Source organism: Paenibacillus sp. OAS669, from assembly GCF_014873645.1.
In the GTDB taxonomy this organism is placed as follows: Bacteria; Bacillota; Bacilli; order Paenibacillales; family NBRC-103111; genus Paenibacillus_S; species Paenibacillus_S vulneris.
The window spans coordinates 346,029-401,261 of the sequence record NZ_JADBDR010000006.1 but is presented as its reverse complement, the minus strand read 5'-3'; the positions used below and the strand labels follow the sequence as shown (position 1 = coordinate 401,261).

At 48.1% G+C, this 55,233-nt stretch carries 67 protein-coding genes, 2 tRNA genes and 2 pseudogenes (2 of these 71 running past the window's edge); 57 read left to right on the top strand and 14 right to left on the bottom strand.

The genetic code is table 11. The annotated features are described in order from the left end of the window. From mnmG to GGC63_RS16335, 7 genes are all read left to right on the top strand, one after another. Positions 1-1,076 carry the 3' portion of a tRNA uridine-5-carboxymethylaminomethyl(34) synthesis enzyme MnmG gene (gene mnmG / locus GGC63_RS16365; protein WP_192703195.1) on the top strand. 811 nt of this gene lie to the left of the window's left edge, so 1,076 of the gene's 1,887 nt are visible here — the last part of the coding sequence; its start codon lies beyond the left edge, outside the window; its stop codon occupies positions 1,074-1,076. A 1-nt stretch (position 1,077) separates the two neighbouring features. After that, a complete protein-coding gene (rsmG, locus tag GGC63_RS16360; protein WP_192703194.1) occupies positions 1,078-1,806 on the top strand; it encodes a 16S rRNA (guanine(527)-N(7))-methyltransferase RsmG in 729 nt (242 codons plus the stop codon). Between the two features lie 283 nt (positions 1,807-2,089). Beyond that, complete coding sequence (gene noc / locus GGC63_RS16355; protein WP_079911431.1) at positions 2,090-2,905, top strand: nucleoid occlusion protein; 816 nt, start codon at positions 2,090-2,092, stop codon at positions 2,903-2,905. Between the two features lie 667 nt (positions 2,906-3,572). Beyond that, a complete protein-coding gene (locus tag GGC63_RS16350; RefSeq protein WP_192703193.1) occupies positions 3,573-4,331 on the top strand; it encodes a ParA family protein in 759 nt (252 codons plus the stop codon). Beyond that, positions 4,328-5,182 (top strand): ParB/RepB/Spo0J family partition protein, encoded by an 855-nt coding sequence (locus tag GGC63_RS16345; protein ID WP_079911429.1) that lies wholly within the window; start codon positions 4,328-4,330, stop codon positions 5,180-5,182. The genes GGC63_RS16350 and GGC63_RS16345 overlap by 4 nt, the downstream gene beginning before the upstream one ends. Positions 5,183-5,289: 107 nt before the next feature. Then, complete coding sequence (locus tag GGC63_RS16340) at positions 5,290-6,444, top strand: aminotransferase class V-fold PLP-dependent enzyme (protein WP_318781063.1); 1,155 nt, start codon at positions 5,290-5,292, stop codon at positions 6,442-6,444. A gap of 50 nt (positions 6,445-6,494) precedes the next feature. Beyond that, on the top strand, positions 6,495-6,989 hold the full coding sequence (locus GGC63_RS16335) for a DUF4446 family protein (RefSeq protein WP_079911427.1): 495 nt from the start codon (positions 6,495-6,497) through the stop codon (positions 6,987-6,989). On the opposite strand, the gene yyaC is transcribed toward GGC63_RS16335, so the two are convergent. Beyond that, the gene (gene yyaC, locus GGC63_RS16330) at positions 6,964-7,599 is read right to left on the bottom strand and encodes a spore protease YyaC (RefSeq protein WP_192703191.1); all 636 of its coding nucleotides are present in this window, start codon (positions 7,597-7,599) and stop codon (positions 6,964-6,966) included. The genes GGC63_RS16335 and yyaC overlap by 26 nt on opposite strands. 106 nt (positions 7,600-7,705) lie before the next feature. Here yyaC and GGC63_RS16325 point away from each other — a divergent pair, with 106 nt between their 5' ends. From GGC63_RS16325 to GGC63_RS16300, 7 genes are all read left to right on the top strand, one after another. Continuing rightward, positions 7,706-7,948, top strand: a complete 243-nt coding sequence (locus GGC63_RS16325; RefSeq protein ID WP_079911425.1) for a DUF3343 domain-containing protein — start codon at positions 7,706-7,708, stop codon at positions 7,946-7,948. A 13-nt stretch (positions 7,949-7,961) separates the two neighbouring features. Beyond that, the gene (locus GGC63_RS16320; protein WP_192703190.1) at positions 7,962-8,882 is read left to right on the top strand and encodes a mechanosensitive ion channel family protein; all 921 of its coding nucleotides are present in this window, start codon (positions 7,962-7,964) and stop codon (positions 8,880-8,882) included. 2 nt (positions 8,883-8,884) lie between these two features. Further along, positions 8,885-9,094, top strand: a complete 210-nt coding sequence (locus GGC63_RS16315) for a DUF951 domain-containing protein (protein ID WP_079911423.1) — start codon at positions 8,885-8,887, stop codon at positions 9,092-9,094. A gap of 55 nt (positions 9,095-9,149) precedes the next feature. Continuing rightward, positions 9,150-9,240, top strand: a tRNA-Ser gene (locus tag GGC63_RS16310). Between the two features lie 150 nt (positions 9,241-9,390). Next, positions 9,391-10,431 carry a tyrosine-type recombinase/integrase gene (locus GGC63_RS16305; RefSeq protein ID WP_192703189.1) on the top strand — a complete coding sequence of 347 codons (1,041 nt, stop codon included), beginning with the start codon at positions 9,391-9,393 and terminating at the stop codon, positions 10,429-10,431. Between the two features lie 67 nt (positions 10,432-10,498). Beyond that, positions 10,499-10,690, top strand: a complete 192-nt coding sequence (locus GGC63_RS35370) for a putative holin-like toxin (RefSeq protein WP_412973872.1) — start codon at positions 10,499-10,501, stop codon at positions 10,688-10,690. Between the two features lie 365 nt (positions 10,691-11,055). After that, positions 11,056-11,613, top strand: a complete 558-nt coding sequence (locus GGC63_RS16300) for a hypothetical protein (RefSeq protein ID WP_192703188.1) — start codon at positions 11,056-11,058, stop codon at positions 11,611-11,613. A gap of 34 nt (positions 11,614-11,647) precedes the next feature. On the opposite strand, the gene GGC63_RS16295 is transcribed toward GGC63_RS16300, so the two are convergent. Continuing rightward, complete coding sequence (locus GGC63_RS16295; protein ID WP_192703187.1) at positions 11,648-11,860, bottom strand: hypothetical protein; 213 nt, start codon at positions 11,858-11,860, stop codon at positions 11,648-11,650. Further along, on the bottom strand, positions 11,857-12,075 hold the full coding sequence (locus GGC63_RS16290; protein WP_192703186.1) for a hypothetical protein: 219 nt from the start codon (positions 12,073-12,075) through the stop codon (positions 11,857-11,859). The genes GGC63_RS16295 and GGC63_RS16290 overlap by 4 nt, the downstream gene beginning before the upstream one ends. 316 nt (positions 12,076-12,391) lie before the next feature. Between GGC63_RS16290 and GGC63_RS16285 the strand changes: the two genes are divergently transcribed. Further along, the gene (locus GGC63_RS16285; protein WP_192703185.1) at positions 12,392-13,054 is read left to right on the top strand and encodes a DUF4352 domain-containing protein; all 663 of its coding nucleotides are present in this window, start codon (positions 12,392-12,394) and stop codon (positions 13,052-13,054) included. Positions 13,055-13,218: 164 nt separating this feature from the next. Here the strand turns inward: GGC63_RS16285 and GGC63_RS16280 are convergent, their stop codons facing one another. Beyond that, positions 13,219-13,452 (bottom strand): helix-turn-helix domain-containing protein, encoded by a 234-nt coding sequence (locus GGC63_RS16280; protein ID WP_192703184.1) that lies wholly within the window; start codon positions 13,450-13,452, stop codon positions 13,219-13,221. A gap of 169 nt (positions 13,453-13,621) precedes the next feature. Between GGC63_RS16280 and GGC63_RS16275 the strand changes: the two genes are divergently transcribed. From GGC63_RS16275 to GGC63_RS16210, 14 genes and pseudogenes are all read left to right on the top strand, one after another. Continuing rightward, a complete protein-coding gene (locus GGC63_RS16275; RefSeq protein WP_192703183.1) occupies positions 13,622-13,840 on the top strand; it encodes a hypothetical protein in 219 nt (72 codons plus the stop codon). A 138-nt stretch (positions 13,841-13,978) separates the two neighbouring features. Then, on the top strand, positions 13,979-14,179 hold the full coding sequence (locus GGC63_RS16270; protein ID WP_192703182.1) for a hypothetical protein: 201 nt from the start codon (positions 13,979-13,981) through the stop codon (positions 14,177-14,179). After that, the gene (locus GGC63_RS16265) at positions 14,173-14,535 is read left to right on the top strand and encodes a hypothetical protein (RefSeq protein ID WP_192703181.1); all 363 of its coding nucleotides are present in this window, start codon (positions 14,173-14,175) and stop codon (positions 14,533-14,535) included. Before GGC63_RS16270 ends, GGC63_RS16265 begins: the two co-directional genes overlap by 7 nt. 76 nt (positions 14,536-14,611) lie before the next feature. Then, positions 14,612-14,878 (top strand): hypothetical protein, encoded by a 267-nt coding sequence (locus GGC63_RS16260; protein WP_192703180.1) that lies wholly within the window; start codon positions 14,612-14,614, stop codon positions 14,876-14,878. Between the two features lie 1,203 nt (positions 14,879-16,081). Then, positions 16,082-17,284 carry a DEAD/DEAH box helicase family protein gene (locus GGC63_RS16255; RefSeq protein WP_192703179.1) on the top strand — a complete coding sequence of 401 codons (1,203 nt, stop codon included), beginning with the start codon at positions 16,082-16,084 and terminating at the stop codon, positions 17,282-17,284. A gap of 15 nt (positions 17,285-17,299) precedes the next feature. Continuing rightward, entirely contained in the window at positions 17,300-17,692 is a 393-nt protein-coding gene (locus GGC63_RS16250; RefSeq protein ID WP_192703178.1) for a hypothetical protein, read from the top strand. Positions 17,693-17,869: 177 nt separating this feature from the next. Further along, positions 17,870-18,118, top strand: a complete 249-nt coding sequence (locus GGC63_RS16245) for a helix-turn-helix domain-containing protein (RefSeq protein WP_192703177.1) — start codon at positions 17,870-17,872, stop codon at positions 18,116-18,118. A gap of 1,139 nt (positions 18,119-19,257) precedes the next feature. After that, positions 19,258-19,470: a cold-shock protein gene (locus GGC63_RS16240; protein ID WP_192703176.1), complete on the top strand. Its 213-nt coding sequence runs from the start codon at positions 19,258-19,260 to the stop codon at positions 19,468-19,470. 5 nt (positions 19,471-19,475) lie between these two features. Next, positions 19,476-19,907 carry a hypothetical protein gene (locus tag GGC63_RS16235; protein ID WP_192703175.1) on the top strand — a complete coding sequence of 144 codons (432 nt, stop codon included), beginning with the start codon at positions 19,476-19,478 and terminating at the stop codon, positions 19,905-19,907. A gap of 108 nt (positions 19,908-20,015) precedes the next feature. Beyond that, entirely contained in the window at positions 20,016-20,510 is a 495-nt protein-coding gene (locus GGC63_RS16230; protein WP_192703174.1) for a hypothetical protein, read from the top strand. 2 nt (positions 20,511-20,512) lie between these two features. Continuing rightward, positions 20,513-21,601, top strand: coding sequence for a DUF5309 family protein (locus GGC63_RS16225; protein ID WP_192703173.1), 1,089 nt, complete (start codon positions 20,513-20,515; stop codon positions 21,599-21,601). A 69-nt stretch (positions 21,602-21,670) separates the two neighbouring features. Continuing rightward, a complete protein-coding gene (locus GGC63_RS16220) occupies positions 21,671-22,033 on the top strand; it encodes a hypothetical protein (protein WP_192703172.1) in 363 nt (120 codons plus the stop codon). Continuing rightward, positions 22,034-22,861: pseudogene (locus tag GGC63_RS35365) on the top strand (tape measure protein); the annotation flags it as partial. Between the two features lie 118 nt (positions 22,862-22,979). Beyond that, positions 22,980-23,059 (top strand) — tRNA-Gln (locus tag GGC63_RS16210). A gap of 468 nt (positions 23,060-23,527) precedes the next feature. Here the strand turns inward: GGC63_RS16210 and GGC63_RS16205 are convergent. Continuing rightward, a complete protein-coding gene (locus tag GGC63_RS16205) occupies positions 23,528-23,776 on the bottom strand; it encodes a hypothetical protein (protein ID WP_079911422.1) in 249 nt (82 codons plus the stop codon). A gap of 71 nt (positions 23,777-23,847) precedes the next feature. Continuing rightward, positions 23,848-24,027, bottom strand: coding sequence for a YjzC family protein (locus tag GGC63_RS16200; RefSeq protein WP_079911421.1), 180 nt, complete (start codon positions 24,025-24,027; stop codon positions 23,848-23,850). Between the two features lie 236 nt (positions 24,028-24,263). Between GGC63_RS16200 and rpsF the strand changes: the two genes are divergently transcribed. From rpsF to GGC63_RS16145, 11 genes are all read left to right on the top strand, one after another. After that, on the top strand, positions 24,264-24,548 hold the full coding sequence (rpsF, locus tag GGC63_RS16195) for a 30S ribosomal protein S6 (RefSeq protein ID WP_079911420.1): 285 nt from the start codon (positions 24,264-24,266) through the stop codon (positions 24,546-24,548). A 45-nt stretch (positions 24,549-24,593) separates the two neighbouring features. Continuing rightward, the gene (ssb, locus tag GGC63_RS16190) at positions 24,594-25,073 is read left to right on the top strand and encodes a single-stranded DNA-binding protein (RefSeq protein WP_079911419.1); all 480 of its coding nucleotides are present in this window, start codon (positions 24,594-24,596) and stop codon (positions 25,071-25,073) included. A 20-nt stretch (positions 25,074-25,093) separates the two neighbouring features. Then, the gene (gene rpsR / locus GGC63_RS16185) at positions 25,094-25,381 is read left to right on the top strand and encodes a 30S ribosomal protein S18 (RefSeq protein ID WP_079911380.1); all 288 of its coding nucleotides are present in this window, start codon (positions 25,094-25,096) and stop codon (positions 25,379-25,381) included. 371 nt (positions 25,382-25,752) lie between these two features. Beyond that, positions 25,753-26,169 carry a CBS domain-containing protein gene (locus GGC63_RS16180; protein ID WP_079911379.1) on the top strand — a complete coding sequence of 139 codons (417 nt, stop codon included), beginning with the start codon at positions 25,753-25,755 and terminating at the stop codon, positions 26,167-26,169. A 54-nt stretch (positions 26,170-26,223) separates the two neighbouring features. Next, positions 26,224-26,526 carry a MazG-like family protein gene (locus GGC63_RS16175; protein WP_079911378.1) on the top strand — a complete coding sequence of 101 codons (303 nt, stop codon included), beginning with the start codon at positions 26,224-26,226 and terminating at the stop codon, positions 26,524-26,526. A 5-nt stretch (positions 26,527-26,531) separates the two neighbouring features. After that, on the top strand, positions 26,532-27,455 hold the full coding sequence (locus tag GGC63_RS16170) for a DUF2232 domain-containing protein (protein WP_225948247.1): 924 nt from the start codon (positions 26,532-26,534) through the stop codon (positions 27,453-27,455). A gap of 22 nt (positions 27,456-27,477) precedes the next feature. After that, the gene (locus GGC63_RS16165) at positions 27,478-29,439 is read left to right on the top strand and encodes a DHH family phosphoesterase (protein ID WP_079911376.1); all 1,962 of its coding nucleotides are present in this window, start codon (positions 27,478-27,480) and stop codon (positions 29,437-29,439) included. Next, positions 29,436-29,882, top strand: coding sequence for a 50S ribosomal protein L9 (rplI, locus tag GGC63_RS16160; protein ID WP_079911375.1), 447 nt, complete (start codon positions 29,436-29,438; stop codon positions 29,880-29,882). The genes GGC63_RS16165 and rplI overlap by 4 nt, the downstream gene beginning before the upstream one ends. Before the next feature lie 109 nt (positions 29,883-29,991). Next, entirely contained in the window at positions 29,992-31,332 is a 1,341-nt protein-coding gene (dnaB, locus tag GGC63_RS16155; RefSeq protein WP_179136058.1) for a replicative DNA helicase, read from the top strand. A 192-nt stretch (positions 31,333-31,524) separates the two neighbouring features. Then, positions 31,525-32,808: an adenylosuccinate synthase gene (locus tag GGC63_RS16150; protein ID WP_192703171.1), complete on the top strand. Its 1,284-nt coding sequence runs from the start codon at positions 31,525-31,527 to the stop codon at positions 32,806-32,808. A gap of 213 nt (positions 32,809-33,021) precedes the next feature. After that, positions 33,022-33,780, top strand: coding sequence for a hypothetical protein (locus GGC63_RS16145; RefSeq protein ID WP_192703170.1), 759 nt, complete (start codon positions 33,022-33,024; stop codon positions 33,778-33,780). 71 nt (positions 33,781-33,851) lie between these two features. Here GGC63_RS16145 and GGC63_RS16140 read toward each other — a convergent pair whose 3' ends face one another. Continuing rightward, the gene (locus GGC63_RS16140; protein ID WP_192703169.1) at positions 33,852-34,115 is read right to left on the bottom strand and encodes a hypothetical protein; all 264 of its coding nucleotides are present in this window, start codon (positions 34,113-34,115) and stop codon (positions 33,852-33,854) included. 181 nt (positions 34,116-34,296) lie between these two features. On the opposite strand from GGC63_RS16140, the gene GGC63_RS16135 reads away from it, so the two are divergent. The 6 genes from GGC63_RS16135 to GGC63_RS16110 all read left to right on the top strand — a co-directional run bounded on the left by GGC63_RS16135 (position 34,297) and on the right by GGC63_RS16110 (position 41,480). Next, a complete protein-coding gene (locus GGC63_RS16135; protein WP_192703168.1) occupies positions 34,297-35,859 on the top strand; it encodes a peptidoglycan DD-metalloendopeptidase family protein in 1,563 nt (520 codons plus the stop codon). Between the two features lie 177 nt (positions 35,860-36,036). Next, the gene (yycF, locus tag GGC63_RS16130) at positions 36,037-36,753 is read left to right on the top strand and encodes a response regulator YycF (protein WP_192703167.1); all 717 of its coding nucleotides are present in this window, start codon (positions 36,037-36,039) and stop codon (positions 36,751-36,753) included. 3 nt (positions 36,754-36,756) lie between these two features. Then, a complete protein-coding gene (gene walK, locus GGC63_RS16125) occupies positions 36,757-38,583 on the top strand; it encodes a cell wall metabolism sensor histidine kinase WalK (RefSeq protein WP_192703166.1) in 1,827 nt (608 codons plus the stop codon). Further along, positions 38,580-39,857, top strand: coding sequence for a YycH family regulatory protein (locus tag GGC63_RS16120; RefSeq protein ID WP_192703165.1), 1,278 nt, complete (start codon positions 38,580-38,582; stop codon positions 39,855-39,857). The genes walK and GGC63_RS16120 overlap by 4 nt, the downstream gene beginning before the upstream one ends. A gap of 45 nt (positions 39,858-39,902) precedes the next feature. Then, positions 39,903-40,643 carry a two-component system regulatory protein YycI gene (gene yycI, locus GGC63_RS16115; RefSeq protein ID WP_192703164.1) on the top strand — a complete coding sequence of 247 codons (741 nt, stop codon included), beginning with the start codon at positions 39,903-39,905 and terminating at the stop codon, positions 40,641-40,643. 33 nt (positions 40,644-40,676) lie between these two features. Further along, a complete protein-coding gene (locus tag GGC63_RS16110) occupies positions 40,677-41,480 on the top strand; it encodes an MBL fold metallo-hydrolase (protein ID WP_079911365.1) in 804 nt (267 codons plus the stop codon). Here the strand turns inward: GGC63_RS16110 and GGC63_RS16105 are convergent. After that, the gene (locus GGC63_RS16105) at positions 41,449-41,676 is read right to left on the bottom strand and encodes a hypothetical protein (protein ID WP_192703163.1); all 228 of its coding nucleotides are present in this window, start codon (positions 41,674-41,676) and stop codon (positions 41,449-41,451) included. The genes GGC63_RS16110 and GGC63_RS16105 overlap by 32 nt on opposite strands. A gap of 213 nt (positions 41,677-41,889) precedes the next feature. Here GGC63_RS16105 and GGC63_RS16100 point away from each other — a divergent pair, with 213 nt between their 5' ends. The 4 genes from GGC63_RS16100 (at position 41,890) to GGC63_RS16085 (ending at position 44,583) form a co-directional block, all read left to right on the top strand. After that, positions 41,890-43,125, top strand: a complete 1,236-nt coding sequence (locus GGC63_RS16100; RefSeq protein WP_192703162.1) for a S1C family serine protease — start codon at positions 41,890-41,892, stop codon at positions 43,123-43,125. Positions 43,126-43,159: 34 nt separating this feature from the next. Continuing rightward, a complete protein-coding gene (locus GGC63_RS16095) occupies positions 43,160-43,327 on the top strand; it encodes a CxxH/CxxC protein (protein ID WP_192703161.1) in 168 nt (55 codons plus the stop codon). Positions 43,328-43,436: 109 nt separating this feature from the next. Then, positions 43,437-43,916: a 23S rRNA (pseudouridine(1915)-N(3))-methyltransferase RlmH gene (gene rlmH, locus GGC63_RS16090; RefSeq protein ID WP_192703160.1), complete on the top strand. Its 480-nt coding sequence runs from the start codon at positions 43,437-43,439 to the stop codon at positions 43,914-43,916. Positions 43,917-44,004: 88 nt separating this feature from the next. Next, positions 44,005-44,583, top strand: coding sequence for a Crp/Fnr family transcriptional regulator (locus GGC63_RS16085; protein ID WP_192703224.1), 579 nt, complete (start codon positions 44,005-44,007; stop codon positions 44,581-44,583). Here GGC63_RS16085 and GGC63_RS16080 read toward each other — a convergent pair. The 6 genes from GGC63_RS16080 to GGC63_RS16055 all read right to left on the bottom strand — a co-directional run bounded on the left by GGC63_RS16080 (position 44,558) and on the right by GGC63_RS16055 (position 49,768). Then, the gene (locus tag GGC63_RS16080; protein WP_192703225.1) at positions 44,558-45,247 is read right to left on the bottom strand and encodes a DUF4386 domain-containing protein; all 690 of its coding nucleotides are present in this window, start codon (positions 45,245-45,247) and stop codon (positions 44,558-44,560) included. The two genes, GGC63_RS16085 and GGC63_RS16080, sit on opposite strands and share 26 nt — an antisense overlap. A gap of 444 nt (positions 45,248-45,691) precedes the next feature. After that, the gene (locus GGC63_RS16075) at positions 45,692-46,876 is read right to left on the bottom strand and encodes an MFS transporter (RefSeq protein WP_192703159.1); all 1,185 of its coding nucleotides are present in this window, start codon (positions 46,874-46,876) and stop codon (positions 45,692-45,694) included. 88 nt (positions 46,877-46,964) lie between these two features. Then, complete coding sequence (locus tag GGC63_RS16070) at positions 46,965-48,014, bottom strand: LLM class flavin-dependent oxidoreductase (RefSeq protein WP_412973871.1); 1,050 nt, start codon at positions 48,012-48,014, stop codon at positions 46,965-46,967. 59 nt (positions 48,015-48,073) lie between these two features. Next, positions 48,074-48,355, bottom strand: coding sequence for an ArsR/SmtB family transcription factor (locus tag GGC63_RS16065; protein ID WP_192703158.1), 282 nt, complete (start codon positions 48,353-48,355; stop codon positions 48,074-48,076). A gap of 147 nt (positions 48,356-48,502) precedes the next feature. Then, on the bottom strand, positions 48,503-48,652 hold the full coding sequence (locus GGC63_RS16060) for a recombinase zinc beta ribbon domain-containing protein (RefSeq protein WP_142497157.1): 150 nt from the start codon (positions 48,650-48,652) through the stop codon (positions 48,503-48,505). Between the two features lie 186 nt (positions 48,653-48,838). Further along, the gene (locus tag GGC63_RS16055) at positions 48,839-49,768 is read right to left on the bottom strand and encodes a ketopantoate reductase family protein (RefSeq protein ID WP_192703157.1); all 930 of its coding nucleotides are present in this window, start codon (positions 49,766-49,768) and stop codon (positions 48,839-48,841) included. Positions 49,769-49,917: 149 nt separating this feature from the next. Here GGC63_RS16055 and GGC63_RS16050 point away from each other — a divergent pair, with 149 nt between their 5' ends. The 7 genes and pseudogenes from GGC63_RS16050 to GGC63_RS16020 form a co-directional block, all read left to right on the top strand. Further along, entirely contained in the window at positions 49,918-50,487 is a 570-nt protein-coding gene (locus GGC63_RS16050; protein WP_192703156.1) for a TetR/AcrR family transcriptional regulator, read from the top strand. Position 50,488: 1 nt separating this feature from the next. After that, positions 50,489-51,662 (top strand): annotated as a pseudogene (locus tag GGC63_RS16045) (hypothetical protein). Between the two features lie 69 nt (positions 51,663-51,731). Continuing rightward, entirely contained in the window at positions 51,732-52,529 is a 798-nt protein-coding gene (locus GGC63_RS16040) for a hypothetical protein (RefSeq protein ID WP_192703155.1), read from the top strand. A 123-nt stretch (positions 52,530-52,652) separates the two neighbouring features. Continuing rightward, positions 52,653-53,039, top strand: coding sequence for a MerR family transcriptional regulator (locus GGC63_RS16035; protein WP_173185073.1), 387 nt, complete (start codon positions 52,653-52,655; stop codon positions 53,037-53,039). A gap of 59 nt (positions 53,040-53,098) precedes the next feature. Then, the gene (locus GGC63_RS16030; RefSeq protein ID WP_010502420.1) at positions 53,099-53,920 is read left to right on the top strand and encodes an NAD(P)-dependent oxidoreductase; all 822 of its coding nucleotides are present in this window, start codon (positions 53,099-53,101) and stop codon (positions 53,918-53,920) included. A gap of 461 nt (positions 53,921-54,381) precedes the next feature. Then, positions 54,382-54,570 carry a hypothetical protein gene (locus GGC63_RS16025; protein ID WP_163852832.1) on the top strand — a complete coding sequence of 63 codons (189 nt, stop codon included), beginning with the start codon at positions 54,382-54,384 and terminating at the stop codon, positions 54,568-54,570. A 297-nt stretch (positions 54,571-54,867) separates the two neighbouring features. After that, positions 54,868-55,233, top strand: partial view of an MDR family MFS transporter gene (locus tag GGC63_RS16020; protein WP_225948245.1) — the 5' portion only. 1,176 nt of this gene lie beyond the right edge of the window; the window shows 366 of its 1,542 coding nt (coding positions 1-366); its start codon is at positions 54,868-54,870; the stop codon falls past the right edge of the window.

Sequence of the window (55,233 nt, the reverse complement as noted above, 5' to 3'; positions counted from 1 at the left end):
GAACAGGACCGCGCTATTGTCCGTCCATTGAAGATAAAATCGTTCGTTTCAGCGATAAACCGAAGCATCAAATCTTCCTCGAGCCGGAAGGACGTCATACTTCGGAGTATTATGTCCAAGGTCTTTCCACTAGTATGCCGGAGGATGTCCAGTTGGAAATTCTTCGCTCCATTCCGGGACTTGAGAAAGTAGAAATGATGAGAACCGGTTATGCTATTGAATATGATGCGGTTATCCCAACGCAGTTAAAGCCGTCTTTGGAAACGAAGGTCGTATCGGGCCTGTTTACTGCAGGTCAGATTAACGGAACCTCCGGCTACGAGGAGGCAGCGGGTCAAGGGATTATGGCGGGAATCAACGCTGCGCGTAAAGTTCAAGGCCGTGAGCCTGTCGTGCTGGATCGCTCGGAAGGATATATCGGCGTACTGATCGACGACCTGGTTACGAAAGGAACGAATGAACCGTATCGTTTGTTGACTTCACGTGCGGAATATCGCCTGCTGTTGAGACATGACAATGCGGATCAACGCTTGACGCCGATCGGATATGAGATTGGTTTGATTAGCGAGGAGCGTTACCAACGGTTCCAGCTGAAGCAGCAGCGGATTGCCGAAGAACTGGAGCGGCTGAAAGCGACCAAAGTGAAGCCGGTTGAAGCGCAAGAAATGTTGGCTTCTCTTGGCAGCGCTGAGCTGGTCAACTCGGTTGATCTGCTTACGCTTCTTCGTCGTCCGGAAGTAACGTATGCGCATATTCATGCTATTTCACCATCCCCGATTGAGCTATCGGAAGAAGTGATGGAGCAAGTGGAAATCCAGGTGAAATACACAGGGTACATCGAGAAGCAGCTGGCACAGGTTGACCGGTTGAAAAAGATGGAGAAAAAGAAAATTCCTGACGATATTCAGTATGATGAAATCCACGGAATTGCGACGGAGGCGAAACAAAAGCTGGCTAAAATCCGTCCGATCTCGATCGGTCAGGCATCCCGGATTTCCGGTGTAACACCTGCCGACATCTCTATCCTTCTCGTACACTTGGAACATTATAATAAAGTAGTTGCAGCCAGAGGTTAATATGGATCTTATACAAACACAGTTTCAGGATGGGCATAAAGAGAAAGGGATACATCTTACCGAATACCAGCTGGATCAATTTGAAACGTATTTCAAGGTATTGGTCGAGTGGAACGAAAAGATGAATCTGACTGGCATCACGGAAAGAGAGCAAGTCTATACCAAGCATTTCTATGACTCGCTCTCCGTTTCCTTTTTTACGAGCTTGCAGGACAAGCGGAGCTTGGCTGACATAGGATCGGGAGCGGGCTTTCCCAGCATTCCATTAAAGATTGCTTTTCCGCATCTCCAGATAACCATTATTGATTCGTTGAACAAACGAATTCAATTTTTGAATCATCTGAAGTCAGAGCTCAAGCTTACCGATGTGAGCTGCATTCATGGCAGGGCGGAGGATATTGCCCGTCAGAAGGAGCACCGGGATCATTATGATATGGTGACAGCCCGGGCAGTGGCCAGGCTTGCCGTATTAAACGAATTTTGCTTGCCGTTCGTCAAGCTTCATGGCCAGTTCATTGCAATGAAGGGCAGTGAAGTGGAGGGGGAGCTGGCGGAAGCGGCATTCAGCTTAAAAGAGCTAAAAGGAAAGTACTTACATACGCACCGTTTGGAGCTTCCGGACGAGGAGGCATCGAAGAGACATCTTATTGTTATTGAGAAGACAGCGGCGACACCGGCGAAGTATCCGAGAAAAGCAGGAACCCCATTGAAGATGCCGCTAGTTCGCTAATTGAACAGCTATACAGTAGTTTGTTTCACGTGGAACAAGATAGAAGACAGTACCATTCTGAATAGTTGACCTCGCAAGAGGTTTTCTTTTTTTTGTTTTAACTCAAGGCCCCTTTATGTACCTGATCAGCTTCGAGGTAAAGATTATGCGGCGGTTTTTGTTCACTTATTTTTCATATACAAGCCTTGCAGGAAATTTCATATTTTTGGAGAATTATATACTCATATAGCAAAATTATCATGTATCGGTCCATATTTATGGCAAAAGATCGGGTGGTTAATGAATGAAAGAACAGATCTCAAAGTTGTTTGGATTTACGGAAAAAGCTTCGGCTGATGAAGTTAAAAATATTCCAGTAAACGATATTGTTCCGAGTCCGTATCAGCCTAGAACGATTTTTGATGATGAACGCATTGATGAACTGTGTCAAACCATTAAAACTCATGGCATCATACAGCCGATCGTTGTACGGGTTAGGGACAATCTATATGAATTAATTGCCGGTGAACGGCGGTGGAGAGCGGTTAAGAAGCTGGGCATGGAGACCGTGCCTGCTATTATTCGTGATTTCAACGATTCACAAGCGGCTTCTATTGCGCTGATTGAGAACCTGCAGCGGGAGGGGCTTACTGCTATTGAGGAAGCTATGGCGTATCAGCAGCTGATCGACCTTCATTCGCTAACGCAAGAAAGCCTGGCTCAGCGGCTTGGCAAAAGCCAATCTACAATCGCGAATAAAATCAGATTGCTGAATCTTAGCGAACCGGTGAAGAACGCTTTAATGGAAAGAAAAATTACCGAACGGCATGCACGCGCTTTGTTGTCGCTTGACCAAGAAGAGATGCAGGTTAAGGTTCTGGAGGATATTATATCCAAAGAGCTGAATGTCAAACAAACGGAAGCAAGGATCCAGCTGCTTAAGGAAGCAGTTAAGCTGAAAAAATCCAAACGGATTTCATTCTCAAAGGATGTTCGTTTGGCGTTGAACACGATTCGGCAATCTGTTGACATGGTCACATCATCCGGTCTGCAGATTAACACGACGGAGCAGGATTATGAGGATCACTATGAAATCGTAATCAAGATACCAAAACGTTAAAAAATATAGTATGATAGGAAAGTAGACATTTTTATATGTGATATAGAGAAAAAGCTCCGTAATGGGGCTTTTGTTTCCATCAAATGAACGGGTGCTTTGCGAAGCACCGTAAAAACTCCGATGCCTACGAATGCTTTAATGAAAGGTTCTCTTTCTAGCAGTAGGCTTCCTTTGGTTGTGGGTGTATGAGCTTGGACAATTCAAGTAGACAGTCCGGGTGCGGGAGCATGGAAAACAATCACTTTTGAAAAAGACGTCGACAGACGTTTTTTTTACCATCATAGAATGGGAAATTCGAGGTTAAAAAATAGGAAAATTCTATTTGGCGATAAAACCAACCCATGAATGCGGTCGTTCATCTTTAATAGGAGGGCTGACCACTTGGGGAAGGAAGCTTCAGTACATAGTGATATGCATTCTATGTCTCGGTACGGCCATAAATCTGTAAATCGACAAGGAAAGTCATTTTTCTTTCATTTTTGCAGGCAGCGGTGATTTGTTTTTTGAAAACGGCCGTACAGCTAAACCACGTAAGGGAAGACTTCGCGTAGTAGATATTATTATGTAGTTGTTCGAAAATTGCCTATTGTCCCGATGATCTGAGATGTTCGTGAGTATAATGACCTGGTTATACTCGTACTTAGTATTTTATTGAGGTGAAATGATTTTGTCTAAGATTATTGCAATAACGAATCAAAAGGGCGGTGTCGGGAAGACGACAACATCCGTGAATTTGGGTGCATCCTTAGCAGCATTAGGAAAAAAAGTACTTTTGGTAGATATTGATCCCCAGGGAAATACGACTAGCGGAATCGGGATTAATAAGGCGGACGTAGTTTATTGCATTTATGATGTCATTATTAACGATATTCATCCTAAAGAAGCGATGGTAGATACGGCAATTCCGAATTTGAAAATCATTCCTGCTACCATTCAACTGGCGGGTGCCGAGATTGAGCTTGTTCCGACGATTTCCCGCGAGGTTCGGCTGAAGAAGTCTTTGCATTTGGTCAAGCACTTGTTCGATTACATTTTGATCGATTGCCCTCCGTCATTGGGGATCTTAACGGTGAATTCCTTGACCGCTGCAGATTCGGTTATCATTCCTATTCAATGCGAGTATTACGCTTTGGAAGGATTGAGCCAGCTGCTGAATACCGTCCGCTTGGTCCAGAAGCATCTAAACACGAGCCTGCAAATTGAAGGTGTACTGCTTACGATGTTTGATGCAAGAACGAATCTCGGCATGCAGGTCATAGAGGAAGTGAAGAAATACTTCCAGCAAAAAGTATATCAAACCATCATTCCGCGAAATGTTAGATTAAGTGAGGCGCCAAGCCATGGTCAATCGATTATAACCTATGATCCGCGATCAAAAGGAGCGGAAGTCTACATGGAGCTCGCAAAGGAAGTGATCGCACTTTGAGTAAACGATTAGGAAAAGGGCTGGATGCGCTGCTGCCTGCTTTGAGCATTAACGACGATGATAAAGTCGTGGAAATTCCGCTTCCGCAGCTGCGTGCGAATCCGTATCAGCCTAGAAGAACTTTTAACGATGAGTCTATTAATGAATTGGCCGCTTCGATTAAAGAACACGGAGTCATTCAGCCGATTATTGTCAGAAGTGTGCTGAAAGGCTACGAGATTATTGCTGGTGAGCGCCGTTATCGGGCATCGCAGGTATGCGGGCTGGCAACGATTCCTGCAGTAGTTAAGAAATTCACCGATCAACAGGTGATGGAAATTGCATTAATCGAGAACGTACAGCGTGAAGATTTGAATGCTATGGAGATTGCTGTAGCCTACCAGGCATTGATTGATCAGTTCTCCTTAACTCAGGAGGAACTATCAGCAAAGGTCGGCAAGAGCAGATCCCATATTGCTAACTTCCTGCGTTTGATTCATTTGCCGGAAGAAGTGAAGCAGTATGTTTCACGTGGAACACTCACCATGGGCCATGCCAAAGCCATAGTTGGATTGAAGGATGCCAAGCTGATTAAAGCATTGGCAGAGCAGTCTATCAAGGAGCAGTGGAGCGTTCGTGAGCTGGAAGAGGAAGTCAAACGGATTGAGGAAAAATCGGCCAAGAAGAAGCCGGCTGCTAACTCCAAACGAAAAGATCCGTACATTAACCAGCTTGAAGAAACTTTGCGAGAAGTGTATCGGACTACCGTTAAGATCAAGCATAACAATAATAAAGGAAAAATAGAACTACTATATTTTTCCAAAGATGATTTGGATCGGTTACTGGATCTTCTGCAAGGGAAGATTTCGTAATTCGCGAAACCGTTGGTACAATGGACCGTAGCATACCCTGTTAGCGCCCTTGGATATAGGGCAGACTAGGTATGCTACTTTTTGTGAAGGAAGGGAGTAGAAAGAGAGTGAATATAGCCTATTTTGATCATGCTGCTTCATCTTGGCCTAAACCTCCTGAGGTGCTGGAGGCTATGCAGCAATGCATGCTTCAGTATGCGGCCAACCCGGGAAGAGGCAGCCACCAGATGGCGGTCAAAGCCAGCCGGACACTATTTGAAACGAGAAAGCATCTTGCAAAGCTGTTCGCAGTGAAAAATCCGAACGATATTTCCTTCGCGCAAAACACCACAATGGCCTTGAATCAGGCGATCAAAGGTTTTGTAAAGGACGGCGATCACGTTGTATGTACGTCGGTAGAGCATAATTCGGTTCGCAGACCGTTGGAATATTTAAAGCGAACCAAGCAGATTACGGTGACTTATGTGCAGACCAACGAGAAAGGCGAATTAAATATCGATGATATAGCCGCTGCGATTACCGATAAAACGACGCTGCTCGTATGCAGTCACAGCTCGAATTTGTTGGGCAGCATACTTCCCGTTGAGCAAATAGGGGAGCTCTGCAGACAAAACAATATCGTGTTTCTCGTAGATGCCGCGCAATCAGCGGGCACGCTTACCATCGATGTGGAGCAAATGGGCATTCACATGCTTGCATTCCCGGGGCATAAAGGATTGCTGGGTCCTCAAGGAACGGGAGGGCTGTATATTCATCCGGAGCTTGAACTGGAGCCGTTGATTCATGGGGGAACGGGAAGTCAATCGGAAGCCATCGATCAGCCGGCCGTAAGACCGGATCGTTATGAATCAGGTACGCAAAATACGCCCGGAATTGCCGGTCTGAACGAGGGCGTGAAATTCGTACTCAGAGAAACCGTAGAGAAGATACATAAAAAAGAATGGGATCAAACGCAATATATTATGTCCTCCCTGCTGGAAATTGATGGAGTAAAGGTGTTAGGTCCGGATTTGGGGCAAAATAAAACAGGCATTATTCCTTTTACCATCCATGAAGCCGATTCTTCGGAGGTTGCATTCATTCTGGACCACTCCTTTCAGATTGCTGTCCGGGCCGGATTTCATTGTACCCCATTAGCGCACGAAAGTGCAGGTACCATGGAACGGGGTGCCGTCAGGGCCAGTGTCGGCTATTTTACTACGGATGAAGAAGCGGAACGGCTTATCCAGGCCGTAAAAGAAATTGCAGCCCATCTAAAATGAGATTATGATAGAATGCGACAGCGTGCCATTTTACACAGGGGGATAGGAGTATGGGGGAATTGCTTGATTTGCTTGACATGAGGGTTCTGGTCATCACGATGACGGCCGTCATTGTCATATTTCTTATTTTGGTCATCACGTTATGGAGCAAGCTGAACAAGCTGCGCAAAACGTACATGAGCATGTTAAATGGAGAAAGCGGCTTGAATGTGGAGCAAGCCTTCATTGATTTGCAGCAACGGACGCAGGAATTGCAGGAGCAAGCAAAACAATCCCAGCAGCAAATTGCCGGGATTGCGCAGCAGATGAGAAAAATGAAATCCAATTTGGGTGTGTACCGTTACAATGCCTTCGCTCAGAACGGAAGCGATCTAAGCTTCTCCGTTGCTTTGCTGGATGATGAATTGGATGGCGTTGTGCTGACAGGGATTCATAACCGGGAGGAGACCTATGTGTATGCCAAGCCGGTAACGCAAGGACAATCGCAATATGTGCTGTCGCCGGAAGAGAAGGAAGCCATTAATCGAGTCGTGCAAAAGAAGTAGGAGCGGTTAGCCGCGACAAATTAGAGATGGCGACTTGAAAGGATTTGGCGATAACCTCGGACATGCTCATGACGATGCTGAGACGGGTATTTTGAAGGACAAAGTATTCCATAAATCCGCCGACATTTACAATTCCTGTAATGTGCATATTTCCAACCGGAGGCAAATCTTTATTAACGCCAGCGCCTGGCTTAACCGGCCCGTCGCCGACTTGAATGCAGCCAACGCTTGTTAGCTGACCAAGACATGCATCGACGGCAATGATGAACGGATTGGTGAAATGGTCATGGATGGAGGATAACGTATCTTTCAAATTCATAGCGTGTACCGGTTGATCCAATGTTCCATAGAGATGAATGCCGTTCAAATGATATTTTTTGAGCTGCGTGCCGACCAGGGGACCCAAAGAGTCTCCTGTGGAGCGATCGGTTCCTACACAAATGATAATGATAGGCTGATGCGACGGGACTTGTTCGAGAATGGAAACAAGCTTGTCGGACAAAAGCTCAATAATATTGCTTTCCGTGTGCTGAATTTTGAATGATTCAACGACTTTGTCCTTCTCGGTTTCCTGAGCGGTCATCTTGTCTCTATGAAAAGGCAGTTTCATATAATAACCCTCCATTTACTAGGAGTATATAAACATTTTTACTAGTATACGGAAAGAGATTGCGAATTATACGTCACGTTGGAAATAAAATAGAGGAGGCGGAGCCATGCTGTTGATGGCCTTCGATTCAACCCAGCAGGCTCTGCGTGCGGAAATGCTGCTGGAATATGCCGAGATCGAGAACGACATGTGTCCTACCCCAAAGCAAATTACGGCAGGATGCGCTCTATCGCTGGAGTTTCCCGAAGAATCCCTTGAAGAAGTCAAGCGTATTGTAAGGGAAGAACGAGTGGAGATAAGAGGCATCTATTCCAAAATAGGTGATCAGTATGTTAACATGGAATTATAAGGTGGTGTAAAGCATGGATCAGTGGCTTCATCTGTTCCTTGCTGACGAGAAAGCAGGAGCCACAATGACAACCTGGGAGCAATTCCAGAAGCAGATTATGGGATACATCTCGGATCCTGCTGTTTGGACGAATGTCCTTTTTACGATCATTAAAATTATTTTGATTTATGTCATTGGCAAAATCATCACCAAGGTCGCCAATAAAGCACTGGAGCATATGCTGGTCGAACGGGAAAAAAGTCCGTTGAAATTCGATGTCAGAAGGACGCGGACGATCGGCAAGCTGATGGGGAATATTATTAAGTATGCCGTCAATTTCACGATGGTGCTTATGATATTGAACCAATTCGGCATCCGGCTGGAGCCGCTGCTGGCAGGAGCCGGCGTTGTCGGTTTGGCCGTCGGCTTCGGGGCGCAAAGTCTGGTTAAGGACGTGATCACCGGATTTTTTATCATCTTCGAGGATCAATTCGCCGTAGGCGACGTTATCCAGACAGGCAATTTCAAAGGCACCGTCGAAGAAATCGGTCTTCGGGTCACCAGGATCAAAAGCTGGACCGGCGAGGTACATATCATCCCGAACGGCACTATCACGCAGGTCACCAATTTCTCCGTTAACAACAGCATTGCTGTAGTCGATGTATCTATTGCTTATGAGGAAGATACGGATAAAGCGATAGCCATCATGAAGCAAACCGTAAGTAAAAATTACGAGACGAACGTCAACATGGTGAAGGAGCCCGAGGTGCTTGGAGTTCAGGCGTTGGTCGGGGCGAATGTGACGCTGAGGGTAACGGTGGAATGCAAGCCGAATATGCAGTTCGCGGTAGCCAGAGAGCTCTATGCGGAGATTAAAAAAGCTTTTGACTCGCATGGCATTGAAATTCCTTATCCGCGGGTTGTCAATTATCATAAAAATGAAAAGGGGGAGTGAGCATGGAACGCAAGCAATATGAATTGGGCGATATCGTGGAAATGAAAAAACCTCACCCCTGCGGCACTAACGAAATGGAAATTATTCGGCTGGGCATGGATATCCGAATTAAATGCGTTGGCTGCAAGCACAGCGTATTGGTGCCGAGAGCCAAGTTCGAGAGCAAGCTGAAAAAGGTTCTTCGTTCAAATCCAAATTTTAAGTTGGAATAGGGCTTGCCTTTTGGGTAGGTGTTGTGATAGAATAACACTTGTCCCTTTTTAATGCGGAAAGGTACCCAAGAGGCCCAAGGGGGCTGACTCGAAATCAGCTAGGCGGCGCAAGCCGTGCGTGGGTTCGAATCCCACTCTTTCCGCCACTTACGAAAAAGCCCGCTGTTATGCGGTTTTTGATACGATATGTGAGCGAAAGCTGACCGAGATACATACGAAATAGCGCTAGCAGATTAACTGGCGCCTAACTGATTCGTTACCTTCTACGTTAATATAACGTAGGAGGTTTTTCGTTTATGGAGCGTAATGATAAGCGAGCGGGACGCAAGCAAGTCATGGGTCGCCAGCCGGTTGAATACGTAGAACTGCCGTCGTACACGTTAGAGGAAGCGGTTGAGTTTGTTGTAAAGGTAAAACGTGCGAAGAATTTAAAAGAGCGTACAATCGACGGCTACATTGACAACATGAGGTATTTTATCGAGTGGGTATCGGAGCATTATGGCGAGTTATCTATTCAGGACGTAACAACAGCTATTATCCGTGAGTACGTGCTTTGGTGTGCGGAAGAAAAAGAATACTACAGTGGTCATCCATATAAGTCTGAGTACGATAAGGATCGTCGTGGCCTTTCGCCGGCATCCGTAAACGTCCGCATTCGAGTTTTAAGAACGTTCTTTAGCGTTCTACATGACGAGGAGATTATAGACCGTAATCCTGCTCAAAACGTTTCTCTGATGCGTCAGGATGTCGATACGGTACAGCCGTTAACAGAGGACGAGCTCCGCCGATTTCTCAAAGCTCCTAATCAGCGCCAATGGGCTCAGTGGAGAGATTACTGCATCATAATCACGATTTTGGATACCGGCGCTCGCCTAAATGAAATATGTTCGCTTGAGAAGGCGGAAATCGATTTCGTTAAAAAGCAGATCACGCTGCCGGCCATAAAGAATAAGAACCGTCGAAGCCGTGTGCTACCGTTATCGACTGAAACAGCGCGACTGTTGAGGCAGCTTATAGTTGAATCGGAGAAACATTTCGAAAGCACATACGTATTCACAACAAACTACGGCGAGCAACTTAGTGAAAAGACGGTACAAAAGGCGTTCGATAAATATGCGGAAAAAGCAAAGTTAGGGCGTTCGGTCTCGCCGCATGTGCTACGTCACAATTTTGCTTCTATGGCGGCAGAGAACGGCATGAGTGTGTTTCATTTACAGAAAATCATGGGACACGCGGAAATCGCTACGACGCGGAAATATGTACAACTGAGTGAGGAGAGTATTGCGGATCAACATAAGCGATTTAGTCCGCTTAGTCGTGTAATGAAGAGAAAATGAATATTACACAAAAACTATCCACATGTGGATAACGCGTTGCTACTATGATTAATTAACATGTCCACATATCCAGAGCCCCTACTACTATTACTTACAGAAGCCTAGTATAATAGAGCTTAGCAAAGTAAGTAGGAGGGGAGGTGGAACCCTGACTACGTATGAATCAATCAGTGTAATGATTAATTTCGGGTTATTTATAGTTACACTTTTTGGTGTCATTATCGCTTTAATAAAAATTACCGCGCAAAATAAAAAGTAGCTCCAAAGTCCCTGAAGAAGACGTGAGCTACTTTTGAGAGAAAAAACATTAAACTTACTTTGCGTAACAAGCCGGGGTCTCGCATACCTCGGTTTTGTTATATCTTTAATGATAAGATTTTTATCCCGAAATGTAAATATGCATATATACACCCTCCATTGGCTTGCGGATAAAATCCGTGAGGGTAGCGGACTGAGTCCGAATGAATAGATAACGATAAACAGGCGCTCATTAGCGGGGAAATTACTCCGTTAGTGGGCGCCTTTTCTTCGTTTAATGGGGGATCGTAGACGTTGAAATATATTTAGACATTCTATACTATCAATAAAGCACCGTTAGAATTAACATGACATGAGGAGGTAAGTATGATAAACAATTTAATTGAACATAGCACATCTGATAACAATAATAGATATAGTGATTTAGCCGCTCGTTTAGCACTTATTGCTAACGGCTGGACAGTCCATACGAGCGAGACCGCTGAGTCTTACGATATTCTTGCTACTGAACCGCTAACTGGCGAATATAAGCGTCTGCAAGTTAAAACGATTCGCCAACGTCACGATCGCGGCGGCGACCTCGTTGTCTACGCGAAGAAAGGGAACGGCATGACCTACGATTTATCCGACGCTGACTATTTCGTTGGCGTATGGGCCGCGGAAGGCGAAGTGCCGCGAGTATACATGTTCGGTTTATGCTCAAATGAGCAATGGATCGAATTACCACTCACGATGAACAGCAGTATGCACGTTGTGGAGGATTCCGATCTCCGAGTTGTGGCGGATTGCGCGCAATGCTATAAGGAGATATACGAAGGTGACGAGGTTTACCGTATCGATGGCGATGGGGGAAATAGCGTCAAATACATTCACGGAGATTGTACATTTGAGTACATAAAAGAACGCGGAAAAAGTTATGCGTAAAATAAGCGTGTGATGATATACGGCAGTTTTCGGTTCATTCCGCGCTACCCTTTTTTGTTGTCACCTCCGTCCAAAAAGTACAGCTGCTTCGCATAAACCACTCATCGCCGATTTTTACGGAATTGTCCGTAATCTTCGTAATGACACCGCTGCCAATCTGTTCTTGACCGATGTATACGACGACTGGCGTACGGTTAAGAGCCGCAGTATGTAAATGTATAGCCGACGTTAATTCGCGCTTTTTCAACCCCGTATGACCTCCATAATGTAACGATTCAACCGGCGTCCGATCTCCGCCTTTACTGCGTCTCTTTGTATTGTAAAGTTGCCGCGCTGGCCGCGCAATACATACGGATAATGAACGCTATCGCCATCCTGATTTTCTTGCGTCTCCATGACGCTAATATTGTGGGCTCTTAGCTCCTGTCGGACGGCAGCTAGATCGGCTCGCATACGGCTCATAACTATTGAGGCTACAGCAGCGTAGAGAGAACGGAGCGTAGCGGTAGATTGCATCGTTTCGGTTCGATTCTTATTAACGATGGAGATTACGATCGGAAGCATATATAATCGCGGATTAAATCGAGTTCTACTTTCGTAGGGTTCATTTAACGTCACCTCAACGTTATTATATACGAACTAATGTTCTGTTTTCAACGGGGATTTATACGCTGTAAGTGATTGAGTGAATGTGTTTTACGAAATTTCGGACTAGTATTCCAGTAGGAAACATTATAAAATAACGGTATATTATGGGAGTGGAAAAAGGGGACGGATTATGGAAACTAAAGACGTAAAAAGGGGAGAAAAAGAACCTAAAGCTGCTACGAAAGGAGCGGGCCCGATCGTAACCAATACGCCATTTTGGTCCGGCAAAGCTGCTTACATAGTAATCGGAATAGCCGTCGTTGTTGTATTCCTACTATTTTACCGTAGCCCAAAAGACGAGGATAAGACGTTTGTGGCGCCTCCTTCCGCTCAAAATGCAACACATGCCTCCACGCAAATAGCGCCGACACCCACAACACCGCCAGTACCTACGTACAAAATCGGTGAACCAGTTGCTGCCGGTAAGTTTGACATTGTAGCTACGAATTATAAAACAGCAGCCGAGTTTAAGACGAAGTACAGCGTTGAGAAAACGGAAAACCAATTCGTTATTGTCGACGTCAAGATAACGAATAAGGATGACCGAGCCCGCGATGTTAGCAGCCGCATGTTCAAACTAGTGGACGTGGATGGGAAGACGTACGATCCCTACGACAAAACTATAGTGGATGACAACGTGTTTTTGTATGAAACTGTTAACCCAGGTATCAGCCGCAGTAAATCTGTACTCTTCGAGACGCCTAAAGATATCAAAGTGGCAAAGCTACGTGTAGATAGCGGCGTGGCATTGGCTGGCGGTAAACCGGTCGATATCGATTTGAATGCAAAATAAAATAAAACGGTGCGCAACTAGAAATAAGCGTGTTTTAACGTTCTTTTTGCCGCGTAAGTATTGCTGAAGTGGAGGCCCCTTACCCGGACGTATGAAGCGATAAAACAACGATAAATAGACGGCAAAAGTAAGACCAGTAGCTTTTCGGAATTTACTCCGATCGGCTACCGGTCTTTTTCTTCGTAGCGTATCTCTAATAGTTCGCTGATGTCGGTAATACCCAGCACTTCTGCAATCTTAGCAAGATGTTCTTTATTTAAAACGCTTCTTGTCCCGCGAGTAATCTCACTTATGGTACTAGGACGAAGTCCGGTCATCTCTGCTAGTTTCCCCTGTGTCATTCCGCGAGACTCAATAAGTTTATCTAATTTAATGACGATTTGTATATTTTTCCCCATTAATTACCCCGTCCTTACGAGATTTATATACCCATTTTATAAGAAGTTCGCAAATAACGCAAAATAAGAATTGACATTTCTAAAATAACGTTATATAGTTATTCTTATAAATAACCAAATATCGTTATAACGTAATATAATACGAATATATTTTTAGGAGGTTTCGTCTATGACAATTATCTTTTATCGCAATAACCACGGAGTCCACGAAGTCCAACTCGAAGGTACCTCGCAGCGCATCGCCCTTCAACCTCGCTTTCTTGCCCGTATCGCAGGCGTTAGTCCTCTCGCAACGGCCGGCATCTGCGAAGATATTACGGTCGAGATGGCGGCAGAGTTAGGCTTTACGCAATTCCCCGTGATCCTAGACGAGGAGGTGCCAGCGTAATGCTAGCTTATGGCGCCACATGTTACCGCCCCAACCGCACTAAACGTAAACGTCTGTCCGCTAAGACCATCGCCAAACTGCTCGGCCTGCTTATCGGGGTCGTACTCAAGCAGATCCTTACGTAAGGAGAGGCCGCCAATGAACCGTATCAAGACGTCCATAGACCGTATTTGTTACTACTCGCGCAAGGTGAACGATTACAGCGCGCGCCGCTTCGATTTCATGCGCCGCTTTGGTACCACCGTGCAACCGCCGACCAACCGCGCAGAACGGCTACTCCGATATAAGGCCGCCATTTACCGGCGCATCCAAGCCGAAGGGAGCGCAGCCATATGCTAAATCCGATCACTTTAATCGTTAACTACGGTCTGCCCGAAAAGAATGATTTCGAGCTCGTGCCGGCATGGCTGGCGGACGATGAACGAAATATTGTCGTGTTCCTGTACGAAGGCCGCGCGCACCTTAGCGAGGCTCAACTTATTCGAGACGGGCTATATATCGAACAATGCGCATCAATCACGGTAGGCCATACTGACCAAATCGATGTTGCACTCGATTATATCGTAAAGCTGCGCAGTATCAGCGCCTGGCAATTTGTCGCAACCGATCTCCTGCGCGAGTATGAGTACAATTACGATTTCAACTTTATTACGGAGGAGGCGCCCACCGATGAAGAAGCCGCTCGACATCCGTAAGATCCTGGCCGCTCTTAACATCAAAGTTACGGCCGCCAAGCTGGCGCAAATCCTAAAACGTTAGGAGGGACGCACAATGAAAACGTTCAATCTTCGTATCTTTAATTTCGCTACCGGTGCGTTCGACCTCGGCAATATTATTGTCCCGCGCCGGTACCAGTGCGGCTACGTGTATAGTCGCAGGTCTGGCTGCTTCCTCGTCGTCCATAACCGCAAAGAGATTCGCGTCAATCCCGCCTTATTCCGCAAAATGACCGGTAAGGCCGCGCACGACCTCGCCGGCCATGCCGCTTTTACAGCGGACGAGCTACGGCTAATGGGATTCGATACTATAACCGCCTGATGAGAGCCGGACAGCAACCGGCCGAAATGACGTGATTAGCGGTCGCGTCATCGCGGATAGCCTGTATAAACGCGTATGTACATGTAATTCCGTAATTTTCGCGTGCCTCCCGGGAGGGCCGCCCTTTACTGCGCCAACAGTTAGCGAGGCGGTCCGGTATGCGGAGATTTCCTGTGAAGAGGGGTCGCGGGAACGTTCCCTCTTCGCCCTTATTGGTTTTTACGGTCCGTGGGAGTACGCCAATACTCCATCGCCACTCGGACAAGCTCGCCCCGTTGCGTGTAATTTACACGATCGCCACTGCGGAACGTTTCGTTTATTGCCGGCTGAGTGCGCCAACACTGGCCGGTATCCTTGTTTCAGCGGCCGGGAACGTTGCAGGTTCTCTTGGGTACGGCCGCATTATATCGATAAGTCTGACGGGCGAGGGCGGATTGACTTGCCGCTTATTAGGTACCTCGTTCGTCTTTATATTTAGTAATACGCGAACATATGTACGATGGTTTCGCTGATCTCAAAAAAAATTAAATCGTGCGCCATTTTTGATCGAGCGTCGACGTAATTATTGTGCGCGAAACAGCCGGCGCGATGCGTAATAACAAGTGAAGTTATTAAGCGGCTTCATACCGTGGCCGCCACTTAGGAGGAATATGGATTGAAATCCGCAACGGAATTATTCGAAGAAAACAAAGTACTTAACGAGGGAGGTACGTTGGCTACGCTCAAAGCTCGATAAGATACGGAAACGGTCTGCTGGCAATTTCACTCCGACAGTACAACGCGACATATACACCATAGCGGATCGTGCTTGTAAAACAAGACCGGACTAGTTCGATAATCCGATTAATACTATCGGAATTATTCATCCATACGTATACCGTCAAAAACGTGTATCTTTCTTCTTACGGAAAAAGCCCGAAAAGCCGCGTCATTACTGGGGTTTTTTAACGATTTAGGGAGGCGAATTCCCTAAAAGCCCGAATACGAAGCGGTTTTCTTCGTAGTCGGATGAATTGACGCGTTGCTTTTTCGCGTCAAGAAGCCTATTTGCTCGCGTTCAGTTTATAAACTGAGCGTAGAGCAAGCGCTAAACAAACCTTCTTGTCCGAGCATAAACCGCTCGTCCAATTCATACGCTCAAGGCAAAACCGGCCTTGAACGTGCTGAACAATATTCATACGCAAAATATTATAGGAGGTAACTATGGTGAAAATAACGGTAATTGATAGCGTAATGGGAAGCGGAAAAAGTAGCTGGGCAATTCAGTTTATGAACGATGTCACTAACGCATTTGATCGCTTTATCTACGTTACGCCGATTAATACCGAAGTCGATCGAATAAAGGAAGCGTGTCCTGGACGTAATTTTCGTAGCACGAACCTCGATAAGTATAACGGTCGTAAGATGCATGTTGTTAAAGAATGGCTGCAGGATCGCGCGAATATCTGTACGACGCATTCGTTATTCAGAGCGGCCGATGCGGAGTTCCTGGCGCACGTACGAGAAAACAATTATACGCTGATATTGGACGAGGCTATGACAGTTATCGAATTGTCTGATGTTAAGGCAAAAGATATCGAAACGCTTATAGAAGCGAAGAATATCACATTTGATACCGAAGGGCGCGTTATTTGGCTAAAGGACGACTATGACGGGAGATTCGTCGATATCAAGGCGTATGCAAAGGCCAGAACATTATATCACCTGAGCGGGAAAATGTTCATTAAGGTGTTTCCCGCCGAAGTCTTTAACGCATTTTCTAAAGTCTACTGCCTAACGTATCTCTTTAGAGCGCAGCAGCAACGTTGCTACTTCGACTTACATGAGATCGATTACGAAATAAAAGCGATCAGTAAAACGCCTGATGGTACGTATGAAATAGTTGAGCATGACGTGAGAAAGGAGCATCGCGTCAAACTCTACTCTCTAATCGATATTTATGACGGTCCTCTTAACGAAGTCGGACGAAAAGATAATGCGTTGTCGTCAAGGTGGTTCTCGCGTTCAACAACGATAGATGAGAGAAAAGTATTGCAACGGGCTACTCGTAATTTTTTGCTAAACAAGCAGCAAGCTCGCGTTGGGGACGCATTATGGACAACAAAAAAAGGCGTGTTTAAGGTTAGAGACTATGATAGTGCCTTTGCTCCGGTTAACTGTCGCGGAACAAATGAATATTCTAGCAGATGGGCGCTAGTATATGCATATAATCGATTTGCTAATCCAGAAGAAAAGATGTTTTTCGGTAAATATGGAATCGATATCGATCAAGACTTACTCGCCGTCTCCGATCTTCTACAGTGGATATGGCGTTCGCGTATCCGTAATGGGCATCCGATAAACCTGTACTTGCCGTCAAGTCGAATGCGCTCGCTGTTACTGGCGTGGAGTAGGTACGAAATTTAAAGAAGGAGGCCGGAAATGAACCTATATACGTTTTGGGACGAAAACTATCGGATTGAAGACGAAGAACTGCGCGTTAAGATAGCCGACGCAGTAATATCCGTATTAGAGGAGGCGGGCTGGGACCGTGAGAAGATCCAAGCCCGTAAATACCGCCATCCGATGACGCGCCGAAAGAGCTGGCGAACTTTGTGCTCGATTGTTGACGTGCTCGCCGACTTTATTATGCGTCCTGAACAGCGTGTGGAGCAATCGAAGGAGTATCCAGTTAAGAACGCTGATGCGGAATGGTACGACGGAAATAAGCGTCGAAATCGCGAGATATCTTATGAAGGTTTTGAGGAGGGAGGCGGGAGTGTGGACATAGATAAGAAAGTATATTTACCGAAAGAGGTCGTGATGGCGCACTAATTTTTTTACGTATGTACCTGTATTTTTGCATCGTGGTTTCCATTTATATATGTAGGCAAAGAAGCATCACGCGCGTATGCTATGCCGAGAAATTGCGTAGATCGAAGACGGTCTAGGCTTTTTTTATTTTATTGTTCAGTCAAGAAAACTAGACAATCAAACACAGGAGGGGTTGAGGTGCCGTTAACTGTAGAATCGCTATATAAAGTTCGCTCTATGCGAGGGTTGTCGCTGTACGATATCGCAAGGTTAGCCGGCGTATCGGAGTCCTATATATCAAAGATTGAGAAGGGACAGCGACCGCTGACGGCAAAGCTTGCACGCAAGATTATTGAAAAACTAGAGTTAACGCCGGATCGACTAGAGCAGTTAGTCCGCGCATATGACGAGTTTAATTACGGGGGGCTTCGTTATAAACGTAAATAGTGATATCCGAAGATTGGTACGTAAGCAGTGCGCTAACTTTATTGGACATAACGCTTGTTTACTCGAACCAAACGGTCAGTCAATTTGTAACTTCTTTCGTGAAGATGAGCAAGCACGGCCATTTCTTGAAGCTGGAACGATGCAATGTGATTATTTTCAGCGATCGGTATTGCCGAGTGAACCCGTTTTAGGACTTCTGTATTGGCGAGTTGATAAGAAAACATTGGAGAAGTGCGATCGGTGCGGGGATAAAATCGTTAGACGAAGTAACAGGCAAAAGTATTGTGAGCAGTGCGCTGTATTATCAAAACGCGATTCAAACCGCGAATCAATGCGAAAATCAAGAGCAATTGTGGGAATTTAGACGCCAAAAAGTACGCTTATCATGCGGCTTCTGGGCGTCTTATTTATTCATATAAGGGGTTTATACAGTTTGAATGTTTAAATACCCACAGATAGAGGGGTGACTGTTATTACTTGAAAGAAGATGCTAAAACTTACTGCGAGTTTTATCGGCCTGGCGCGCTTTGTCTACTGATGGAAGCACTAGCAACGGAAGCAGACCCGCGTTGCAAGCCGTACCGCGACCCACCGACAGATTGCCGCTACTTATGTTTGGTCGTGGCGAAGCGGAGGACGAAATGACCGAAGAGTTTGAAATCGATTATGGCGCACGCCGACCGCTAACGTTCCGTCATTACGTGATTGATAGCGAAGTGAAAGAGTGGTTCCTTGATGCCGTCGGACAGTACGTAGCCGGCCACATAAATATCGAGACAGTCATAAAAATGGACAGGGCACAGTTTTACCGACTTGTTGAAAAATCTGCAATTCTCTTATGTCGGATATACTCGCCGACTGCAAAGTACGGGATTACGAAAGCAGAAGTACGGTCAGCCGTTGTGTACTGGATTAGATCCATATCGGAGGGGACGCAGTGTGGCGAGCGTGAACAGTATCGTTGTGACGGGGATTGAGCCATTCGATTACGGTCATAAAAGGCGCGTACACATGCTTGATACAAAGACGGGTGCGACGTATTCGATGGAGTTTGGAAGTAGTGTTACAGAGGGCAGGATGAGGCTTATGGCGCCGATGCTCGTTAAAAAAGCACACAAAAAAAGGCGGGGGAATGTGGAATGACACATAAGGGAACTGTGAAATGGTTTAGCGATGAGCGTGGCTACGGAATTATAGCCGGAAGTGACGGAAAGGACGCCTTCGTTCACCAATCTGTTATTAAAATGGACGGATTTAGAAAGCTCGAACAAGGACAAACCGTAGCATACGACCTGGAGAAAACGGAACGGGGCTTGCGCGCTACTAACGTCTACGTCATCCACGAGGGCTAGGCCGTATGTTCGCAGAGCACGAAGTCACTTACGCCGACTGCGCTTTTCATCCGCTTGACTCCGGACAAGTTGCCGTCGGCGTCCAGCTATCAACACGGAGCCGGATAGACGACATGCATGTAAGATACGAGCCCTACACGGTTATCAGCGGCTTGTATGACGTAGCAGCCGGCTCAATCCGGCAGTCGGTAACCGTAGTAGCTGCGGACATCATCCGGACAGCGCGGCCAGGCACGAAGCTAATTATTATCCGGAGCTCATCGGGTTCTTTTATGCGTAAGAGATCACTTGAAAGTGAAATCGGACTGCTGGCGGCCGGTCGCGGGATAGAGGTTAAGTTGAGCCATAAACCGCGTCTGTACCGCGTCGTCCCGGACCTGCTGCGGCTCGCGAACGATGCAATCGTGCGCGGGAGTACGGTTATAGCGGCCGTTTAGGCTGCGCAGACGAACGAGGAGGTGATTCCGATGTCACCTGACTACGAGGGGCGTACCGCGCTTTCTCGAGATGGCAAGTAAATAAAATAGATGAAGGGGATGGGGCAAATGGAAAACGAGCAACAAAATACGGGAACCGAGCAGGCGGCCAATGAAGAGAAAGTTTATCTCCAAGCTGACATTGACGCGCTACAGGCGACCTGGAATGAGGAACGCGCGACACTACAGCGCCAGTTAACCGAATCGCGCGATAAGTTGAAGCAGCGGACATTGGAGCATACCTTCCACGCCAAGGCAGCAGGAAAAGGTATTGCCGATCCCGCCGGCCTCATGAAATTAATCAATCTATCCGCCATTACGTACGACGAGAACGACGAACCGCAGGGCCTGGACGAGATCCTCGATGCGTTTACGGCGGCCGCTGGGGTTGTTACTCCGCAAAAGCCTATATCAATCGGCGGGCCTAGTAATCCCCCGGATAACACCGAAAAGACAAAGCAACAACTCCTAGAGCAAGCTGCGGAAAAAGCACGCAGGACTGGCCGCACTGAGGATAGAGCGGCATTTTCAGCACTAAGACAAAAATTATTTGGAGGTAATTAATAATGACAACAATCTATTCGTACGATCTTATTGGTAAAAAGGAATCTGTAGTCGATGAAATTTTGCTCCTTAATCCTGATCAAACACCTATGATTAACCTTTTAGGCTTTAGTAACCCAGTCATCTCTACGACACACGTATGGTATGAGGACGAGATGTTCGCGACCAAATCGCTTGTTACGACAGCTGCGACGGCGGCCGCTACTTCGATCGTCGTTGCCAGCGTTGAGGCCTTCCGCCCCGGCGTAGTTGCGCAAATTGACGAAGAGATGGTGCTCGTAAAGGACGTTGACGTTTCGGCCAAGACGCTGACCGTTGTTCGTGGTTATGCCGGTTCGACTGCGGCGGCAATCACGGCTAATACTCCGATCGAAGTTTTATTCGTGGAGGGTCACGAGGGAGCAGATGCGCGAGATCCTCGCTTCAAACAGCGCAAAAAGGTCGAGAATGTCACACAGATTTTTGACGATAGCGTAGAGGTATCAGGTACCGCGCAGTCCATTGCACAATACGGTGTGGGCGATTTGTACGGGTACGAAAAGGCCAAAGTTGAACTGGAGCTCGCACTACAGCTTGAGAAGGCACTCATTAACGGCCTGAAATTTGACAACGGTAACGTTAGGCAAATGCGTGGTATCCGCAATTTTATCGAAACCAATGTAACGGTAGCGGGCGGAGCCTTGACCGCGAAGATGATCAATGACGTTGCCCAATCGATCTACACAAATGGCGGCTTCGCGAGCGGAGGTCAGTACGCAATTATCGTGCCTGCCAAGCAAAAGCGCGCTATCAGCGAACTGGGTAACGATCAAATCCGTATCACACAGGCGGAAAACGTTCGCGGCCAGGTCGTTGATTACATCCACAATGACTTCGGCAGATTCCCGGTCGTGATGAACGATAATTTGAAACCGGACGAGTTGTTCTTTATCGACCAGAACCGTATTGCTATTCGTCCACTGGCCGACCGCGCATTCTCCCATACGCTGCTCGGAGTTACCGGCGACCGCAAGCAAGGCATGATCGTTGGCGAGTACACGCTCGAGTTCAGGCAAGAAAAAGCACATGCACGCATTAAAAAGTTGGCCTAAAAACAAAACGAGGTCGTCCTTTTTGGGCGGCCTCTTATTTTTGTATGTAGAGAGGTGAGAGTAACTGTGATGAATGAGAGATTATACGCTAAATGTAACCGGAGTGCGGAACTATTCCGGCTTTTTGAGCGGTTAACTGCGGATTATGCACCCGGCGAATACCGCTTTGCCGAACGCTACCCAGCCGAACACAAAGAGTACCGCACGATTTATACGGAGTTCCTAGCGTCAGAAGATCCGGCACTTGTACGAGTAGGTTTCCGCATGAAGCGTTTTTTGCTCGAATTAGATGAGACTGACCGGACGTTCAAGCGGAACCGTCAGGAATCACGCCAGGCACGCAAGCAGCTCGATCTATTACGTAGAGCAACGCGGCAACTAGACGAGGCTATCCGTACATTTATACTGGCTCTGCCGGAGGAGGTGGCGTAGATGGCATTCGATCTCATAGCCCGGCTTAAAATGATCGATAATATGTCCGGACCCATGCAAAAAGTTAAGTCATCCATGCGCGAGATGGACAAAGTAAGTAAGGCGACGGCAAGCACGACGGACCGCCTATCCAAGTCAGTGTCAAGTACTGGCGCAGCATTCCGCAATTTTGCATCAACCGCGGGGAGTGCGATAAGCGGAGTTGCATCGAGCGCCGGCAAAGCGTCCACCGCGATAGTGGGCATCGGGACGGCGACCGCGTCGATTGCGGTTGGTTCCGGGCTTTATAGCGCGTCAAAGGCAGCGTTGAAACTCGCTTCTGATGCGGAAATGGCGCAAATCGCCTTCGAAACCATGCTTGGGGACCCACAGAAATCACAGAAATTTACACTCGATCTGAAAAACTATGCCGCTGACAGCCCGTTCGATTTACAGGGCCTCCGGACAAGTTCGCGCCAGATGCTCGGGTTCGGATTCGCAGCAGAAAGCGTTATACCGATGCTGCGTAACTTTTCGGATGCATCAGCTGGTCTCGGACTCGGTACGGACGGGATTAAACGGATGACGCTGGCGTTCGGTCAGATGAAAGCAAAGGGTAAGATACAGGGAGATGAGATCCTGCAGCTCGCCGAGATGGGGATTCCGTCGGTTCAGATTCTCGCCGATAAAATGAAGATCACGCAGGCGGCTACGCTCGATCTCGTTAGTAAGGGACTAGTACCCGCCGATAAAGCGATTAAGGTCATTCTTGACGGTTTAGATAAGAGATACGGCGGACTGAGCGAAAAGCAGGCGAAGACTCTTAGCGGTATGTACAACAAGCTAAAGGATACGTTTGAGAATGATCTCCTTGTCAAATGGGGCGACGGCATCAGTAAAGCGCTGACTCCACGATTTAAACAGCTTACGACGTGGGTCGATAAGAACCAGGACAAAATAACAAAATGGGGAGACGCGATCGGTCGCGCAGCTTCTTACGCATCTGACGCAAGCCGTGCGTGGGTTCGAATCCCACTCTTTCCGCCACCAAAAATACCAGCGATAACGACTCTGAGAAGAGTCGTTTTTTATTATCTAGCGCTGGATTCCCGTAAAGTACTGAAAAAGCTTCAAAGGCAACGCTCCACTTTGGTTGGGGCTATTTTTGTTGTCTTGCCACGGAGGCCGATTGAAAAGCTGAACTCATGGCAAGAATGACCCGGAGAGCGTATGGATGAAGCATTAAATGTTGTATGAGGAGAATAACGGGTGAGTCTTTAAAGCCGTTGTATGGATCAAAAAAAAGCGGGATGGTCAAGGGCAGTTGGCTTGGATGGATCCGCGGAGGGCTCACGTGACGAAGAGGACTGTGGATAAAAAGAAAACGTCCGAAGGCTCAGAAAATGTTAATAAATCGGCGCATATCGGTGGATAAATCCTTGTTCTGACTTATCCACATGTGGATGAAGAGAAAAACCTCCTTTGCATGAAGGTGTGCATAAGGAGGCGGCCGGTTCAAGAATGGGTTTTCTTACGAACAGAGTACAGATCAACGAAATAGCCGATCACCGCCCAAGAGAGAATGGTTAAGGTATAGAGCAGTACAGGGTTCACATTGGTGGTGCCGACTATTGGATAGAACCAGGCGGGCACGCTCAGGCAGTAGAACAAAATGTAAATCGGCTCGGATTGGTGGCCGAAATAATGCACCAGACTGAGTGCAGCGCCGAAAGCGGCGAAAAGCAGCGTCACGGTATATTTCATGGAAAGGCTCCTTTAATGAAATTTTGACCCCCTCTGAACGTCGGACGTCCCAACGCAGAGGGAGAAGAAGGCTAGTACTTACGCTTCCACTTGCGGTTATGGTTGGAGGTTTCCGGGAAGGTCTCACCCTTCTTCAAGGAAATGATTTTGGGGTTATTTATCCCCATATGGAAGGCATTCTCCCCGATCTCCATATATTCGCCGTCATTGGGAGCTGTATCTCCAGGATTGAACTGGCTCCATTCGCCCATACTGGTCACCTCCTGTGCGAAGTGTACTGCTAGTTTTTCCTTGACCGGTTCATTACATGAGCTAAAAAATTTACCAAACCATTTTAATAAGAAGAAAGTGGTCGTACTTGCCCTAAAGAACTTGTCATTAGGCTCTGATTTTGCTATAGTATTATGGTGCGAGTTTTGATAGTAATTGAAATTCTCGCTCCTTGCTCCTCATAAGAGGGGCCGTTAGTCCAAAAGGAGGTGAAACCATGCGCAAATATGAAGTAATGTACATCATTCGTCCTGACATTGAGCAAGATGCTGTTCAAGCTGCGATTGAGAAGTTTCAAGGCATCATCAACAACGGTGGCGAAATTACGAAACACGATGTAATGGGCAAACGCCGTCTTGCGTATGAGATCAACAAGTTCCGTGATGGTCACTACGTGTTGGTTAACTTTAACGCCAACAACGAAGTTATCGCTGAGCTTGACCGTGTGATGAAGATTTCTGACGAAGTCATTCGTTACCTGATCACTAAAGACGTAGCGTAATACAGGGCATCCGTGCCGTAATTGACATGCTGGGAGGGTTTAAGGTTGCTAAATCGTGTGATTCTGATCGGAAGGCTGACTCGTGACCCCGAATTGCGCTATACCCCGTCAGGCGTTGCTGTAACGACATTTACGCTGGCCGTGGATCGTCCTTTTACGAACCAGCAGCGTGAACGTGAAGCGGACTTTATCAATATTGTGACATGGCGTCAGCTTGCTGAGACATGTGCCAATTATCTGCGTAAAGGCCGGTTAGCAGCAGTGGAAGGCAGAATTCAAGTGCGCAACTACGATAATAACGAAGGCCGTCGTGTTTACGTGACTGAAGTTATTGCCGATAATGTTCGTTTCTTGGAGTCCGCTAACAGTGGTGGAAATCGTGAAGAGGGTATGGGAGGCGGAGGCTACAGCCAAGGGCAAGGCCAAAGTCAACAACAGCGCTACGGCGGACCACGTGACAATCAAGATCCGTTCCAGGATGATGGAAAACCGATTGATATTTCCGATGATGATTTGCCATTCTAACGCAGAAAGGACTGAATACGATGAGTTTCCAAAAGAGAGACAACGGCGGCGAAGAGCGCGGCGAGCGTAAATTCGGCGGTCGTGGTGGAAAAAAAGGCGGAAAGCGCCGTAAAGTGTGTTACTTTACTGTAAACAAAATCAAACACATTGACTATAAAGACATCGAAACGCTGAAGAAGTTCATCAGCGAGCGCGGTAAGATTCTTCCGCGTCGTGTCACTGGTACTTCCGCTAAGTACCAACGTATGTTGACGATTGCGATCAAACGCTCCCGTCAAGTTGCGTTGCTGCCATACACAACGGAGTAATTGTTGTACCGAAGAAGACAGTTGGGAAACCGGCTGTCTTTTTTTATTTGCGTAAGAAATGACATAAAACCCGTTTTTTCCAATATGCTGATCAGGATAAGGGCGATTTCTTGAGAAAAAGGGCGTCCTCATTCTGGAAACCTTTTATACTATAAAACAGAGACCGTTTATTTCATATGAAGAGGTCTTGTTGCGGGCCTTATTCGCGGGCGGCCGGAGCAGCAGGGGAAGGCAGGGATGAAGCGTCCCTATTCTTTTGGTAAAATAGAGAAGGAGCTTCAGAAGGTCGTTGTATATCTTCCTTCCGAATCATAGTGTATGATAAAAGGGATCGCACCAAGGAAGTTTAGATTGGAAAGGGTGGCTTCAAAGTGAATATCGCTTTTTTTCTACTGCCTAAGGAGGATGTCATTTATTTATCCCCTCATTCTACGATGCGCCAGGCATTGGAGCGAATGGAATACCACCGTTATTCTGCAGTTCCGCTGGTGGATGAAAACGGCAAGTATGTAGGGAACATTACCGAGGGCGATTTGCTCTGGAAGCTGAAGCATTCTCCGGAGATTGGATTCGAGAATACGCATAAGGTCCAGCTGAAGGACGTCTCGCAGCATATGAACATTAAACCGGTTCGCATTGACCAGCAGATGCAGGATTTGATCACTCTCGCAACCAACCAGAACTACGTCCCTGTTATAGATGATAACGAGGTTTTTATCGGCATTATCCGCAGAAGAGAGATCATTGATTATTGCTTCAAACTTTGGCTGGCCGAACAAAAGGTTTAGAATTGTGGTATAATTATCTAAAGTGTCAGCCTAAAAGAAAGGCGGTTATCCCTTATGGATCGGGAAATGGATTTGGCAAAGCGGGCCAAGATCATTGAATGGCTCAAAACGGAAATCGTCGATCAGATGGCACATTTGTTAAAAGGCATTTGGGAAGGCAGCCATCATAAAATAGTAGACGGTCTGGCAAGTCTGGTAGCCTGCTGCTATATTCTCGGAAGGCGTCTCGGCATCTCATTGCGCAGTTTAGACGAAGCGGTTTTGGAGAAAATGAAGAAGCATAGGCAAGATGGACATCAGTTAGAGGAATGGTATGGCGATATATCCGCTTTGGAAGAACATTTGCGTAAGAGGTGAAGGTGTTGGGGAAAGGTTCCGTACGAATGCTCGGCTGGAGCGTAGCGACGATCTTATTGCTCCTTTCGGTGATTACACCGCTTAGTATCGTTACATTTTGTTTATTGATGATCCCGGTAATTGTACAGTTCGTAAAGCTGGATACGAAGCGGTTTCTGCTGCATTACGGCGTGAGCCTGGTCATTGTCTATGTGCTTACCTCCTCGGTTCTCGGGGGATGGGCAGGCATCCTGTTGGTATCCATGTCACTGTTCTTTTTGCCGCCCGTGATTCAAATGGGGAATTTGTATAAAAAGAGGGCTCCTGCCCGCACGGTATTGACTGCAGGAACGGTGACCTTGTTGGCTGAGCTTCTGTTAAGCTTGGTCGTCAGCTATTTGTTCGGCTTCAATTTGATTGATAAAATCAAGCAATTCATGCAGGAAAGCATCAACACGCTGCCGGATCAGCTCAAGGGCATGATCGCACTGGATCAGGATATGCTGATTCAGCTGATGAGCCAGATGCTGCCGCTCTATATGATCGGCATCTCGTTAGTGCTTGTCGTGATAGCGCATTGGCTGTCCAGAAAAATATTGAACCGCTCCGGCGAGTCTATTCCGGCGTTTAAGCCGATGCGGGAGTGGATGCTGCCGCGTTCCTTTGTCTGGTACTATATGATTGCCTTGTTTATGGAGTTTTTCGTCAAAGACACGAACTCGATCTTTTTCACCATATTGATCAATCTGCTTCCTTTGCTGACGGCAGCTTTTGCAATTCAAGCTCTGGCGTTTTTGTTTTTCGTGGCCCATATGAATCGCTGGAATCGGACCTTGCCTATTGCCGGCATTGTACTGCTGCTAATTTTTCCGCCAGCTTATTTTATTTTCAGCATGCTCGGGGTTTTTGACGTAGCGTTTCCGATCCGTGAACGTATGACGCGAAAATAATGATGGATTAGGGGCGAGTGGAATGCCAAAGTTCCTGTTAAAGCGATGGCACGGCTTGCATATCGTATGGATATTTGCTCTTTTGACCGTTTTGATATTTATTTTGATGATTTACCAATGGGTGATCAGTGTGATCGCCTTGTTTCTATGCGGGGTATTGGCCTATTTCACGCTGAAGGCGGAGCAGGCCTTTCGTAATGATTTCAATCACTATGTAACCACGTTGTCCCACCGGATCAAGAAGGCGGGCAATGAGGTGATTCATGAGCTGCCCATCGGCATTCTTCTCTATAACGAAGAGAAGGTCGTGGAGTGGCACAACCCGTTCGTGGCGAAAATGCTGGGAAAAGAGACATTGATCGGCGAGTCCGTCCATGAGCTGTTCCCGGCACTAAAGACGCGTAAGGACAAGGATCTGAAGGTTGAGATAACGGTCGGGAAATGCATCTATCTTGTACAAGTCAAGCCGGATGAAAGGCTGTATTATTTCACCGATATTACCGATTACAAGACGTTATCCGCGAGATACGAAGAAGAGCGGCTCGCTATGGGGATTGTCATGATGGACAATCTGGAGGAAGCGACGCAAGGCATGGATGACCAGACGCGCAGCATTATGATGGCGAGAGTCACCGGCGAAATTACGGAATGGGCGCAGAAAAACAACGTTCATTTGCGCCGTACCGCATCGGACCGCTATTTGATTCTGATGAATCAAAAAGGCTTGAAATCGTTGGAGCAGTCCCGGTTCGAAATTCTCGACGAGGTTCGGGACCTGACGATTGAAAACAAGCTACCGCTTACGTTAAGCATCGGGATCGCTTCAGGCGTCGATTCGCTTACAGAGCTCGGACAGCTTGCTCAGACGAGCTTGGATATGGCTCTGGGGCGCGGCGGCGACCAGGTAGCCGTCAAGGTAGGGGAGAGGCTGTCCTTCTATGGAGGCCGCTCCAACGCCATTGAGAAGCGCACGCGCGTAAGAGCCCGGGTTATCTCCCACGCGCTGCGGGATTTGATCAAGGAATGCGACAAGGTCATTATTATGGGCCACCGCTATCCGGATATGGATTCCATCGGCGCCGCGATCGGCGTGCTTAAAGCGGTTCATGTCAGCAACAAGGAAGGCTATATCGTTCTCGAGGGCGTCAATCCTTCGATTCAGAAGCTGATGGACACGATCTATGAGGACGAGAAGCTGAACCGCTGGTTCATTACGCCGGAGCAGGCTATGCAGATCACGAACGGACGTACGCTGGCTGTCGTCGTAGACACGCACAAGTCGTCCATGGTAGCCGAGCCCAAGCTTCTGCAGCTGACGCAGCGCAAGTTCGTTGTCGACCATCACCGCCGCGGCGAGGAATTCATTCAAGATGCGACGCTGGTCTATATGGAGCCATATGCGTCATCTACCTGCGAGCTGGTGACGGAGCTGCTGCAATATTTCAACGACCGGCTGACGATGGGCGTGCTGGAGGCGACGGCGCTGCTTGCAGGCATCGTCGTGGATACCAAAAGCTTTAGCCTGCGTACGGGAGCCAGGACGTTCGAGGCCGCGTCCTTCTTAAGACGGAACGGGGCGGATTCCTCGCTCATCCAGCGCCTTCTCAAGGAGGATCTGGACGCCTATATTCAGCGCTCGGAGGTCATTAAGAATGCGACCATCCTGTACGACCACATCGCTTTGGCGGTCACGGAGCCGAATCGCAAATATTCTCAGTTGCTCATTGCGCAGGCAGCTGATACATTGTTAACTATGACGGGTGTCATGGCGTCTTTTGTTATCAGCGAACGTCCGGACGGCTTGATCGGCATCAGCGCGAGATCTCTCGGCCAAATGAACGTTCAGGTCGTTATGGAGCGGATGGGCGGAGGCGGCCATTTGACCAATGCGGCGACTCAGCTGGAAGGTACGATTGAGGAAGCAGTACAAAGATTAAAGCAAATTTTAAGTGAGATAGAAGCAGAGGAGGGGCTTTTCGAATGAAAGTGATTTTGCTGAAGGATGTCAAAGGCCAAGGAAAAAAAGGGGAAGTTAAAAACGTATCCGAAGGCTATGCAAATAACTTTTTGTTTCCGCAGCAGCTGGCTGCACCTGCGAACGAATCTTCTATGAAGGTGTTGGAGACGCAGAAAAAAGCGGAGCAGCGCAAGAAGGATCAGGAGAAAGCCGAGGCCGTTGAGCTTGGCAAAAAGCTGGAGTCGCTTACGGTTGAGCTGAAAGCAAAATCCGGTAAAGACGGCCGATTGTTCGGTGCCATTACGAGCAAGCAGGTAGCCGAAGAGATGGAGAAGCAGCACAAGATCAAGCTGGACAAGCGCAAAATTATCATGGATGAGCCGATTCGTACGCTGGGCGTAACGGAAGTGGCCGTGAAGCTTCACCCTGAAGTGACCTCGAAGCTGAAGGTTCATGCTACGGAAGAATAATATCGGTATCATGCCATTTCATTGAAGCGCCGTTCCATTCTAGGTTCGGCGCTTCGACGGTAAGTTGTCCCCAAGAACACTTGAGGAGGAGACGAGCTTGAACGAAGGCATGTTTATGGATCGCATCCCTCCGCAAAATTTGGAAGCCGAGCAGGCAGTGCTCGGTGCTATTTTGCTTGACAGCGATTCGCTTGTCACCGCGATGGAGCGTATTACGAGCGATGACTTCTATCGCACCTCGCATCAACGCATCTTCGAATCGATGATCGAGCTGGCGGAGGAGAATGAGCCGATCGACTTGATTACGCTGACGGCGCGGCTGCAGAACAAGCAGCAGCTGGAGGAAATCGGCGGAATCAAGTATTTGTCGGAGCTCGCGAATGCGGTGCCGACTGCGGCGAACATCGACTACTATGCGCAGATCGTCGAAGAGAAGTCGATGCTGCGGCGGTTGATTCGCGCCGCAACGAACATTGTAACCGAAGGCTACGCAGCCGCGGATGACGTAGGGGACCTGCTGAGCGACGCGGAGAAGCGGATTCTCGAGATTTCGCAGCGCCGCTCGGGTACAGGCTTCATCGCCATACGCGATGTGCTGATGGAGGTATTTGATAAGGTCGAATTCCTTTATAACAATAAAGGGGGAGCGACTGGAGTCAAATCGGGCTTTCAGGATTTGGACAAGATGACGTCCGGCTTTCAACGGTCGGACTTGATTATTGTTGCGGCCCGTCCTTCCGTAGGGAAGACGGCGTTCGCGTTGAACATCGCGCAGAACGTAGGGGTGCGCGAGAAGGAGACCGTCGCCATCTTCAGTCTGGAGATGGGCGCGGCCCAGCTCGTACAGCGTATGATCTGTGCGGAGGCCAACGTGGACGCGGGCCGTATGCGGACAGGCTTCCTCGAATCGGATGACTGGGAGAAGCTGACGATGGCGATCGGCGCCTTGTCCGAGGCCAATATCTATATCGACGATTCCCCGTCGGTTACTGTGGCGGATATTCGCGCCAAATGCCGCAGGCTGAAGCAGGAGAAAGGACTCGGGATGATCCTGATCGATTATCTCCAGCTGATCCATGGACGGGGAAAAGGAGATAACCGGCAGCAGGAGGTATCCGAGATCTCTCGTACGCTCAAGCAGATCGCCCGTGAGCTGGATGTTCCTGTCATCGCCCTGTCGCAGCTCAGCCGGGGCGTGGAGCAGCGTCAGGACAAGCGGCCGATGATGTCCGACTTGCGGGAGTCCGGTTCGATCGAGCAGGACGCCGATATCGTTGCTTTCTTGTACCGCGACGACTACTATGACAAAGAGTCCGAGAAGAAAAACATTATCGAGATTATTATCGCCAAGCAGCGGAATGGCCCGGTGGGCACCGTTGAATTGGCATTCCTGAAAAACTTCAATAAGTTCGTCGGACTGGATCGGACTCATCAAGAGCCGGCCAGCTAAAGCGCACATTGTTGCACGGGGAACATATGTGAAGGCATATAAGAATGATTTCCGAACAATGCTACAGCCCCTTGTGGCATTGTTCGTTTTTTATTGACTTTGCCGCGGTAGACTGATAAAATATTCTTGGTGCTTAAGGCCTTTTGGCCAATTAAAGGTGAAGGTGAAACTCACCTGATGGGGGTTATGCGCATGTCTACGGTAGTGGTAGTAGGAACCCAATGGGGCGACGAAGGAAAAGGAAAAATTACCGATTTCCTCGCTGAATCTGCAGAAGTGGTAGCACGTTACCAAGGCGGTAACAACGCTGGCCATACGATTTTAATCAATGAAAAGAAATATAAATTAACGATGATTCCATCGGGCATTTTCTACAACGATAAAGTATGCGTCATCGGCAACGGCATGGTTATTAATCCGGGCGCTTTGCTGGAAGAAATCGCATATATTCACGAGAATGGCTTCTCGACGGATAATTTGAAAATCAGCGATCGTGCTCATGTGATTATGCCATATCATCTTCTCTTGGACGGCTTGGAAGAGGAGCGCAAGGGCGATAACAAAATCGGCACAACCCGCAAAGGGATCGGCCCTTGCTACATGGATAAAGCGGCAAGAAACGGGATCCGTATTGCCGACCTTATGGACGCCAAGGAATTCGAACGCAAGGTTCGTCTTTTGGTCGCCGAGAAGAATGTTCTGATCAAACAAGTATACAATGGTGAAGGCCTGGATGCTGAGGCTATTATTGCCGAGTACCTCGGGTACGCTGAACGCATTCGTCCTTATGTTACCGATACTTCGGTTGTATTGAACGATCTGATCGACGAAGGCAAGAAGGTATTGTTCGAAGGCGCTCAAGGCGTCATGCTGGACATTGACCAAGGGACTTACCCTTATGTTACATCGTCCAACCCTTCGGCCGGCGGCGTGTGCATCGGTTCCGGCGTAGGTCCGACGAAGATCAAGCAAATCATCGGCGTAGCCAAATCGTACACGACCCGCGTAGGCGACGGTCCTTTCCCTACAGAGCTGCATAACGAAACAGGCAACTGGATTCGTGAGAAAGGTCATGAGTACGGTACGGTAACAGGCAGACCGCGCCGTGTCGGCTGGTTCGACAGCGTCGTTGTTCGCCATGCCCGCCGCGTAAGCGGAATTACCGGCTTGTCCCTGAACTCCCTGGACGTTCTGGCAGGTCTGGAAACCGTGAAAATTTGTACGGCTTATAAATACCACGGAGAAGTAATCGAGCATTATCCTGCAAGCTTGAATATGCTGGCTGAATGTGAAGCGGTGTATGAAGAGCTACCAGGCTGGTCCGAGGATATTTCCGGCGTTCGCAAGCTGGAGGATCTCCCTGCTAATGCAAGACGCTATGTAGAGCGTGTATCCGAGCTGACAGGTATTCCGATCGCGATTTTCTCGGTAGGCCGTAACCGTGAGCAGACGAATTTGGTAAGACCTATTTATTAATCCGTGTTAGATATCAGGAACCTCTCAAGTCAATTGGGGGGTTCTTTTTTTGACTTTACAGAGTTTTATAAATTGGGCGGCCCGACCCGCTAGATTGCCAGAAACGATTAGACATAGACCAGCAAAGTTTCCGCAAATATATGGTTGTTTTTGGCTAATGTCGTCAATACTGATGAAGGGAGATGCATAACAGACTGACGGGAGTAGTGGGATATGAAAGGGTTACAATGGTTGGTGAAGCTGGTTCTTAGCGCTGTAATTACGTCTGCGGTTTGTATAGCTTCTACTTTTTGGGCGGTAAGCACTTATGCGGATATGCTGTTAGAGCAATATAATTTGAAGTCTGCGGTGAGTGCGACACCTAACTGGTCTCAATTCACCTCTCAAATGGGTAAGCAGGTAGCGGGATGGTTCGGTCCGGGGACATCGTCCGGTCCTTCGCAACGCAAAGTGGCGTCTAACGCGCCCAAAAGCGATTCAGCAGCCGATATCCCTACAACGGGAACGTTAGATTCAGGCACCTCGACCACCAATCCGTCTGCACCTAACGGTTCCGGAACGACGGACGGGAACGGCAATTCCTCCGATCCTTCATCTTCAACGCCAAAGGATGGAGGCTCGACCACCAAGAAGCCGCCCGAGGATGCGATTGCCGTCTTCGGCCATCAAAGCGGGCAGGCCCAATCAGATAAAGCGGGAAGCGGGATCATTAGCGGAGAGGACAGCAAGAAGATCGTCGTATCCGGCGAGGAGTTTACGAAGAAGAAGGAACAATTGACCAATGACGAGAAAAATAAAATTTTCAATATGCTCGTAACGCGCGTGCCTCAAAAAGAGATTCAAACCATCTCTTCTTTAATGGAGGATGGAATAACAGCAGCAGAATTGAAGCAAATAGAAACCATATTGCAGCAATATTTGAAGCCTGACGAATACGCGCAGCTGCTTGCGATGATTAAAGTCGATCCGTAATACATAGCAAGAAGCAAAAGCCCTGCACGGCTGTGTGCGGGGCTTGTTTGCGCTGTTTGCGTGAAGCTGTGCTAAATCCGGGCTCCATAACGGGCTAACGTATCTTCCGCTTGACGGTAGCGGGAGGATTCGACGACAACCTGCAGGACGTAACGAAACTCATCGTCATGCGCTTCCTCGGCTAGACTGGACTGGAGGAGCGGCGTTATGCCCAACGAAGTGGGCGCATGATCCATGGAATACTGTTGAATATCAATGACACCTTGCTCTCGAAGTGCCGCAGCCGCTTGGTTCATCTCCGAGTTATTTTTGAAAAATGCCGTTAGGTTTTCCATAGTTTGACTTCACACCCCTGCCACGAAACTGCGTTAACGGCTCTGCAGCCCCGTGAATAATGTTGAAAAAAGAAGACGAATTGTGGTAAATTGATAAAAGAAATCATCTTACATGGTTATTGTCCCTATTTTAGGTGTTTTTATGTATATTTCGTAGAAAATCGCTTAAAAGGAGTAGAACATGACAGTTTTCAGGGGAATGAGTTGGATCAAGGAGAAGCTGGACAAGTCCAGGCAGAAGCTCTCTTCCATCCAATTACGCAACTTGACTGCTACAACGAGGGTCGAGCCAACAACAGAACAACAAATAGAGCTATCTGATAATCATACAGTGAATCAAAATCCTTTTTTACATAAATGGATGCTGGTAAAAACCATCTCGGTATTGGGTGTAGTTTCTGCAATGGTTTGGGGCGGGAATGCTTATGTACAAGCAGGGTTGAAGAATGTTTATCACGTATCGATTGACGGCCAAGACGTCGGAGTCGTTGAAAATACGACCGAGGTAGAGGAAGTTAAGCAAACCAAAGCCAAGGAATTGACAAATAATTCGTTTGTTCGGATGAAGGTAAAAGAGCCAGAGGTCACATTCCAGGTTGAAAAGGCTTTCATGCCGAGCACGAACGATCAGGAAGTGTTAGAGAAAGTCTCTGAAGCTATTACCGCCTATCCGGTAGGAACCGAGATTGTTGTCGACGGGAACCCGATGGGCGTCCTGAAGGATGAACAGACAGCGGATCAGATGCTGGAGGATATCAAGAACTCGGCGCTGGAGAAGAAGAAGGAATCCGGCAAGGTCAGGGTGTTATCGGCATCGCCTTCTACACCTGCCGCCGAAGTAGAATTGCAGAAGGTAGAGTTCGTTCAAAAGGTAGAGCTGAAGGAAATCCAGATTCAGCCGCAGGATGTCATGAGTCCCGATGAGCTTAAGAAGAAGCTGGAGACCGGTGATGTTCAACCTACCAAATACACGGTAGAGAAGGGCGACTGCGTATCCTGCATAGCCAAGAAGCTGGATATCCCGAAGCAGGTTATCTATCAGAACAATCCTACCATCAGCGACGATATGATCAAAGTAGGGCAGCAGCTGGATTTGACTGTGCTGCAGCCGAAGCTTGCCGTTCGTACGGTAGAGAAAATAGTAGAATCCCAAGAGATTCAATATGATACGGAATACCAGACGGATGACAGCATGCGTGCCGGTACTTCCGAGGTGATCAAGCAGGGCAAGAACGGAATGAAGAAGGTCATGATCCAGGTGACGAAAGTGAACGGATTGATGACGGACGAAACGGTGCTGAGCGAGGAAGTCGTTCAGGAGCCGGTCAAGGCTGTCGTTCGTAAAGGAACGAAGGTTATTAAAGGAGAGGGCACAGGCAAATTCGCTTGGCCGGTCGTATCCTCCACCATCACGAGTACCTTCGGTACCCGCTGGGGAGTGTTCCACAAAGGCGTCGACTTGACGTCTCCTAACAAAAACATCCTGGCTTCCGATAACGGGAAGGTTATCTTTGCTGGGGTCAAGAGCGGTTACGGCAATTGCGTCATCATTGACCATATGAACGGTTATAAGACGCTGTACGGGCATTTAAGCCAGATCTATACGAGCACCGGCAAAATCGTCGAGAAGGGCGAAAAAATCGGTTATATGGGCAGTACGGGCGACTCCACCGGGGTACATTTGCACTTCGAGGTACAGCAAAGCGATTCGCCGCAAAATCCATTGAAATATTTGAGCCGTTAAGCACTCATTTATCTTTTATAGAGAGAATCGTCTACAGAAAAAGGGGCATGGAAAAAGCAGGGAAACCTGCTTGACCATGTCTCTTTTTGCATCAAGGTGTGGTAAGATAGGAATACGGTTTATTTGGGTAAAGCAGGTCAAATAGGTTAAGTTTGCTCATAGGCGGTGATCGAACAGATGGCGAAAATACTCGTTGTCGATGATGAACAACCGATTGCGGATATATTGAAATTTAATTTGGAGAAGGAAGGGCACGAGGTGATTTGTGCTTATGACGGAGGAATGGCCGTCGAGCTTGCCTTCAAGGAAGAGCCGGATTTGATACTGCTCGACCTCATGCTTCCGGTGAAAGACGGGATGGATGTGTGCCGGGAGGTACGCGTACGGCTCAATACGCCCATCATTATGCTGACGGCAAAGGACAACGAAATCGATAAGGTGCTCGGGCTGGAGCTTGGGGCAGACGATTATGTGACCAAGCCCTTCGGAACCCGGGAGCTGCTGGCGCGGGTGAAAGCGCATTTGCGCCGTCAAGCGAAGGCGCAGAGCCCCTCGCAATCCGATGCGGAGGCGCGCCAGGGCTTGCGTATTCAAAGCCTGTTTATCGATACGGATATGTATGTCGTGTATAAGGATGAAGTCCCGTTGGACCTGACCCATCGGGAATTCGAGCTGGTGCAGTATTTAGCCAAAAACAGCGGCAAGGTGATGACACGGGAGCATTTGCTGCAGGCGGTCTGGGGATTTGAATATTACGGCGATGTCAGAACCGTGGATGTGACGATCCGCCGGCTGAGGGAAAAAATCGAGGATGATCCGAGCCACCCCGAATATATTCTGACCCGCAGAGGGCTAGGGTATATGATGCGCAATCCGAAAAGCGGAGGCTTCTAAGCCATGAAGGGGATTCGCTTCTTTCAATCGATTCAAGCGAAGATCATCATCATCTACGTGCTTCTGATCCTCATTGCGATGCAGCTGATCGGGGTTTACTTCGTTCGGACGCTGGAAAGCTATTTTAAGAACGATTTCATCGAATCGCACAATATTCAGGCGGCTCTGCTGACCCAATGGGTGGAAAAATACTTGAATGACGAGACCCGGCAGGGAGACCCGAAGAAGAATGCCGAAATGAATGATGTGGTGAACAAGCTGTTCGCCAACAGCGGTTCGGAAATCCAGATTATCGACCAGAACGGGTTCGTCTTGACGACATCCATGGTAACTCATCAGGGCATTATCGGGCAGAAGAACACGCAGCCGGAGGTAAGCCGGGCGCTTCAGGGGATCAAGGATAATCAGCGGATGTTCACCGATTTTGACGGGGTCCGCAAGATGATTATTACGAAGCCGGTTGCGTCAGGAGTGAAAGTAAACGGAGCGGTATACATCATCGCTTCCATGGAAGAGCTGTACAATACGATCAACCGGATTAATCAATTTCTTATCACAGGTACGATCATTGCCCTGGGGTTGACGGCAGTGCTGGGCATTATGCTATCCGCTACAATTACCAGCCCGATCAAAGCGATTACCCGGCAGGCGACGGCAGTGGCGGAAGGGCGGTTTAACGATAAGGTCCCTGTACTGGGTAAGGACGAGATCGGTCAGCTCGGCCAAACGTTCAACTACATGATGGAGCGCTTGAAGGATGCCTTGTCGTTGAACGAGGAGGAAAAGGAGAAGCTGGCCTCGATCTTGACGAATATGAACGATGGGCTGATCGCAACCGATGATGACGGAAGGGTAATGGTCATCAACCGGAGGGCCAAGCAAATTCTGCAGCTTAGTGAGGATACGGCAATCGGACGCCCTCTTCCCGAGGTGCTCGGCATCACGATAGAAACCATGAACGAGCATCAGAAAGCGGAAGATTCAACGATGATGCTGCAGTTCTACCATGAAGTCGAAGAGGAGCACTTATCTGTCAGAGTAAGCTTCACGACGGTATACAGCAAGGAAAAAGGCTCGGCAAGCACCATTGCCATGCTTCAGGACGTGACCGATCAGGAGAAGCTGGAAGAATCGAGGAGGGAGTTCGTTGCCAACGTATCACACGAGCTTAGAACCCCTCTGACAACGATCAAGAGCTATTTGGAAGCTCTGGAGGATGGAGCGCTCGAAGAGCCTAAGCTGGCAGGGAAATTCGTCAGCGTCACGCGCAATGAAACGGAGCGGATGATTCGACTCGTTACTGATCTGCTGCAGCTGTCCCGTCTCGATTCGAAGCAGGCGATTATAAGCAGGGAAATTACGGACGTGGCCGAGATGCTGGAGGAAGTGGTCGACCGCTTCTCCTTCCAGCTCGAGCACCGGGGCATTGAGATCGAAATGGATGTCAAGCCTTCCGTCGGTGAAATTATGCTGGACAGAGACCGTATTGACCAGGTGCTCGACAACCTTGTTTCCAACGCGATTAAATATACGCCTGATGGAGGACATATATCGATACGGGCCCACCGTCCAGATCCGAAGCTGCTGGAAATCAATGTGCAGGATAACGGAATCGGCATTCCCAAGAAGGACTTGAACCGAATTTTCGAACGGTTTTACAGAGTCGATAAAGCAAGATCGCGCAGTATGGGAGGCACAGGACTGGGCCTATCGATTGCCCGGGAAATAGTAAGGGCGCATGGCGGAACGATTTTGCTGGAGTCTGATTTGGAGCAGGGAACGAAGGTCACCTTCACGATACCATACACGATGGAGGAGGCTGCGATATGATCGATAAGCTGAAAACATGGCTGTTGGTGCTGCTGGTCGGGCTTAGCCTGGTTCAGACCTATTACTTATCCTACAGCTCTCCGAAGTTCGATCCTCTTGTTCAGCAAGACTATGTAAAGACCGATCCTATAGGTACGCAGGCGAAGCTGGAGGATCTCCTGTTCGCCGACCAAATCGTCCTTCATATGGGCAATCAGGCACATACGGTGCTCTACCCGAATACAGCTGCATACAATCAGGTGCTGGACAGCGTAAAGCAGCGGACACTTTCCGGCTTTCGCAAGACGACGGTTTCTGCGCTGAATATGAATATGGATGAGGTCCGGGGCAAGCAGCAGGGGATCGAGCTGTCATTCCGCGATGGAGTCCCGATTACTATCTTACAGCGCATTATGCAGCTGAAAGGCGATCTGCCGTCGGATAACGATATCATTACACGAATATGGATTATTGCCAGGGAAGCGAAGGATGAGGTCCGCACGATCTTGTTCACGGACACGGCCAGCACGGTGTATGAGGTGCAGAAGGCGGATATTTCCGCCAAGGACATTGAGCGTTTGATGGCAGTGGAAAACCCGGTACCGTACAAGTATGACGGTGAATTTTATTTGCCGACCAAGCCGTTATCATTCCCAAGCTATAGATTGGCCTATACCCAATTCACAGGGGATCAATTGAAACGGACCTTTTTCGTCGATCCGGCGATTACAAGGAACTTGTCGGAATGGGACGGAACGGAGATTTATACGGACGCGAAGCGGGGACTGCAGCTGAAGAACGATCAGCATTGGCTTATTTACTCAGACCCCGTAGCGCCGGCTGACAGCAAAATCGATGTGCAGGATAATTTGATATCGGCCGTGCAATTCGTTAACCAGCATGGAGGCTGGAATGGCTTGTACGGGGTGCAAAAGGTCCCGCAGCGCCTTCTTCCCGTGAATCAGGCCTTTTTATTCAGGCAGTATTACGGGTCGCTTCCGGTGATCAACCAGCACAGCGACAATATCGGCTTTATCAAGATGGTGCTGCAAAAAGGGATCGTCTCCACCTACGAGCGGTCGACAATCATCCCGGATTCGCAAGGCGTTACAAGCCGTGAGGTTGCGCTCAAATATGGCGAGGAGCTCGATGCGAAGCTGAACCAGTATTCGAAGAAAAATGCGGTGATTTCCATATTCCCGGGCTATCGGCCTATCATAGGGGATCAGAAGATGGAATTGGTACCTGCGTGGACCGTGGAATTGCGGGATGGCACGTATGAATTTTTGGAGTAAGGATAGTTCGGAACGCTGGAGCAAAGTGATGTCAGGAGGGAGCCCATGGACTGGAGTCGAGCGAAAACCATATTGATCCTATCGTTCTTTTTGCTGAATTTGGTGCTCGGCTACCAGCTGTGGACGACCCGTTCCGACCTGCTGGAGTTCGACCCGAGTACGGCAAGCGCTACGGAAGAAATCCAGCAGCTGATGAAGAGCAAAAACATTCAGATTACCGCGGAGATGCCAAAAGAAGTGCCTAGAATGAAGGAAATTGTCGTTCAATATGATGAGAAGCTGACGATGGAAAATCCGGTTCCTTTGGAGACACCGTTTAAATACAGTCCTCTGTTAAGCAAAGGGAGCTCCAGGGACGCTGCGGCACGGGCGGCTATTCCGAACATGGATAAATATTTGTACGATCCGGTGCTTAGCACCAACGGCACATATGTATTTCACGAGCTGTATGGCGCGTACCCAATGTTCGAGGTCAAGCTGGAGCTTACCGAGCAAAACGGGATGGTCGTGGCGTACCGCCAAGAGTATGCGAATGTGAAGCAGGAAGGGGAACAGAAGGAGCAAAAGGTCATTTCCCCCTACACGGTGCTTAGCAGTCTGATTGAGAATTATTTCCCGAGCGGGACGGTCGTCAGCAGTATTATGCTTGGGTACCACAACGGGCAGACGTTTAATTCCCAAACGATGTTCCTGGTACCTTACTGGCGGGTGGTTGGCAACGGGGATATCTATTATGTTCATGCCTTAAACGGGGCGGTTGATCCGCCGCAAAAAAACAAAAAGTAGCATAAGCAAGTTGTCAGGATGGGAGAAAGAGTCATGGGAATGCGTTTTACAGTGTTATCGAGCGGTTCTACAGGGAACGCGATGGTTGTTGCAACGGATGAGGGCAAAGTATTAATCGATGCGGGACTCAGCGCCAAAAAGATCGATCAGCTGCTGAAGGAGAAGGATATGTCCGCCTCCGAGCTGGATGCGATACTGGTGACGCATGAGCATGCGGACCATATTAAGGGGCTGGGTGCGGTAGCGCGAAAATATGATTTGCCCGTCTATGCAAACGAGAAGACATGGGAAGAGCTGAACAAGCATATCGGTGAAATAGCCGAGGATAAGCGATGCGTGATGGAGACTGGCGAGGTGCGCAATTTCGGCTCCCTTCAGGTAGAATCATACGGCATCTCGCATGATGCGGCGGAGCCGGTAGGGTACTGCTTCTATCATGAAGACAAGAAGCTGAGTCTGGCAACCGATTTGGGATATATGAGCTCCAAGGTAAAGGAGAAGATACAGGACAGCGACGTGCTGATTCTGGAATCGAATCATGATATCGAGATGCTGCGAATGGGAAGATATCCATGGAACATCAAACGGCGCATTCTGAGCGATCTGGGCCATCTGTCCAATGAAGCCGCGGGAACCGGACTCGTCGATATCATGACCTCCCGAACGAAGCGGGTCTATCTGGCTCACTTGAGCCGGGATCATAACATGATGGATTTGGCCAGGCTTACGGTGAATAATGTAGTAGAAGAGCGTCTCGCTCCCGATGATCACCGCGCCCGGCTTATGGATACATATTATGACCGGGCTACGGAGTGGGATCACCTGGATGAGGACTAAGCTCGGATTCGGGAGTGTAAGCGGCGTCTAGCTGGGAGGACATGACGGCAATATCTTTAGCGGTAATGATTCCTTTTTCTACGAGCAGTTCGATAAGAGCGCTGACCAGCAATGCATTCTGGTAATGGGCTTGCTTCAAGTCGGCTACCTTGGCAATCAAGTCTACTTGCTCCAAATGGTTGAAAATACGATTCATAGGGTTTAAGCATCCTTTCCGTACAACGAGTTATTGGGCGCTCCCCTTGAAGCAACAGAGTTTACTGTCGGGTGTGCTTCTCTTGGAATGCTACCGGGTTCATACTCTTATTCTAGTCTTACGATGGGTAAAACATTCCTTTTTTTTCGTAAAAGTTTGAAAGATTACTAGAATGGCAGCTCTGCTTGCAGGCAGAGAAGGGAGCGGGTAGCGATGAGTTTGTTTGATGACGATTTTTATTCTACCAAGGTTTCGCGATGGAATGGATGGACGCCTCCGGGGAAACCAAGCGGCAGCTGGCTGAAAGGGACGAAGCCCCCATGGCTGCTGCCGGGACTTGGCGGAGCGGCGGTGATGCTGGTTCTTGTACTTCTGTTCAGCGGAGGAGGTGAATCAGCCGAACATGCGCTGCCAGCCGCCTCTGCTGCGGAAGGTGGCAAGGCTCCCAGCTCCACAGGTGCTGTTGATGAACAGCAGCAATCCAGTGATTCCGTGGTTCGCGCGGCGGCAAAGGTAAGCCCTACCGTCATTAGCATTGTGGCCTACAACAAGGAAGGCGATAAAAGTGGGATGCCAGGGGCTATGGGGCTCGGTTCCGGTATCCTTTTTCAGAAGGCGGGAGATAAGGTTCGGATTGTGACGAATAATCATGTCGTGGAAGGCTTCAATCAACTGGAGGCTGTGACCTCGACCGGGGACCGGAGAAAGGCGACGCTGGTGGGCCGTGATCAGATGAGCGATTTGGCGGTGCTGGAGATGGATGGGGACGGGATTAAGCAGGTGGCCGAGTTCGGCGATTCGGACGCTCTGAAGGCCGGTGAGACGGCTATAGCGGTAGGGAATCCGCTAGGTCTCGGCTACGCTCCTACCGTGACGAAGGGCATTATCAGCTGGCCCAAACGGACCATCCCGGTGTCTCTGGGACAGCAGGGCGAGTACGACTGGGAAATGGATGTCATCCAGACGGATGCAGCCATTAATCAGGGGAATAGCGGCGGCGCCTTGGTGAATCTGGAAGGCAAGGTCGTAGGCATCAATACGCTGAAGGTAGCGGATATGGGAGTGGAAGGACTGGGATTCGCCATTCCTATCAATTCGGTGAAGCCGATTCTGGACACCTTAATCAAGGATCACAAGATTAAAAGGCCATATATCGGCGTCGTGACGCAAAATTTGCAATCTTTTAAAGGAACGGAAGTATTAAAGCTGCCTGCAAGTGTGAAAACTGGTATTATTGTTATTGAAGCGACCGGACCGGCGAAGGATGCCGGTTTGAAAACCAACGATGTCATCGTTGAGCTGGACGGTAAGCCGGTAGACAGCACGCTTGCGCTGCGCAAGTACATTTATAGCCAGAAAGCAATTGGCGATAAGCTAAGCATCACGTACTATCGCGCCGGCAAGAAAGCGACGGCCACGGTGACGCTGGCGGAGCTGACGGACCGGTAGCAGGGGATTATACAGAACAGAATGGGGTCTTATTATGTATGTAGTGTGCAAGGATCATTTGGAGATCGCTATCGACCAATTCGTCGACGAATATGAGGATGCTCCGGATATTGTAGATTTGGATGAAACCCGCTTTCCCGCGTGGGAGCCGCCCGCTCATTGTGAACGGTGCATGGAGCGTCCGAGGTTCTTGGTTGTGTAGCGGAAGAACGGCAAGCAATGTGTGTGGAGGCCCTGCGTCCGGATGAAGACGGGGCCTTTTTTTATTTCGACTCTCATAAAAAAGCAGAGAAAAGGATGTTGCAAAGCGTATGCAAATACAGATTGTTGCCGTAGGCAAGCTGAAGGAGTCTTATCTGGTCCAGGGCATAGCGGAGTATGTCAAGCGCCTGGGGCCCTATGCCAAGGTGCAGATCAGCGAGGTGTCTGATGAGAAGGCACCGGAGAACATGAGCGCCGCCGAGGAGGCGCTCGTGCGCCAACGCGAGGGCGAACGCATCCTCGCGCAGATCAAGAGCGACGCCTACGTCGTGGCGCTCGCTCTGGACGGCAAGCCGCTCTCGAGCGAGGAGCTCGCGCGGCATGTGGAGGGCCTGGCCACGTACGGGCGCAGCCACGTGGCCTTTGTCATTGGGGGCTCGCTAGGGCTAGCCCCCGCAGTGCTGCAGCGCGCCGAACTGAAGCTGTCATTCGGGCGCATGACCCTGCCGCACCAGCTGATGCGGCTGGTGCTGGTGGAGCAGATTTACCGCGCGTTTAAGATTATGCGCGGGGAACCGTATCATAAATAACGGCAAGTTTTTATGAAATTTCTGAAGGTGTTAAGATTTGATTATATGACTTGTACGACTTATACATATCAAAGGGAGGGAAGCAATGTTGAAAGAGATCTTGTTCAAATATTTGAGGAAATACACTTCGTTTAGCGAAGAAGAGCAACAGGTAATCGCGAGTGAGATTCAAGTAGATGAGTATAAGAAAGGATCAATTCTTCTTCGGCAAGGAGACATCCCCACGAAGTGTTATTTCATACTGAAAGGCTGTATTCGGCAGTATGCTGTAGATGCATCAGGAAGAGAGGTCACCAGCAATTTCTACACGGAAGAGCAAGCAGTCGTCATCTATAACGAGCACTCGGAGAGTAAGTCATCCAACTATATGCTGACATGTCTCGAGGATTGTGTATTGGTTGTCGGCAACCTGGCAACGATTAACGACACCTATAATAAGTACCCGCAATTAGAGTCGATGACGAACCGAATGACCGTGGAGATCTTTGGAAGTGTACAAGAGGACTTCGCCAACTTCATCGCTTCTTCGCCCGAAGAAAGATTCAAATCTTTGCTGCACAAAAGACCTGGCCTTATCGACCGTGTTCCCCAGCATCAATTGGCAAGCTATCTCGGGGTTACGCCGGAGTCCCTCAGCAGAATTAAGAAACGGATTTCCCACCTCTAAACAACAGCCATAGCCCAAAGCCTAACTCACCGATGGTCATCGGCACAGTAAGAATCATTGTAAGGATCTCAATGGCCTTATTCTCTTGAGCATATACTATTGAAAATAGATGTGTGAACAAATAGCCGAGTGCCGCAATTAACAATAAGATGCTAATCCACCGGGGGATCGGATCGGCTTTGTAAGCCACTAAGCCCGTAATTAGCAGATGCCCGCCAAAGACGATCAATCCGAACGACCATGTGGATTCAAAGGCCGCTAATGCTACCATGACTTGCGCTTGTTGTTGAGGAGTCTCCAATAGGATTTGAACGTTCGCTTGACCTGTGAGAATCATGACGATGAACAAATTCAGTATTGCCGCACCTAGAATTGACGTATAGATCAAACGAAACCACGCACCGAGCAAGGATAGATGATGGTGATAGGGCTTCAGAAAAACGTAAAATGCCCAAGCCACAATGATGTCGCAAATCAGTATAATCAGCCATCCTAAGATTTCTGCCTTGAACAGCATGCTAGATGACATAAGACGATTCAACGTGGCGTCGGCATCTTCGAAGTTGATAAGCGTTCCATGTGCATAGCCATAAGAGAAAAAAGCGGCCAACGCCATAACAATCAATGATATGCCTGCTGCCAATGCTGCTGTTCGTTGTTGCATGCTTTGATTGAGGGCACTCCTCATACTGTAACCTCCTAGGGTATAAATAGTTAATCTCATTTTACTGTGTGAGTGGTGTGCATTCATTGACTTAAGTCAAGTGCCGGGCCAAACTTGCCGTTACAGACTGCGCGGTGAACCGTACCATAAGTAGGGCGAAGTTCAGGTGCATTTTGAGATCGGAGCAGAACATAAGACTAGGGTCGATGTTATTCGTACTCTTGTATAACCGGTCTGCCTGGTTGCGGTTATAAGTGACATTCGGCTCTCAATTCAATACGCTCAAGCGAACCGCTATAAAGCTATGCAATTTGGTTTTCGCAACAGACGGGAAGTCGTTTGCTCTACAAAGCGTCCATTGGATGGAGGAAGTGGAAATGGAAATAGAAAACACGAACAAGCAGTAGCATACCGCTGCTTGTTCGTGTAATTTTACGCATGGTTTCATTGTTTGCTTGTGACGGATTGTATGCCATCCGCAGACTGACTTCGCTTCGAGAATGATAATATAGCCGGAAGGAGTGCGATTGCAACACCAATTGCGCCAGCCACGCCGATTGACTGTAAGGAGAAGCTTTCCACCACAATACCGCCAATGGCAGCTCCGACAGCAATTCCCAACTGGATGAAGGATGTATTCAAGCTCAGAAGGATTCCCGCTGCGTTTGGTGCCAAGCTAATCATATAAACTTGTTGAATGGGACCCGTAGACCAAGCAAAAAACGACCATAACAGCAGCAACGGAAAGACAGCTATTGATGTATGGGCAAAGAGGGACATAAGGATCAAAATAGCAGCGTGGATCATTAAGCTTCCATTCAGCGTACGCGGAATACCTAATTTATCCGCACCATAACCTCCAGCCTGGGCGCCCAGCAAACTTGCTATACCGAATGAAAATAGCGCGATGCTCACCATCCCATTGCTCATACCCGTAATGTTCGTCAGAAATGGTGTAATAAACGTGTAAATGATCGTATAACCGACCATCCAAAAGAAGCTAATCGACAAGGTTAATAATAACTGCGGCCTTTTCAACAGGGCGAGTTGTTCTTTAAGAGGCACATTTGCCTCTCCTTGCGACTTTGGCAACGCCATTAAAATGACCAGCATCGCGATAAAACTAAGAAGGCCGATTCCATAAAAAATCATTTTCCAGTCGTAGGTGCTGGCAATGACTCTTCCCACAGGAACACCTAAAATAAGCGATAGATTAAATCCCATCATGATAGTTGCTATGGCGGTGCCTTGTTTTCCAGGTCCGGCAATTTGAGCAGAAACAGTTAAGGCAACCACGGTAAAGACACCTGTACTAAGAGCTAAGATCACTCTCGCACCAACAAGCATTGGATAGCCCGTCGAGACCACCGTAATTAAATTCCCTATAAAAAAGAGCGCCAAAGCAGCCAGCATAAGTGTTCTCCGGCTTAGTTTAGAGGTAGCCGCAATGAGAATTGGAGTACCCACCGCGTAAGATATGGAATAAACCGAAATGAGTTGGCCAGCAGCAGCAATGGTTACTCCTACATCTTTGGAAACTAGATCCAGTATCCCGGCAATTACAAATTCCGAAGTTCCCACTAAAAAACTTATAATCGCTAAAATATAAACTTTCCACGATTTAATCATTTGATTATTCTCCTTTATAATTCTATATATCTAAATATACAGAAATGATAACAATGAAGGATTGCAATTTCTTAACATCTTACTTTCTTTAATGCCTAGCTAGCTCCTTGCGGACAAGGGGGGCGACATCCGTTCCAAATCGTTCGATCGTTCTTAACAAATCACGATGCGGAAGCGTACTAAAGTCAACGTACAAAAGAAAACGAGTCAAGCCCAGTTGTTTGGTTACACGCACGATCTTTTCTGCTACATATTCTGAATCTCCAACATAAAGAGCGCCGCGAGGGCTCAGTGCTTCCTCATATACACTTCGTGTATAAGTCGCCCAACCGCGTTCCCTTCCAATTTGATTCATTTGTTCGGCCATAATGGGATAATACTTTTCTCTGGCTGCTGCAAACGAGTTGGCAATAAAACCATGCGAATGACAGGCGATTTGCAATTGATTAGGATCGTGCCCTGCTTGTTGGGCTGCTTTAAGATATAACTGCACTAAGGGAGCGAAACGCTCCGGCATGCCGCCTATAATGGAGAAAATGACAGGAAGACCAAGCTGACCGGCACGAATGGCCGACCCCGGACTGCCGCCAGTAGCAATCCATACAGGAAGCGGGAATTGTTGCGCTCGCGGGTATACGCCCATATTGTGCAGCGGTGCACGGTGCTTGCCACTCCATGTTACGTTCTCTGAAGATCGTATTTTGAGTAAAAGCTCCAATTTCTCATCGAATAATTCCTCATAATTTTGCAGGTTATATCCGAAGAGCGGAAAAGATTCGACAAAAGAACCGCGTCCGGCCATGATCTCGGCCCGCCCATTTGTTAAGTTATCCAGAGTGGCGAAATCCTGATAAACACGGACTGGATCCGACGAAGACAATACCGTAACGGCACTGGACAACCGAATATGATTTGTAGTAGCTGCAGCCGAAGCCAAAATAATTGCCGGCGATGAGCTTGTGTAGTCCATGCGATGATGTTCACCGATCGCATAGACATCAAGACCGGCCTGATCAGCCAGCTGAATTTCTTCCATCGCTTGTCGCAGTCGTTCGCCTGGCAGAACGCCCCCTCCTTTGGGGTTGGTGTGAAGAAATGTAGAGATTCCAAGTTCCAATGGCACGCGATTTTCCAAAATGGTTTCCCTCCTTTATCTTTTCTATAATTCTAAAGATATAGAAATGATGCTTAAAAAATTTACGCCAGTAAATATGGCGCAAACTTCATTGCCACTTCTTGATCAACACTGTAGTGAATAAACGAACCGTTCTTTTGCGACTGGACTAAACCCGATTCCGTCAGCTGCTTGAGATGATGGGATAACGTTGAACCAGCTACGTGACCAAGCTGTTCACCGATCGCGGTAACGCATTGATTCTTTTGCTTTACTAGCATTAAGGCAATTTTTAGTCGTGTAGGCTCACCTAGAGCCTTGTATACTTTGACAGCTTGCACTAGATCGTGATCGACATCAGCCATTAAATTCTCCTTTCCGTCATCATTTCTATATTTATGGAATTATAGAAATGATATTACCACCTAATGACTGCGGTGTAAAGTAAAAATTTGATTTGGCTGTTTGTCAATCGTCTGTGAAACCTTAACTCGTCCGAGAAAATGCCACTTTCAAGTTTGGCCAAAGCGCTCACCAAAGCACTTCGGCATAGACGAATAATACAAGTGATTCACGATTTCTCCCGTCTTCGTCTTCTTGCTCCGGGTACGACTAGCAACCATCGCTGCGCCACACTTCGGACAGCGAATCAGCCCGGACAACAGGAACTCACCGTCAAAGATGCGGGATGGCGTGAATGACTTCTTCTGGAGAAGGAACTGGACTTTCTCCCATCACGCATCGGAAATAATGGCTTCATGTTCCCCATCGGCAATGATCGGCTCAGCGCTCTTACCTCGCCTACGCTTGTTGCTCCAGTTCTCGTAGCGGTTATATCGAAGGCTTCTTTAAATTTCTTTTGCATATTCAGTATTCTCAAATGCCATCGTAAGACGCGGCAAAGGTATGCTTGCCTTTTTTGCTTCTCTCACAACTTCAAGTACCGCAAAACCTGCTTTACTATTGTTGTATTCGACAAAAAGCCGCGGTAAGCTGCCTTTTGCAAAAATAACCTTGTTAAAAAGTGTGCCGAGAAGTCCAGGTGGAATTTTAGTCAGCAGGAGAGAAATGGCATCAAGCTTTGCACCTCTTGCTTTAAGTACAGGAATCATTTCCCTCATATTCAACCCAAGATTGGAAAATGAGTCACTATGGTTCATGAGCGCTGGAAAACTTCCCCGTTTTAACACCTCGGCTTCCATCGCTGCATTCATGGCAAAGTGATTCCATAGCCAGTTTTGCATATCCTTTATCCAACTAATTTTAAAATGGGCACTTTCAAATAGTTCTCTGACCTTGTTGTTAATATGCTCAGTGCCTGTCCGTGGTTTTTCTAGAAATACCATTTTCAAAAAGCCGCCCCTAAGCTTATTGTCCGCTATGCCGCCTCCTGCTCCGGGGAAGCCAAAGACAACATTGTTCATAGACAATGGTGCGATCGATGACTTCAAGTCTTGCCAAATGTTATTGAATATGAGGACAGGGGTATTTCCTGCAGCAGTTGATAGGAATTGTGCTGCTTCCGGAAGTTGTTCCGTGTTGACGCTCACAATAATGAGATCATAATTTGGAAGGATCTCCTCATGCAGTTTGACGTTCCAGCTTTCTTTTATTAGCTTTTTCCCTTTTCGTGCGTCCCACATTTCAAGCTCTATACTGCTTCCGAAGGTTTCTTTCCTCCCCTTTCTAACGTAAAAGTCAACTGTATGCCCTGCCTGTTCGAAAGCCCACGCATATTGGGTCGATATTACACCTCTACCGAAGAATAAAATTTTCATGTTAGACTCCCCCAAAGAGTTGATAATCCTTATTGATGATCAAACAACGTGTTGTATGATAATATTGTATGGATTCACTATACGGTCATCAACCATCAGATTTTTAATATCTGTCGGATCATCTATTGAACCGGAAATGGAGGCAAATTATGAACAAGCAACCTGAAATTACGGACAAAACCAGGCAGACCTTTATAAATGTGTTCTGTGATTTATATAGCCAAAAACCAATTGAAAAAATATCTATTCAAGAGATTGCTAACAAGTCAGGATATAATCGCAGTACATTTTATCAATACTTTACAGATATTTATGAGTTGCTGAACTACATTGAAGAGAAGGTTTTGAAATCCATTAACGAGGAAATGGCAAGCAGGGAGCTTTCTACGCATACTTTCCAAGATGCGCTTCAATGCTTGGAAAGTACAGAAGATATTTCTGTCCTAAAAGCCCTCCTGGGTGACTATGGTTCTGTTCATTTTGTTGAACGCCTGAAAAGAGAAATTCCCTTTGAGAGATTGATTGTGAACCTTCCAACAAATGAGATTTTGGCGCCATACCTGATTGAGTTTTATATATCAACATTAATTTCTTTGTTTCGCCTTTGGATACGCAACGGCAAAGATTTATCGTCGAAAGAATTGGTCAAGCTGATAGATAGCCTATTCGCAAATGGGATAAAGCCGTTTCATATCTTTGGCACGGTCAAGAAAGAGTAAAATGTCAAAAGATAACCAAGCTCGTCCTCCCGTTGGTTCGATCAGAGAAGATGGTTGTTATCCCATCGACCTGACAGGTCCGGGCAGTCTATCGGTTGGGCCGTCGCAGCTGGGGAAGAAGGCTGACCTTCATGTTGCGCCTGATGCGAAAATCGATTGGACCGTATTCGATGCCTTTTCTACGCCGGCGGGTTCACCCTGACCGCGATATCTGCATTATACGGGAAGTGACGCAGGCTTCTTCGATTGGGCGCAGAGGCGTCCCATTGAAGAGATGATGTGGGCTCCAATCCTGTCTGCTGAGACCGTGGTGGATGCCAGCCGCTCCAATTTGAATAGCTTGCATATCGAGATGAATTCGTCTGGCGGGCGACTAACCCTGAAGCCTCCGAAGCGATGTTTCATTCTGGGCGTGTCCGGCAATTTATCACGTTTCTCGGGCACAGGCGATACGCCATCTTCTCTGACACTGGCGCCGCGTACCGGTAGACGCAAGAATGACACCCCATTGTTGATTCCCGACCTGGGTGAGCTGCACCAAGTGATGAGCCTTGCCTTACATAATGCACCGCTGGGGCAGCCCATCTCGCTAGCATTTCTGAGCCGCTTTCCAAACTTAAACTCACTACATTTGCGGGTGAACTTCTGCGATATGGACTTGTTGGCTCGGCATAGCCGGTTAACGGATTTGGAGCTGCGCTTCATGCCTGATCTGAAAGGCTTTCCGTCCTTAAACGTGTGGCCGTCACTTGACAGTTTTATCGCTTACAATGTAGAAGAGTTCGAGGGTAAGCGTCTGAAGCAGGAAATGAAAACACGCGCGAAAACCCGCTCTTGGGCCGGCATGCTTCGGTGAGCCAATTGCGGAAGCCTGAATGGTGGGCTGCCGAGTTCGGACGCCCGTTCTCGTCCTGGCCTAAACATCTGGCCAAGCTGGCTAACGAAGCTTACAACGTTGCACTGGCAAACCTAGCACAGGCCGCCAGCTTTCCCGAAGCCGAGGCGGCTATTACCGCGTTCACCATGCGTTTCAACACGCTCAAAGGCATCGAAACCACGAACGAGAGGACCTTGGTGAAGCCGTTTGGCAGCTCAGCCAGGCTGATCACCTGATTGGCCAGCCTATAACGGAAGATATGGCTCTACGCTGGTTCGATGCAGCGCGCAAATACTGATTTAAATGAGAACAATGTGGTCGGATATCACAGTAAGGTCGCTAATCAGCCGGACAAGGAGGAGGCCGAATGGATAAAAGAGCCCAAAAGATATTGCTGAATACCTTCTGGTCTTCAAGGGGATGGAAAGACCGACCGTATGCCTTTGCTGGCGAGGACTTCAACTATGCCAAGAGCAAAGGGCTTATGTTCGATCCTATAACGATCCATCATGATGATCTCATTAAGCGATTGCACAAATTGCATCAGGAGATTACTAAAGAACGGGTAGCCGCTGCGTTCCTGCACAGTCTGTCTACGAGAAAAGTCTATCTGAGGAGCTCCCTTTCAAGCTGGGCTCTGACTTCCGGATTGCCTTTGCATACCTATGAACAGCGGAGCTCGGTACGGACAAATACCAGCAGCTGCGGGGATTGTAATTATCATCAACTCATGGCGGATCGGGAATATGTGGAGGAGGATTTAAATGTGCTGAATTTCGAGAGGGTCAAATGGGGAGGCGTCCGCTTGAACGATCTTCTGTACTGTTGGCTGGACCTCGAACTATTCAGTAGAGAGGAAGCGATGGAATGTACGGACGAGGATGTGGCCATCCTCTACAACATGCTCGAAGCGATTCGGAGCTGTGCGGACAATGAGAGCGCCCGGATGTTGGAGAAGCGTTGGAAGAATGCGATGGTTTCCAGCAAACAAGAACGGGATGTGGTGATGGAAGTATGGGGATATGCCGGATTGCTGACGCGGCGTGATACGCTCCGTAAACATAGAGGTGCAGGTCATGATTTTAACTCCGTGGCGAAGTGGCAGGGGGATGACGGATACTCCGAAGAAGCGCTTGACTATTACTTCGGGGCTTACGCTCTTTAGACGATACGGGGAACCGTATCATAAGTAGGGCGAAATTCAGGTGCCTTTACATTTTCCAATCCAAATGCTATCATGCAAACACGACGTTAACGTCATATTATATCTTGGAGGGAGTGATACAGCATGAACCGCATGCGCATTGGTGATTTGACAGAACGAGCCGGGGTGACCCAGCGCACGGTTCGCTATTACGAGAGCATTGGATTGCTTCCATCTGGCGAGCGCGAAGGCAATGGTCATCATTACTACACGGAAGAAACGGTCGCTCGTCTGCATAAGATCGATCAGTTGAAGAAGATCGGCCTAAGTTTGGAGGAAATTCGGGATGTAATCGAGCTTTACTTTACGGATACGAGCGGGGTGCTGCCGAAGCGGAAAGTCCTCGGCATACTGCGCCAGCATCTGGCCGACACGGACCAGAAACTTGAAGCGCTCGGGCAGTTCCGCAGCGATTTGCAGTCGAATATAGAACGTTTCGAGCGATGGCTCGAGGCCAATGAAAGCGATTAATTTTTTTGCTCTAAACATGACGTTGACGTCATGGTTAACATCCTAAGGAGGCTAAATTCATGAGAGAAAACATTGGATTTATCGGACTCGGACTGCTTGGTATGCCAGTCGCTGCCAATCTGCTCCAAGCAGGATATGCGTTGACCGTATACAACCGCACCCCAGAAAAAGCGGAACCGCTCGTGGCCCAAGGTGCGCTGCAGGCGGTCCGTCCAGCTGACACCGTGACAACCGGTGGCATCGTCGTCACCTTGGTTTGGGACGATGAAGCATTGGAAGACGTCGTCAAAAGCGAAGATTTCCTAGAACGCCTGGGCATAGGCGGTATTCATGTATCAATGAGTACGGTGTCGCCGGATACGGGCAGGAAGCTGGCGGATCTGCACGCGCGGCACGGTTCCGTCTATGTTGAGGCGCCTATCTTTGGACGGCCGGAGGCAGCCGCTGCCAGGCAATTGTGGATTCCTATAGCGGGTCCGCAGGAAGCAAAGGAGCGGGTGCGGCCGCTGCTGGAAGCGATGGGAGCTAAGGGGATCTTCGACTTTGGCGAGGAAGCCGGTTCGGCTGTACTCGTCAAACTGATCGGTAACTTCCTAATCGTCTCCGCCGCACGCTCACTGGAAGAAGCACTAGGAATAGCTGAGCGCGGCGGGGTTGATCCCACAGCAGCGGTCAATATGCTTACCAGCACACTGTTTACCGCCCCAATTTATCAAAGCTATGGCAAAATGATAGCCGAGAAGTCATCCATATCCGAAAGTAAGATTCCGCAGAAAGATGTCGGCCTCTTGCTGTCGGCGGCGCAAAATGCACAAGTTCCAGCCCCGCTTTCCAGCCTGCTGCTTGATATGCTGGAGAACGGAGATCGGAGCAGAACATAGGGCTAAAGTACACTTTAAGGCAAGCGTAATTTTAATACAATCGCTTGTTGCATAACGTCGACGCATTGCCGGCCAGCACCGTTATTAATTGAATGAGTCTGCCAAAGTGAGTAGGCATAGCGAAGTCTGGCGGCCACAGGGCCGCCATTTGTTTTCGCCGATAGACCCGTTAAGCTGAACCGTATCACAAGTGATGGTAAACACCATCAGACAAGAAATAGTACTCGATAGTAGCTTTATTAGCAGATTAAGGTAATAGTGATAGCATAGGGAGTTTACTTTTTTGGGGAAGGGTCGCAAACTGTAACTCGTAACACACACTTTACAAACTTGACCACACTTAGAAGGCTTATTCCACTTGTTGAAAATGGAGTGAGCTTTTTTGTATGCAGAAAACTATCTAGGAGGATGAAGAACAATGTCAAAATGTGTATCGGCAGTAGAGGAAAAGGTGGGTTTACTTGCCCAGGCGCAAGTGGAATATATTTCTCCACCTCCTCGTCGTGCGCTCCGGCCTGCGTGAAGAACGTCATCAGGTAGTCGTTATCGTACAGTATGGCGACTTTGTACGTTTGGAGCCCATCACCTACATCGAGTATTTCTACGTACTTGGGGTGACTTCCAAGCAGTCCTCCGTTTTCATGGTCTAACCCCACGTTGCCAAGATCTCGAATGTTGTCACCTGCTTCAAGAACTACGATGTAGCCCCTTCCGACCAAACGAAACTCGGTTGCCTCTTCTTCCTTCCGCTCATCTCTAAGTTGTAGTAAATACTCCTCAACCTGAAGGAGAAAGTTCCACTGGAAGTGTCACAGCAAGTCGTAAGACGGCAAGGTCTTGCTGTGTCTTGATGATTCTCATTCATCTGTCCCTCCTAAAAATGAAAATAACCCCTCGAAAAGGGGGTCATGGTTATGATATATGTATAACCATTACGAACGCTGTTCTTGACGAACGGTGTTCGTAATGGTATAACTGAAATGTGCTTATTAGAGCTCAATAAGCATGCTCTGAAATTTATACAGAAAGAAGTGAGAATAATCGATATGGGGCCAGCAAATAAAACAGCAAGTATGCAGTCAGAATTTTCATTGAAAAAAATATTACCGGTGCTGCTTGCAGTGACTTCGGGAATGTTCCTCGTAATCTTGGACAGTACGATTATGAACGTGGCAGTACCGAAATTGGTAAGCGCCTTTGATACCAATCTCAGCACCATTCAATGGGTCATTACGGCCTATACTTTGTCATTATCAGCTATTATTCCGCTCGCAGGTTGGTTCTCGGACCGTTTCTCGTCAAAACGGATGTTT

What these genes read in the sequence shown, in the direction of transcription:
- GGC63_RS16075 (WP_192703159.1), bottom strand. Translation starts at nt 46,876, where the DNA reads ATGATTAAATCGTGGAAAGTTTATATTTTAGCGATTATAAGTTTTTTA.
- GGC63_RS16135 (WP_192703168.1), top strand. Translation starts at nt 34,297, where the DNA reads ATGACAGTTTTCAGGGGAATGAGTTGGATCAAGGAGAAGCTGGACAAG.
- GGC63_RS16335 (WP_079911427.1), top strand. Translation starts at nt 6,495, where the DNA reads ATGGGGGAATTGCTTGATTTGCTTGACATGAGGGTTCTGGTCATCACG.
- rpsR (WP_079911380.1), top strand. Translation starts at nt 25,094, where the DNA reads ATGAGTTTCCAAAAGAGAGACAACGGCGGCGAAGAGCGCGGCGAGCGT.
- yyaC (WP_192703191.1), bottom strand. Translation starts at nt 7,599, where the DNA reads ATGAAACTGCCTTTTCATAGAGACAAGATGACCGCTCAGGAAACCGAG.
- GGC63_RS16055 (WP_192703157.1), bottom strand. Translation starts at nt 49,768, where the DNA reads ATGAAAATTTTATTCTTCGGTAGAGGTGTAATATCGACCCAATATGCG.
- GGC63_RS16205 (WP_079911422.1), bottom strand. Translation starts at nt 23,776, where the DNA reads ATGAAATATACCGTGACGCTGCTTTTCGCCGCTTTCGGCGCTGCACTC.
- rsmG (WP_192703194.1), top strand. Translation starts at nt 1,078, where the DNA reads ATGGATCTTATACAAACACAGTTTCAGGATGGGCATAAAGAGAAAGGG.
- GGC63_RS16100 (WP_192703162.1), top strand. Translation starts at nt 41,890, where the DNA reads ATGAGTTTGTTTGATGACGATTTTTATTCTACCAAGGTTTCGCGATGG.
- GGC63_RS16260 (WP_192703180.1), top strand. Translation starts at nt 14,612, where the DNA reads ATGAAAACGTTCAATCTTCGTATCTTTAATTTCGCTACCGGTGCGTTC.
- GGC63_RS16225 (WP_192703173.1), top strand. Translation starts at nt 20,513, where the DNA reads ATGACAACAATCTATTCGTACGATCTTATTGGTAAAAAGGAATCTGTA.
- dnaB (WP_179136058.1), top strand. Translation starts at nt 29,992, where the DNA reads ATGTTTATGGATCGCATCCCTCCGCAAAATTTGGAAGCCGAGCAGGCA.
- GGC63_RS16320 (WP_192703190.1), top strand. Translation starts at nt 7,962, where the DNA reads ATGGATCAGTGGCTTCATCTGTTCCTTGCTGACGAGAAAGCAGGAGCC.
- GGC63_RS16145 (WP_192703170.1), top strand. Translation starts at nt 33,022, where the DNA reads ATGAAAGGGTTACAATGGTTGGTGAAGCTGGTTCTTAGCGCTGTAATT.
- GGC63_RS16050 (WP_192703156.1), top strand. Translation starts at nt 49,918, where the DNA reads ATGAACAAGCAACCTGAAATTACGGACAAAACCAGGCAGACCTTTATA.
- yycI (WP_192703164.1), top strand. Translation starts at nt 39,903, where the DNA reads ATGGACTGGAGTCGAGCGAAAACCATATTGATCCTATCGTTCTTTTTG.
- GGC63_RS16105 (WP_192703163.1), bottom strand. Translation starts at nt 41,676, where the DNA reads ATGAATCGTATTTTCAACCATTTGGAGCAAGTAGACTTGATTGCCAAG.
- GGC63_RS16315 (WP_079911423.1), top strand. Translation starts at nt 8,885, where the DNA reads ATGGAACGCAAGCAATATGAATTGGGCGATATCGTGGAAATGAAAAAA.
- GGC63_RS16140 (WP_192703169.1), bottom strand. Translation starts at nt 34,115, where the DNA reads ATGGAAAACCTAACGGCATTTTTCAAAAATAACTCGGAGATGAACCAA.
- GGC63_RS16300 (WP_192703188.1), top strand. Translation starts at nt 11,056, where the DNA reads ATGATAAACAATTTAATTGAACATAGCACATCTGATAACAATAATAGA.
- GGC63_RS16080 (WP_192703225.1), bottom strand. Translation starts at nt 45,247, where the DNA reads ATGCAACAACGAACAGCAGCATTGGCAGCAGGCATATCATTGATTGTT.
- GGC63_RS16230 (WP_192703174.1), top strand. Translation starts at nt 20,016, where the DNA reads ATGGAAAACGAGCAACAAAATACGGGAACCGAGCAGGCGGCCAATGAA.
- rplI (WP_079911375.1), top strand. Translation starts at nt 29,436, where the DNA reads ATGAAAGTGATTTTGCTGAAGGATGTCAAAGGCCAAGGAAAAAAAGGG.
- GGC63_RS16065 (WP_192703158.1), bottom strand. Translation starts at nt 48,355, where the DNA reads ATGGCTGATGTCGATCACGATCTAGTGCAAGCTGTCAAAGTATACAAG.
- GGC63_RS16285 (WP_192703185.1), top strand. Translation starts at nt 12,392, where the DNA reads ATGGAAACTAAAGACGTAAAAAGGGGAGAAAAAGAACCTAAAGCTGCT.
- GGC63_RS16110 (WP_079911365.1), top strand. Translation starts at nt 40,677, where the DNA reads ATGGGAATGCGTTTTACAGTGTTATCGAGCGGTTCTACAGGGAACGCG.
- GGC63_RS16265 (WP_192703181.1), top strand. Translation starts at nt 14,173, where the DNA reads ATGCTAAATCCGATCACTTTAATCGTTAACTACGGTCTGCCCGAAAAG.
- GGC63_RS16175 (WP_079911378.1), top strand. Translation starts at nt 26,224, where the DNA reads ATGGATCGGGAAATGGATTTGGCAAAGCGGGCCAAGATCATTGAATGG.
- GGC63_RS16150 (WP_192703171.1), top strand. Translation starts at nt 31,525, where the DNA reads ATGTCTACGGTAGTGGTAGTAGGAACCCAATGGGGCGACGAAGGAAAA.
- GGC63_RS16040 (WP_192703155.1), top strand. Translation starts at nt 51,732, where the DNA reads ATGGATAAAAGAGCCCAAAAGATATTGCTGAATACCTTCTGGTCTTCA.
- GGC63_RS16165 (WP_079911376.1), top strand. Translation starts at nt 27,478, where the DNA reads ATGCCAAAGTTCCTGTTAAAGCGATGGCACGGCTTGCATATCGTATGG.
- GGC63_RS16035 (WP_173185073.1), top strand. Translation starts at nt 52,653, where the DNA reads ATGAACCGCATGCGCATTGGTGATTTGACAGAACGAGCCGGGGTGACC.
- GGC63_RS16275 (WP_192703183.1), top strand. Translation starts at nt 13,622, where the DNA reads ATGACAATTATCTTTTATCGCAATAACCACGGAGTCCACGAAGTCCAA.
- rlmH (WP_192703160.1), top strand. Translation starts at nt 43,437, where the DNA reads ATGCAAATACAGATTGTTGCCGTAGGCAAGCTGAAGGAGTCTTATCTG.
- GGC63_RS16280 (WP_192703184.1), bottom strand. Translation starts at nt 13,452, where the DNA reads ATGGGGAAAAATATACAAATCGTCATTAAATTAGATAAACTTATTGAG.
- GGC63_RS16240 (WP_192703176.1), top strand. Translation starts at nt 19,258, where the DNA reads ATGACACATAAGGGAACTGTGAAATGGTTTAGCGATGAGCGTGGCTAC.
- GGC63_RS16250 (WP_192703178.1), top strand. Translation starts at nt 17,300, where the DNA reads ATGAACCTATATACGTTTTGGGACGAAAACTATCGGATTGAAGACGAA.
- rpsF (WP_079911420.1), top strand. Translation starts at nt 24,264, where the DNA reads ATGCGCAAATATGAAGTAATGTACATCATTCGTCCTGACATTGAGCAA.
- GGC63_RS16325 (WP_079911425.1), top strand. Translation starts at nt 7,706, where the DNA reads ATGCTGTTGATGGCCTTCGATTCAACCCAGCAGGCTCTGCGTGCGGAA.
- GGC63_RS16120 (WP_192703165.1), top strand. Translation starts at nt 38,580, where the DNA reads ATGATCGATAAGCTGAAAACATGGCTGTTGGTGCTGCTGGTCGGGCTT.
- GGC63_RS16200 (WP_079911421.1), bottom strand. Translation starts at nt 24,027, where the DNA reads ATGGGCGAATGGAGCCAGTTCAATCCTGGAGATACAGCTCCCAATGAC.
- walK (WP_192703166.1), top strand. Translation starts at nt 36,757, where the DNA reads ATGAAGGGGATTCGCTTCTTTCAATCGATTCAAGCGAAGATCATCATC.
- GGC63_RS16270 (WP_192703182.1), top strand. Translation starts at nt 13,979, where the DNA reads ATGAACCGTATCAAGACGTCCATAGACCGTATTTGTTACTACTCGCGC.
- GGC63_RS16095 (WP_192703161.1), top strand. Translation starts at nt 43,160, where the DNA reads ATGTATGTAGTGTGCAAGGATCATTTGGAGATCGCTATCGACCAATTC.
- yycF (WP_192703167.1), top strand. Translation starts at nt 36,037, where the DNA reads ATGGCGAAAATACTCGTTGTCGATGATGAACAACCGATTGCGGATATA.
- GGC63_RS16235 (WP_192703175.1), top strand. Translation starts at nt 19,476, where the DNA reads ATGTTCGCAGAGCACGAAGTCACTTACGCCGACTGCGCTTTTCATCCG.
- GGC63_RS16290 (WP_192703186.1), bottom strand. Translation starts at nt 12,075, where the DNA reads ATGAGCCGTATGCGAGCCGATCTAGCTGCCGTCCGACAGGAGCTAAGA.
- GGC63_RS16030 (WP_010502420.1), top strand. Translation starts at nt 53,099, where the DNA reads ATGAGAGAAAACATTGGATTTATCGGACTCGGACTGCTTGGTATGCCA.
- GGC63_RS16220 (WP_192703172.1), top strand. Translation starts at nt 21,671, where the DNA reads ATGAATGAGAGATTATACGCTAAATGTAACCGGAGTGCGGAACTATTC.
- GGC63_RS16255 (WP_192703179.1), top strand. Translation starts at nt 16,082, where the DNA reads ATGGTGAAAATAACGGTAATTGATAGCGTAATGGGAAGCGGAAAAAGT.
- noc (WP_079911431.1), top strand. Translation starts at nt 2,090, where the DNA reads ATGAAAGAACAGATCTCAAAGTTGTTTGGATTTACGGAAAAAGCTTCG.
- GGC63_RS16305 (WP_192703189.1), top strand. Translation starts at nt 9,391, where the DNA reads ATGGAGCGTAATGATAAGCGAGCGGGACGCAAGCAAGTCATGGGTCGC.